This is a genomic window from Paraneptunicella aestuarii, assembly GCF_019900845.1.
Taxonomy (GTDB): domain Bacteria; phylum Pseudomonadota; class Gammaproteobacteria; order Enterobacterales; family Alteromonadaceae; genus Paraneptunicella; species Paraneptunicella aestuarii.
Window position 1 is genome coordinate 3,460,287 of the sequence record NZ_CP074570.1, and the last position, 57,671, is coordinate 3,517,957.

Annotated in this window: 46 protein-coding genes (2 of these 46 cut by a window edge); 21 read left to right on the forward strand and 25 right to left on the reverse strand. The window is 42.7% G+C overall.

Going from position 1 to position 57,671, the window contains the following annotated elements:
* Both KIH87_RS13125 and KIH87_RS13130 read right to left on the reverse strand, forming a co-directional pair.
* Positions 1-548, reverse strand: the 5' portion of a protein-coding gene (locus KIH87_RS13125; protein ID WP_232358318.1) for an SDR family oxidoreductase. It extends 298 nt beyond the left edge of the window; the window shows 548 of its 846 coding nt (coding positions 1-548); its start codon is at positions 546-548; its stop codon lies off the left edge, out of view.
* Entirely contained in the window at positions 545-1,765 is a 1,221-nt protein-coding gene (locus KIH87_RS13130) for an acyl-CoA dehydrogenase family protein (RefSeq protein WP_232358319.1), read from the reverse strand. The genes KIH87_RS13125 and KIH87_RS13130 overlap by 4 nt, the downstream gene beginning before the upstream one ends.
* Before the next feature lie 121 nt (positions 1,766-1,886).
* Between KIH87_RS13130 and KIH87_RS13135 the strand changes: the two genes are divergently transcribed.
* Complete coding sequence (locus KIH87_RS13135) at positions 1,887-2,792, forward strand: LysR family transcriptional regulator (RefSeq protein WP_232358320.1); 906 nt, start codon at positions 1,887-1,889, stop codon at positions 2,790-2,792.
* A gap of 481 nt (positions 2,793-3,273) precedes the next feature.
* On the opposite strand, the gene KIH87_RS13140 is transcribed toward KIH87_RS13135, so the two are convergent.
* Positions 3,274-4,014 carry a glutathione peroxidase gene (locus KIH87_RS13140; protein WP_232358321.1) on the reverse strand — a complete coding sequence of 247 codons (741 nt, stop codon included), beginning with the start codon at positions 4,012-4,014 and terminating at the stop codon, positions 3,274-3,276.
* Positions 4,015-4,298: 284 nt separating this feature from the next.
* On the opposite strand from KIH87_RS13140, the gene KIH87_RS13145 reads away from it, so the two are divergent.
* Both KIH87_RS13145 and KIH87_RS13150 read left to right on the forward strand, forming a co-directional pair.
* A complete protein-coding gene (locus tag KIH87_RS13145; protein WP_232358322.1) occupies positions 4,299-5,312 on the forward strand; it encodes an NAD-dependent epimerase/dehydratase family protein in 1,014 nt (337 codons plus the stop codon).
* A gap of 51 nt (positions 5,313-5,363) precedes the next feature.
* Complete coding sequence (locus tag KIH87_RS13150; RefSeq protein WP_232358323.1) at positions 5,364-6,005, forward strand: TVP38/TMEM64 family protein; 642 nt, start codon at positions 5,364-5,366, stop codon at positions 6,003-6,005.
* A gap of 26 nt (positions 6,006-6,031) precedes the next feature.
* On the opposite strand, the gene hldE is transcribed toward KIH87_RS13150, so the two are convergent.
* The 3 genes from hldE to KIH87_RS13165 all read right to left on the reverse strand — a co-directional run bounded on the left by hldE (position 6,032) and on the right by KIH87_RS13165 (position 9,233).
* Positions 6,032-7,453 (reverse strand): bifunctional D-glycero-beta-D-manno-heptose-7-phosphate kinase/D-glycero-beta-D-manno-heptose 1-phosphate adenylyltransferase HldE, encoded by a 1,422-nt coding sequence (hldE, locus tag KIH87_RS13155; RefSeq protein ID WP_232358324.1) that lies wholly within the window; start codon positions 7,451-7,453, stop codon positions 6,032-6,034.
* A 339-nt stretch (positions 7,454-7,792) separates the two neighbouring features.
* The gene (locus KIH87_RS13160; protein ID WP_232358325.1) at positions 7,793-8,140 is read right to left on the reverse strand and encodes a metalloregulator ArsR/SmtB family transcription factor; all 348 of its coding nucleotides are present in this window, start codon (positions 8,138-8,140) and stop codon (positions 7,793-7,795) included.
* Positions 8,141-8,330: 190 nt separating this feature from the next.
* Positions 8,331-9,233 (reverse strand): DUF350 domain-containing protein, encoded by a 903-nt coding sequence (locus KIH87_RS13165; protein ID WP_232358326.1) that lies wholly within the window; start codon positions 9,231-9,233, stop codon positions 8,331-8,333.
* Positions 9,234-9,454: 221 nt separating this feature from the next.
* Between KIH87_RS13165 and glnE the strand changes: the two genes are divergently transcribed.
* Positions 9,455-12,289, forward strand: coding sequence for a bifunctional [glutamate--ammonia ligase]-adenylyl-L-tyrosine phosphorylase/[glutamate--ammonia-ligase] adenylyltransferase (gene glnE, locus KIH87_RS13170; RefSeq protein WP_232358327.1), 2,835 nt, complete (start codon positions 9,455-9,457; stop codon positions 12,287-12,289).
* Between the two features lie 80 nt (positions 12,290-12,369).
* On the opposite strand, the gene KIH87_RS13175 is transcribed toward glnE, so the two are convergent.
* A complete protein-coding gene (locus KIH87_RS13175; protein ID WP_232358328.1) occupies positions 12,370-12,999 on the reverse strand; it encodes a TcpQ domain-containing protein in 630 nt (209 codons plus the stop codon).
* Positions 13,000-13,173: 174 nt separating this feature from the next.
* Positions 13,174-14,109, reverse strand: coding sequence for an LpxL/LpxP family Kdo(2)-lipid IV(A) lauroyl/palmitoleoyl acyltransferase (gene lpxL, locus KIH87_RS13180; RefSeq protein ID WP_232358329.1), 936 nt, complete (start codon positions 14,107-14,109; stop codon positions 13,174-13,176).
* A 366-nt stretch (positions 14,110-14,475) separates the two neighbouring features.
* Here lpxL and KIH87_RS13185 point away from each other — a divergent pair, with 366 nt between their 5' ends.
* From KIH87_RS13185 to KIH87_RS13200, 4 genes are all read left to right on the forward strand, one after another.
* Positions 14,476-18,024, forward strand: coding sequence for a PAS domain S-box protein (locus tag KIH87_RS13185; RefSeq protein WP_232358330.1), 3,549 nt, complete (start codon positions 14,476-14,478; stop codon positions 18,022-18,024).
* 201 nt (positions 18,025-18,225) lie between these two features.
* Positions 18,226-18,717, forward strand: a complete 492-nt coding sequence (locus KIH87_RS13190; RefSeq protein ID WP_232358331.1) for a DUF4442 domain-containing protein — start codon at positions 18,226-18,228, stop codon at positions 18,715-18,717.
* A gap of 35 nt (positions 18,718-18,752) precedes the next feature.
* Positions 18,753-19,199: a MarR family winged helix-turn-helix transcriptional regulator gene (locus tag KIH87_RS13195; protein ID WP_232358332.1), complete on the forward strand. Its 447-nt coding sequence runs from the start codon at positions 18,753-18,755 to the stop codon at positions 19,197-19,199.
* Between the two features lie 329 nt (positions 19,200-19,528).
* Positions 19,529-19,696, forward strand: coding sequence for a hypothetical protein (locus tag KIH87_RS13200; protein ID WP_232361528.1), 168 nt, complete (start codon positions 19,529-19,531; stop codon positions 19,694-19,696).
* A 145-nt stretch (positions 19,697-19,841) separates the two neighbouring features.
* On the opposite strand, the gene KIH87_RS13205 is transcribed toward KIH87_RS13200, so the two are convergent.
* Both KIH87_RS13205 and KIH87_RS13210 read right to left on the reverse strand, forming a co-directional pair.
* A complete protein-coding gene (locus KIH87_RS13205) occupies positions 19,842-20,099 on the reverse strand; it encodes a DUF3081 family protein (RefSeq protein ID WP_232358333.1) in 258 nt (85 codons plus the stop codon).
* Between the two features lie 27 nt (positions 20,100-20,126).
* On the reverse strand, positions 20,127-20,765 hold the full coding sequence (locus KIH87_RS13210; RefSeq protein ID WP_232358334.1) for an outer membrane beta-barrel protein: 639 nt from the start codon (positions 20,763-20,765) through the stop codon (positions 20,127-20,129).
* A 115-nt stretch (positions 20,766-20,880) separates the two neighbouring features.
* Here KIH87_RS13210 and KIH87_RS13215 point away from each other — a divergent pair, with 115 nt between their 5' ends.
* Together KIH87_RS13215 and KIH87_RS13220 are read left to right on the forward strand one after the other, a co-directional pair.
* On the forward strand, positions 20,881-21,657 hold the full coding sequence (locus KIH87_RS13215; RefSeq protein WP_232358335.1) for a type 2 periplasmic-binding domain-containing protein: 777 nt from the start codon (positions 20,881-20,883) through the stop codon (positions 21,655-21,657).
* 297 nt (positions 21,658-21,954) lie between these two features.
* Entirely contained in the window at positions 21,955-23,112 is a 1,158-nt protein-coding gene (locus KIH87_RS13220; protein WP_408635813.1) for a dipeptidase, read from the forward strand.
* Between the two features lie 160 nt (positions 23,113-23,272).
* Here KIH87_RS13220 and KIH87_RS13225 read toward each other — a convergent pair whose 3' ends face one another.
* Positions 23,273-24,955: a response regulator gene (locus tag KIH87_RS13225; RefSeq protein ID WP_232358336.1), complete on the reverse strand. Its 1,683-nt coding sequence runs from the start codon at positions 24,953-24,955 to the stop codon at positions 23,273-23,275.
* Between the two features lie 399 nt (positions 24,956-25,354).
* On the opposite strand from KIH87_RS13225, the gene KIH87_RS13230 reads away from it, so the two are divergent.
* The 3 genes from KIH87_RS13230 to KIH87_RS13240 all read left to right on the forward strand — a co-directional run bounded on the left by KIH87_RS13230 (position 25,355) and on the right by KIH87_RS13240 (position 30,177).
* Complete coding sequence (locus KIH87_RS13230; protein ID WP_232358337.1) at positions 25,355-25,939, forward strand: thymidine kinase; 585 nt, start codon at positions 25,355-25,357, stop codon at positions 25,937-25,939.
* Positions 25,940-26,009: 70 nt separating this feature from the next.
* Positions 26,010-27,062 carry an efflux RND transporter periplasmic adaptor subunit gene (locus tag KIH87_RS13235; protein WP_232358338.1) on the forward strand — a complete coding sequence of 351 codons (1,053 nt, stop codon included), beginning with the start codon at positions 26,010-26,012 and terminating at the stop codon, positions 27,060-27,062.
* 4 nt (positions 27,063-27,066) lie between these two features.
* On the forward strand, positions 27,067-30,177 hold the full coding sequence (locus KIH87_RS13240) for an efflux RND transporter permease subunit (RefSeq protein ID WP_232358339.1): 3,111 nt from the start codon (positions 27,067-27,069) through the stop codon (positions 30,175-30,177).
* A gap of 41 nt (positions 30,178-30,218) precedes the next feature.
* Here KIH87_RS13240 and KIH87_RS13245 read toward each other — a convergent pair whose 3' ends face one another.
* From KIH87_RS13245 to KIH87_RS13255, 3 genes are all read right to left on the reverse strand, one after another.
* Complete coding sequence (locus tag KIH87_RS13245) at positions 30,219-31,886, reverse strand: Na/Pi cotransporter family protein (RefSeq protein WP_232358340.1); 1,668 nt, start codon at positions 31,884-31,886, stop codon at positions 30,219-30,221.
* A 30-nt stretch (positions 31,887-31,916) separates the two neighbouring features.
* Positions 31,917-32,966 carry an FAD:protein FMN transferase gene (locus KIH87_RS13250; protein ID WP_408635814.1) on the reverse strand — a complete coding sequence of 350 codons (1,050 nt, stop codon included), beginning with the start codon at positions 32,964-32,966 and terminating at the stop codon, positions 31,917-31,919.
* Positions 32,967-33,062: 96 nt separating this feature from the next.
* On the reverse strand, positions 33,063-33,497 hold the full coding sequence (locus KIH87_RS13255) for a globin domain-containing protein (RefSeq protein ID WP_332460717.1): 435 nt from the start codon (positions 33,495-33,497) through the stop codon (positions 33,063-33,065).
* A 193-nt stretch (positions 33,498-33,690) separates the two neighbouring features.
* Between KIH87_RS13255 and KIH87_RS13260 the strand changes: the two genes are divergently transcribed.
* On the forward strand, positions 33,691-33,999 hold the full coding sequence (locus KIH87_RS13260; RefSeq protein WP_232358343.1) for a hypothetical protein: 309 nt from the start codon (positions 33,691-33,693) through the stop codon (positions 33,997-33,999).
* Positions 34,000-34,087: 88 nt separating this feature from the next.
* Here the strand turns inward: KIH87_RS13260 and KIH87_RS13265 are convergent, their stop codons facing one another.
* The 8 genes from KIH87_RS13265 to KIH87_RS13300 all read right to left on the reverse strand — a co-directional run bounded on the left by KIH87_RS13265 (position 34,088) and on the right by KIH87_RS13300 (position 41,456).
* Positions 34,088-35,629 (reverse strand): methyl-accepting chemotaxis protein, encoded by a 1,542-nt coding sequence (locus KIH87_RS13265; RefSeq protein WP_232358344.1) that lies wholly within the window; start codon positions 35,627-35,629, stop codon positions 34,088-34,090.
* 191 nt (positions 35,630-35,820) lie between these two features.
* A complete protein-coding gene (locus KIH87_RS13270; protein WP_232358345.1) occupies positions 35,821-36,966 on the reverse strand; it encodes an alanine racemase in 1,146 nt (381 codons plus the stop codon).
* Between the two features lie 29 nt (positions 36,967-36,995).
* Positions 36,996-37,691, reverse strand: a complete 696-nt coding sequence (locus tag KIH87_RS13275) for a DNA alkylation repair protein (protein ID WP_232358346.1) — start codon at positions 37,689-37,691, stop codon at positions 36,996-36,998.
* Positions 37,692-37,718: 27 nt separating this feature from the next.
* The gene (locus tag KIH87_RS13280) at positions 37,719-38,561 is read right to left on the reverse strand and encodes a sulfurtransferase (RefSeq protein WP_232358347.1); all 843 of its coding nucleotides are present in this window, start codon (positions 38,559-38,561) and stop codon (positions 37,719-37,721) included.
* A 218-nt stretch (positions 38,562-38,779) separates the two neighbouring features.
* Positions 38,780-39,661 carry a 2-keto-4-pentenoate hydratase gene (locus tag KIH87_RS13285; protein WP_232358348.1) on the reverse strand — a complete coding sequence of 294 codons (882 nt, stop codon included), beginning with the start codon at positions 39,659-39,661 and terminating at the stop codon, positions 38,780-38,782.
* Between the two features lie 501 nt (positions 39,662-40,162).
* The gene (locus tag KIH87_RS13290; protein ID WP_232358349.1) at positions 40,163-40,405 is read right to left on the reverse strand and encodes a YdcH family protein; all 243 of its coding nucleotides are present in this window, start codon (positions 40,403-40,405) and stop codon (positions 40,163-40,165) included.
* Positions 40,406-40,653: 248 nt separating this feature from the next.
* The gene (locus KIH87_RS13295) at positions 40,654-40,950 is read right to left on the reverse strand and encodes a YebG family protein (protein WP_232358350.1); all 297 of its coding nucleotides are present in this window, start codon (positions 40,948-40,950) and stop codon (positions 40,654-40,656) included.
* Between the two features lie 59 nt (positions 40,951-41,009).
* Positions 41,010-41,456 carry a CreA family protein gene (locus KIH87_RS13300; protein ID WP_232358351.1) on the reverse strand — a complete coding sequence of 149 codons (447 nt, stop codon included), beginning with the start codon at positions 41,454-41,456 and terminating at the stop codon, positions 41,010-41,012.
* 326 nt (positions 41,457-41,782) lie between these two features.
* On the opposite strand from KIH87_RS13300, the gene KIH87_RS13305 reads away from it, so the two are divergent.
* A complete protein-coding gene (locus KIH87_RS13305) occupies positions 41,783-42,790 on the forward strand; it encodes a LacI family DNA-binding transcriptional regulator (RefSeq protein WP_232358352.1) in 1,008 nt (335 codons plus the stop codon).
* A 144-nt stretch (positions 42,791-42,934) separates the two neighbouring features.
* On the opposite strand, the gene KIH87_RS13310 is transcribed toward KIH87_RS13305, so the two are convergent.
* The 3 genes from KIH87_RS13310 to KIH87_RS13320 form a co-directional block, all read right to left on the reverse strand.
* Positions 42,935-44,497 carry a family 16 glycosylhydrolase gene (locus KIH87_RS13310; RefSeq protein WP_232358353.1) on the reverse strand — a complete coding sequence of 521 codons (1,563 nt, stop codon included), beginning with the start codon at positions 44,495-44,497 and terminating at the stop codon, positions 42,935-42,937.
* Positions 44,498-44,839: 342 nt separating this feature from the next.
* Positions 44,840-46,153, reverse strand: a complete 1,314-nt coding sequence (locus KIH87_RS13315) for a glycoside-pentoside-hexuronide (GPH):cation symporter (protein ID WP_232358354.1) — start codon at positions 46,151-46,153, stop codon at positions 44,840-44,842.
* A 6-nt stretch (positions 46,154-46,159) separates the two neighbouring features.
* Positions 46,160-47,497 (reverse strand): GH1 family beta-glucosidase, encoded by a 1,338-nt coding sequence (locus KIH87_RS13320; protein WP_232358355.1) that lies wholly within the window; start codon positions 47,495-47,497, stop codon positions 46,160-46,162.
* A gap of 404 nt (positions 47,498-47,901) precedes the next feature.
* On the opposite strand from KIH87_RS13320, the gene KIH87_RS13325 reads away from it, so the two are divergent.
* The 6 genes from KIH87_RS13325 to KIH87_RS13350 form a co-directional block, all read left to right on the forward strand.
* Positions 47,902-49,152: a sugar MFS transporter gene (locus KIH87_RS13325; RefSeq protein WP_408635747.1), complete on the forward strand. Its 1,251-nt coding sequence runs from the start codon at positions 47,902-47,904 to the stop codon at positions 49,150-49,152.
* Between the two features lie 21 nt (positions 49,153-49,173).
* Positions 49,174-51,759, forward strand: coding sequence for a glycoside hydrolase family 3 protein (locus KIH87_RS13330; RefSeq protein ID WP_232358356.1), 2,586 nt, complete (start codon positions 49,174-49,176; stop codon positions 51,757-51,759).
* A gap of 277 nt (positions 51,760-52,036) precedes the next feature.
* Entirely contained in the window at positions 52,037-53,380 is a 1,344-nt protein-coding gene (locus KIH87_RS13335) for a KAP family P-loop NTPase fold protein (RefSeq protein ID WP_232358357.1), read from the forward strand.
* Between the two features lie 3 nt (positions 53,381-53,383).
* Positions 53,384-56,626 (forward strand): sensor histidine kinase, encoded by a 3,243-nt coding sequence (locus KIH87_RS13340; RefSeq protein ID WP_232358358.1) that lies wholly within the window; start codon positions 53,384-53,386, stop codon positions 56,624-56,626.
* Positions 56,623-57,162 carry a response regulator gene (locus KIH87_RS13345; protein WP_232358359.1) on the forward strand — a complete coding sequence of 180 codons (540 nt, stop codon included), beginning with the start codon at positions 56,623-56,625 and terminating at the stop codon, positions 57,160-57,162. Before KIH87_RS13340 ends, KIH87_RS13345 begins: the two co-directional genes overlap by 4 nt.
* A gap of 1 nt (position 57,163) precedes the next feature.
* Positions 57,164-57,671, forward strand: the start of a protein-coding gene (locus KIH87_RS13350) for a hypothetical protein (protein WP_232358360.1). It continues 2,039 nt past the right edge of the window; the window shows 508 of its 2,547 coding nt (coding positions 1-508); the start codon lies at positions 57,164-57,166; its stop codon lies beyond the right edge, outside the window.

The window sequence follows — 57,671 nt, forward strand, 5'->3', positions numbered from 1 at the left end:
ATATTGTCATCAACCAATTCCAAGCGCATGGATTCTGAAAAACTCACCAACGCTGCTTTTACCGCACAGTAACTGCCCATTAAGGGCATAGGAGTAACGCCTGCTTGCGATGCCACATTGAGAAAGTAGCCATATCCCTGCTGTTTAAATACCGGGGCAAATACTTGGGTAAAGCGAACCGCACCAAACAGATTAATATCGAACACCCACTGCCATTGTTCCATGCTTTCGTCTTGCAGAGCACCGCCCGTTGCCACACCCGCATTGTTAACCACAATATCGACCCCACCCCATTGGGCAACAACCTGATCACGTACTGCCTCAATGTCACTTTGACGAGTAATATCACAATGCCAATACAGCACTTCCGAACCTTGCTTTCTTAACTCCTGAGCCGTCGCTTCTCCGCGCTCGTCATTGACATCAACGATGCATATTTTCACACCACCCTTTTTATCTCCTTCTCTGGCCCAACGTTGAGCTAATGCCTTACCTAAACCAGAGGCGCCACCGGTAATGAGAATTCGTGTTGGATTTGTCTTTGTCATAGGTATTTTTTCATTTCCAGTCGAGAAACCATGCCCATATGCACTTCGTCAGGCCCGTCGGCTAGTCGTAATGTTCTTGCCATAGTCGCGAAAAAGGCCAGAGGAAAATCACCGCTTACACCAGCTCCACCATGCATTTGTATCGCCATATCGACGACTGATTGCAACATATTCGGCACAACCACTTTGATAGCAGAAATCTCGGTCATCGCCTGTTTCACGCCCAAAGTATCAATTTTCCAGGCAGCATTGAGAGTTAATAATCGAGCTTGATCGATTGCCATTCTCGCTTGGGAAATGCGCTCCTGATTGCCACCTAACTTAATAATCGGCTTACCAAAGGCTTCACGAGACATGCCGCGCAAAATGGCTAATTGTAGAGAGCGTTCTGCTGCCCCAATCGCCCGCATACAATGATGAATGCGACCTGGCCCCAAGCGTCCTTGCGCAATCGCAAAGCCCTTACCCATACCCATAATCAAATTGCTCTTGGGAACTCGTACATTGTGCAGCGACATTTCGCCATGACCGTAAGGCGCGTCGTAATCATTACAGGCCGTGAGCATACGCTCAATTTTCACACCCGGCGTATTCAAAGGCACCAGCACCATGGCATGGCGACTGTGTTTCTCCGCTTCCGGGTTGGAAAGCCCCATGACAATAGCAATCTCGGCATTAGGATGACCAAGGCCGGTTGTCCACCATTTACGCCCATTCACCACCACTTCGTCACCGTCTTCTACGATAGTACAGGCCATGTTAGTGGCATCGGACGAAGCAACGTCGGGTTCAGTCATACCAAATACAGAACGGATTTTTCCAGCCAGCAATGGCTTTAGCCATTGTTCTTGTTGGGCTTTAGAGCCGAAGTGATAGAGCACTTCCATATTGCCCGTGTCGGGAGCATTACAATTGAATATTTCCGGCGCAAACATGCATTTGCCCATTTCTTCAGCCAAGGGAGCATAATCAACGCAGCTTAGTCCCTTGCCTAACTCGACATCCGGCAAAAACAGGTTCCACAATCCCTCTGCCTTGGCTTTTTCTTTCAGTACATTGATCTGAGGATGTACCTGCCATTTTTGCCAGTCACCATGATCATTCAACTTGTGATTTTCTTGTAACAACTGAGCTTCAACCGGGAACACATGCTGTTCCATAAAAGCTTTCACTCTTGCCAGATAATCCTGACATATTTCGCTATGCTCAAAATTCATCGTCTGTCTCGTATTAACGTGCTCTAGCCATATTAAAGGTTTTTGTTAATGAATAGAGTGAAATATACTATGAAACCATTATGAATCATTTTCACAATGAAAGAGAAAACTGAGGCAACGAATGCAACAACTCGATCTAAATCTGCTGAAAGTCTTCGAGAGCTTATACCGGGAACAGAATATGACCCGAACGGCAGATATTCTGAATATCACACCATCGGCAGTAAGCCACGCCGTTAAACGCCTAAGAGATTCATTGAACGACCCTCTATTTGTGCGTCAAGGCGCAAGTATGCAACCTACCCCGGCTTGTCGTCGAATTGCACCTCAACTGCTCGCCAACTTACATCAGCTCAGAAAAACCCTACAACAGTTGATGGATTTTGACCCTGCAACCACAGAGCAAACCTTTAATCTGGCGATTCATAGTGCGCTGGAACCTTTATTTATTCCTTATCTATACCCAGAGCTACATAAATTAGCCCCCAAAGCGACGCTTATTTGCAAGCCTCTAGACAGAAACAAACTACAAAGAGAAATGGCAGCCGGGCTGGTAGATGTTGCCATTGATGTCGCGCAACCCTTGGGCTCACCTATTCAGCACTTGCAGCTTTCCAGAGCGCCCTTTAGTGTTTTGATGAAACGAGCACATCCTTTAGCTAACGCACTGACGCAAGAGAATTATCTGGAAGCACAGCATATTGCCGTCTCCAATCGAGCCAAAGGCATGGTAATGGAAGATATCGCTTTGCAGCAGCAAGGGCTAATACGACACATAGCGATGCGCTGCCAAACCTTTCAAACCGCCTGCAAAATTGTAGAAAACAGTGAACTGTTGTTGACGCTGCCCGGCATCATCGCCCAACAAAATCTGAGCGAGCAATTAATTGTCACGCCTTTACATCTCTCACTCCCGGATATTGAAACTCACTTATATTGGCATGAAAACACCACCCACGATGCTTCGTTACAGTGGTTTAGGGAGCAAGTGCAAAAACAATGGGAAAGCGTTGATGATGGCGAATAACTCGGTGTAATTCCATCTTGGAGCTTATGAAGCTTGGAATTTATGAAGAGCGACGCTACAAAAATAAAGAGAATCAGGCAATAACGTGTAATCCATGCTGAACTCCGCCAAAATAGTCAAATTTCTTTTCAAAGAACAAAGTGCTCTTGATCTGCGCCACCAGGTGTACCGGATTCATCTGCATATAACAAATACATATAGTCCCTTTATGATTCGTTAAGCTAAAAACAAAATTTAAGAAGATAGAAAGGAGTAGGCGGAGGAAAGGGCAACAGCCCAGCAAACCACAATAAGGCAGCCTGCCAATCCAGATTGTTTCCAACCGCGAAAAAATTCTAGGAAAACACGATTAATATTGCAAGCACTATTTTTGTACGAAATATATGCCTCATTCACCTGAGTATTAAACCTCAGGAAGAGTCTTATTTCCGCTTCCCGAGGTTAGTATTCAAATCAAATATAATCCAAAAACCACTAAAACTTACTCCGCAAAATGCGCAGCCAATTCCTCGCTGCCACCAATATGCTTACCGCCAATGAAAACTTGCGGTACAGTTTCGCGTCCAGTCACGGCCTTTAATGAGGTTAAAGTGGCGTCTTTACCTAATACAATCTCTTCATAACGAACGCCTTTTTCATCCAATAAAGCTTTTGCTCTGGTGCAGTAACCACAACCCGGCTTGGTAAAGATAGACACAGGCTCGGGTGCTTTTGCTTGTGGATTTATGTAATGCAACATGGTGTCAGCGTCTGACACCTCAAACGGATCGCCTGCTACATCAGGTTCGATAAACATTTTTTCAATCACACCATCTTTCACCAACATGGAATAGCGCCAGCTACGCTCGCCGAAGCCCAAATCCTGCTTGTCGACCAGCATCCCCATTCCTCGTGTAAAGTCGCCATTGCCATCAGGGATCAATGTCACATTGTCTGATTCCTGATCGGCTGCCCAAGCGTTCATAACAAAGGTGTCGTTTACGGAAACACAGACAATTTCATCAACACCATTTTGCTTGAAGGTGTCTGCCAATTCGTTAAAACGTGGCAAATGGGTAGATGAACAGGTTGGGGTAAAAGCGCCCGGCAAAGAAAACAAAACCACTGTGCGCCCGTTAAAAATGTCGTCGGTTGTACGCAATTTCCATTCATTGTTGTCTCGGATTTTAAACACGACACGCGGTACAACTTGACCTTCTCTGTTTTGTAATTTCTGACTCATAATCACTTCCTCTAAAAACGGATAATTAAATTGAATAGGTTTTACTTAACTGCTGGAGACAAGTTTAGGAGAATAAGAAATTTATAAAAAATGATTAAAACACATCATCAAAATCTATTTATTAGATTAATAAGCTAGAAAGGCAAAAAGAATGAGAAATTGAACGTAATGGAAAGCAATTCAATGTATGAATCAAAACAACTACATGTGATTGCGGTCAAGCCACCAGCCCATTACACTAGCTCTCAAACAGGCCAAATTTAGGTCGCAAACACAGTAAAGTCATGAGCACAGTCATCACAGACATATCAAGCTTAGTCGGATTTCATCTTTGTAAGCGACTGCTTGCCAAAGGTGAGAATGTTATTGGGGTGTACTCAGGTGAAAACGCATCAGGCTCTGAGAGCAATCGCTCAAACAAAAGCTCTTATAGAATCAATGCGTTACGTAACAGTGCCAATGCCCATCACTTGCAACTACATGAACTGGATTTATTGCAAACGTCACCCATTGAAGCAGTATTAGCGCAACATCAGCCAGCCACCGTTATCCATTTAAGCGAATTTAGCAACAGTATCCATAATGCCCAGCAGGTACTTTGCAAAACCATGAACGTGTTGCATGCTTGCCATCAAAACCAGATCCAACATTGCATTCTTAATTCCAGTAGCGACGTGTATTTGCCTCACTTGCATAACAGTATGTCGGTTCATGAACTGGCTGAACATCCACATTCTATTGTTGGTGCGACTGCACGTTCAAATGAACTGTTTGCTCACAGCATAAGCCATACACACCAACTTCCTTGCACGATTGTTCGATTATTTGAAGTCTACGGGGAAGAGGCTGACAGTTCGAATCTGGTGCAAAGGTTTTGGGATCTCATTCAACGAGGTGAAGACGTTAATATCTCGACTTATCTAGGCGTTGAGTTCGACTTCACTTATGTCGACGATGTTTGCAATACGCTGCTAAGGCTAATGGAACACCCGGCAAAACCCGACCCGGAATGGCTTCCTGACGATGAACACCTCAACAGCAGTGATGCGCCCTGGAGGATATACAACAGCGGCACGGGTGTGGGAACAGATGTATTAGGGTTAGTCGAGCTGTTGGAAGTCGTTCTGGAAAAGAAAGCCAGTATAAAAGCATCCAGTGAAGTTCAAACGGTAAAAACTGAGATACCATTCAAACAACTGGCAGATAATACCGAGCTATTGCAAGAAACTGGATATCAACCCAGAACCACTCTGAGAGAAGGCTTGGCAAATATGAAACAAGCCCTATCTTCTCTTTAACTTGCTTATCTTTAACCTGAATCTCTTTAACCTAAGAACATTACCCAAAGCATGACTTCGTTAATCAAACTGATCCTGACACTTGCCCTGATATTCATCAGTATCTTTCTACTGCTGAACACAACGGGCATAGTCACGCTGGACAAGATCAAGGTCTGGCTATCTGTTGCTCAGAATATCTCACCGGTTTATGTGGTCGCTCTTGTGGTTGGGTTGCTGATTGTGGATTTAATCATTTCAGTGCCAACACTGGCACTGACCATACTCAGCGGTTTCTTCCTTGGCGCGGCGATGGGAGCAAGTGCCGCCATTGCGGGGTTGTTATTGTCGGGTTCACTGGGATATTGGCTGAGCTACCACTACGGTGAGCGCTACCTGGGTTGGGTGCTGAAACATCCAGAAGCCCGACAGGAAGCAACACAAAGTTTTGAGAAGCATGGCACGACGATGATTTTTCTGTCTCGTGCAGTGCCTATGCTACCGGAAATATCAGCCTGTATGGCTGGCGTAACCAGAATGCCCTATCGAAAGTTCATTGCGGCCTGGCTAGTGGGATGTGTACCTTATTGCATCATCGCCAGTTACGCAGGCTCTATCAGTACAATTGAAAACCCAACTCCCGCGATCATCGGCGCCGTTGCCTTGATGACCAGCCTTTGGCTTGGCTGGTTATATTTCAAGAAGCGACAGTAAACAGGTCTCTCTAGTAAACACTGCTTCTAATTCTGTTTCACTATCTCTTTAATGATATTGGTGGTCGAAATACCGTCTTCAAAATTAAGCACTTTGACCTCACCGCCATTGGCGACAACCTGCTTGCCACCCGCAATGTCTTCAGGCTTGTAATCACCGCCTTTCACCAGAAGGTCAGGCAGGATCTCGCTAATTAAGCGCTCAGGGGTTTCCTCACCAAAAGGCACAACCCAATCGACAGACGCCAAAGCAGACAATACCGACATACGGCGCTCAAGGTTATTGATTGGACGACCAGCACCTTTCAATTTCTTCACCGACTCATCACTGTTCACAGCAACAATCAGGCGATTACCCAACTTTGCCGCGTTTTCCAGATAAGACACATGCCCTGAGTGTAGAATATCGAAACAACCATTGGTCATGACAATCCTCTCACCCCGAAGTTTAGCTGTTCTGACAGCAATTTTAAGCTGCTCTTCAGTCATTACACCCAGGCCGATATCTGTGTCCATGCTCACGGCATGTGCTAACTCATTTACATTGACGGTTGAAGTACCTAACTTGCCAACCACAACGCCTGCGGCAGCATTAGCCAATACACATGCGTCGGGTAACGAAGCGCCCGATGCCAGGGAAGCGGCAAGCGCAGCAACCACAGTGTCCCCAGCTCCGGTTACGTCATAAACTTCTTTGGCTTTCGCTGGTAAATGCAGCTCGGGCTGGTCGCGCTGAATCAAGGTCATACCATGTTCAGAACGTGTCACCAGCAAGGCTTGTAAATCCAAATCCTGGATCAGCTTTTGTGCCTTGGCAACAATACTGTCTTCATCCAGGCACACGCCCACTACGCCCTGAAACTCGCTCATATTCGGCGTTAGCAGTGTCGCTCCACGATAACGAGCAAAGTCAGTACCTTTAGGATCAACAACAACCGGAATATTCTTTTCTTTCGCTAATTGAATAAAGGTTTGTGGCTCACTTAAGCAGCCCTTGGCGTAATCCGATAAAACCAATGCACCTGCAGAAGCGAGCTGTTGTTGTGCTAAAGCCAAAAGAGGCTGTTTACTGATGTGCTGGAAATTCTGTTCGAAATCGAGGCGGATCAGTTGCTGATTGCGGCTTAAAATCCGCAGTTTGGTGATGGTCTCCTGACCTTCAACCTGATCAAAGAAACACTCAATACCGACAGAGCCTAAAACCTGTTGCAGCGTTTGTGCAGCTTCATCCTTACCACATAAGCCCCCCACAGCAACCTTTGCGCCCAAAGCAGCAATATTCAGTGCCACGTTAGCAGCGCCGCCCGGACGTTCTTCTGAACCTTCAATCTTAACAACGGGTACCGGCGCTTCTGGTGAAATTCTGCTGGTGGGCCCCAACCAATACCTGTCTAACATAATGTCGCCGACAACAACTACATTCGCTTTTGAAAACACAGGTATTTGCATTGTGGAACCACGCTTTATCTGGAAAATCGGAAATACTTAACCTGAGCTGCACATAAGAAAACGCTCAAAATAGAAAGATAAATATTTATATTTCAATAAATTACAAATTAAGTTTCTATTATATGGCTGCAAAGCATTTTGTGCTGAGCTACTTTTCTGTGAATTCGAGGCAAATTTACACGCCAATAGCCAGCCTATTGCAAGTAAATTTAACGAAGAAGTCGCTGAAAATAGCCATCTCAAAACGTTTTCTTATGCGCAGTTCAGGTTACTTCAATGCGGGAAGTTTACCACGGGAACAGAAGGACTCAACGCCCGTTGGAAAAATACCGATCCAGCTCAGGAACACAAACGCTGTTCGCCTTTACCCTGAAATAAAGCAGGCAACGCCAGTAAACGATGCTGATTTCCCTGATAACAGCTATTCAGAATATCCTGTGCCCACGACGGTAATTCATCACTCATTTGGTAATACAACCAAAGCTCGTGACGATTCTCCTTCACAATTCCTTTATTGCGTAACAGCACCAGGTGTCGAGAGACTGTCGATAACTTTTCATTTAATACTTCGGCTAGCTCGCATGAACACAGTTCCCCCTTATTACTGTTGTGCATAAGCAACAAAACAAGATTAAGGCGAACAGGATCTGCCAGACAACGAAAAAAATGCTCGGTTTGCATCTTCATTTTTCAATAACCGTTAATCATCATTCCAAATGTGAGAGCCAGCGATTGTCACTTGCGATAATTCCGGTGCGATAGCGCCAGAAAGAGTCAACTTTAGAAGGCCCTCGGGTAAATTTGGTATCTAAAATTACCGAAACGCTACCCGAGTTTTATGAAACTTATATGAAAATATGTGAGAGAGCCTGTCACATTAGGTTAAAAAGCCTTTGAGAATAAGGGCAATACCGATGCTAATCGCCATTTCAATACTGGCAACACCAATATTATGTTGCTGATCAATTTCCTGAACCAAATCCACTTTCATCAAAATCAAGCGTTTAGAAATCGAAACCAGAATGGTCAAAATACCGGTTAATGCTAAACCAACAACCAACCAGCTAGTCAGATTACTCACATAACCAACGGGATTATAAACAAGCAAATTACCCGTGGCTGTCACCACCACGGCCGTTCCCAACATATGTCCAGAATGTTGAATGGCTGTTGCCATCTGGCCTTTTTCCAACGAGCTTTGTAACGACCCGACTCGATTATTCTCAGTAAAACGACGCTCATAGATACGTGTCATGGTTAATAGAATGGCTTGAGCCACCAGGAAGCCCGAAAACACCGCAACAAAGGCATTAACGTCAATACCTTTCACCCATAGCATGACGCTCTGAACAACCAAAGCAATAGCGATGGAACTTGATGCATCGACCATTGCCACGGCAACGTTACGATCCTGAATATGAAACTCTTTATCCAGCCGATTCAAAATCAACTTATCGTGCGCATAGCGACCAATTTTTATCAAGACAATACCAACCACACCATAAACAATCATGGTAAGAGCCGAATCAGTAAAACTGTTGGTGACCGAGTTAATAACGCCACCGACAAGCACGATAGATAGCCCCAACAAACGCCCGGCGACACTAATGCCATAGGCAAAATTATCGCGCTTTATGAGTTCTTTATCGTTGGAGGAGGAGGTTAAAAGCGAAGACATCCAGCGCATTGCAATTAGCAATACTATGGCGATCACCATATCAATAGCGAAATACCAGCCTAAATCGGAAGGTAATGGAATAAGGTTGACGAGAGCACCCATAACTACTTAACTTTATTGTTCTTTTTACATAAAGAATAGGTTCTTTTGATTTAAGTAGCTCACGCTTCGAGTGTCAAATAGATTCTCGAATTAAATGAAATAATTAGAGTAATTTCATTGATTTAGAGCAATTGCCTTGTGAGATAGACCGTAAAAATAAAATCCGGGTAATATAAGCAAGCTCACAAATCCAGGTTAACTTAGCGACGGATGTTCACTCCATGCAGGAAATCATCAATAAAACATCAGAGCAGTATTGGCACAAATTAACAGAAGTTGCTGAGTTATCTCAGTTTGATATTCAGTCCCAATATGAAATAAAACGCACTCTGGGGCTCAGTGATTTTATCGCCGAACAGGTTATCAGACACCCTGAATGGCTCGAATTAGCGTTATTGCCAAGCCCTGAGTTAACCAGTAAAGCGGCTTATCAAGCATCACTCATTGAGCAATTAAACAGAACATCGTCGGAAACCGAAGCGCAATCCATTATTCGTCGCTTCCGACACAGGCACATGGTACATATTGCCTGGCTGGATCTGAACAATAAGCAGGATATCAAAACCTCGCTGCAACAAGTGTCAGACTTAGCCGATGCAATTATTGTCGCCACCTATCATTGGCTCTACACCTTGATGAGCGAAAAGTATGGCACGCCACAGGGCGAACATGGCGACCAGCCCTTGCTGATCATTGCCATGGGAAAACTGGGTGGCAGAGAGTTAAACTTTTCTTCAGATATCGACCTGATATTTACCTACCCGGAAGTAGGCGAAACCTCGGGTGGCAGAAAGCCGCTGGAAAACCAGACCTTTTTTACTCGTCTTGGGCAAAAACTCATCACCGCATTGAATCAAACCACGGTGGACGGACAAGCATTCCGTGTCGATATGCGCCTGCGCCCCTTCGGGGACAGCGGCCCCTTAGTAACGCATTTCGCCGCATTGGAAGATTATTATCAGGAACAAGGCCGGGAATGGGAACGTTACGCCATGGTGAAAGCTCGCGTGTTAAATGACGAGACACCTTACGCAGACAATCTCAATACCATCCTCAAGCCATTTGTATTTAGGCGATACATCGACTTTGGCGTGATTGATTCTCTGCGCCAAATGAAACAACTCATTCAACAGGAAGTACGCCGAAGAAAACTCAACAACAATATCAAGCTGGGTAAAGGCGGCATTCGTGAAGTGGAATTCATTGTGCAATGTTTCCAGCTTATTCGAGGTGGCAGGGAAACCGAATTACAAGGTAAAAGCCTATTGCAGACGCTAAAGCAGATAGGTACAAACAACATACTTCCAGCCGACATTGCAGAGCAACTTGAAACCGAATACCTGTACTTAAGAAAAATAGAACACTGCCTACAACAATTTGCCGATAAGCAAACCCAGGATTTACCTCTTGAAGCACTGAACCAACAGCGCCTTGCGGAAGTCATGGGAAAAACAGATTTTTTTGAATTACTGCAACAAATCGATCAATGCATGGCATTCATCGGTGAACAGTTTGAACAAATCATCGGCGATAGTGAAGAAGATGAGGATGATAGTAGCCTCAATCAATTAAAAGACCTGTGGACACTGGAATTAGCCAAAGAAGAAGCCACAGAGTTATTGCAAGGATTACTACCAGAATCTCAGCAAGAAACGTGCATAGAACTGGTTCAGAGCTTCCAGCAAGATGTTGCCAAAAAACCTATAGGCACTCGCGGAGCCGACACTCTAGACAAACTAATTCCAGCTTTGTTGTTACAGGTTATCGAACACGCTCCGGAAAAAATATCAGATTTATTACCCAGAGTGTTTAATGTAGTTAATGCCATTCTGCAACGAACGGCCTATCTGGAATTACTGGTTGAAAACAAAGGGGCTCTGAATCAACTGGTAAAACTCTGTGATGCCAGTTTGTGGATAGCTCAACAAATTCAGCAATTTCCCATCTTGCTGGATGAATTGCTTGATCCTTCTTCTCTGTACAACCCCACTCCCACGTCACAATTTGCCGCCATGCTAAGGCAGACCTTGTTGCGCGTGCCTCAAGACGATTTAGAACTACAAATGGAAACCCTGCGCCAATTCAAACTCAGCCAGCAACTACGTATTGCAGCCGCGGACGTTACGGGTGTGTTGCCAGTGATGAAAGTCAGTGATCATCTCACCGCATTAGCTGAGACCATCATTGCGGAAACCGTACAAATGGCATGGCAACAAATGACTGAGCGCTATGGCTACCCAGACGGAGCCAGTGATGAAAACAAGTTATTCGCTATCGTAGCCTACGGCAAACTGGGCGGTATCGAGTTAGGTTATGGTTCAGACCTGGATCTGGTGTTCCTGCATCAATGCGATAGCAATGCCGATACCAACGGTAAAAAGAGCATAGAGTCGCGACAGTTCTATATCAAACTGACTCAGCGTATTGTGCATATATTCACCACCAAAACCATGTCTGGCGACTTGTACGAAGTCGATATGCGATTACGCCCATCCGGTAACTCAGGGCTATTGGTCTCGCACATCAATGCCTTTGAACAATACCAGCATGAAGAAGCCTGGACATGGGAACATCAAGCTTTGGTAAGAAGCCGATTCATTTATGGTGACACTGAATTACAGAAACGCTTTTTATCAATACGTTCAAAGATTTTGCGCAAACCCAGAACCCTGCCCGAACTACAAAAAGACATCACTGAAATGCGAGAAAAGATGCGCCAGCACTTGAATAAAGGCAATGTCGGGCAATTCGATTTGAAGCAGGACATCGGCGGCATCGCCGACATTGAATTTTTAGTGCAGTATTGGGTGTTAGCTCATAGTCATCAACATGCTGAGCTGGTTCAATGGTCGGATAATGTTCGTATACTCGCTCAGCTTGCAGAGCTGAACATCATCTCTCAGGCACAACAGGCCATATTGAATGACAGCTACCTGGCTTACCGAAATTTTGGTCATCGTTTGGCATTAGAATCCTTGTCGGCACTGGACAATTCGCAGCAATTCCAGCAACAGAGAAGTGAAGTGGAAACGATTTGGAAGAGTACATTTCAATAAGATCCGGCTTTTCCCGGACTTATTGAGCGCCCTCCATGTTTGAAATGGGATGATTGCGCTGAAACAAGAAAAGCTGTCGATTAACCATTATCCGGCCCGGCAGCAACACAGAATTTATTGAGATATTCGGATTCTTTTTCAGTGATAACCAAAGAACGATTCTTCGGGCAAACATAAGCTCGCACAGTGCCATTAAAGTTACTATCAACGGTGCGAGCTATTTTGTGCAGAGAACCCACAATGGTATCATCCATCTGGAAATGATCCTTAACGATAAAATCCTGATCCAGTTCCCAAATGACTTGCATCCCTTCTTTTTGAGCAAATAAAGTAATGGCTTCACGCAATGTGGTTCCGGCTTCAAACGTACGATACTTATGTTCCCCAACCCATCTTCCTGTAACAGGCTGCTGAGTGCTCTCCATGTCTTTCAAACGTTCAGTGAGAGGGCGTTCTTCCGAGTCATTTAATTGCATCACAAAATCACTCACCTCTTCTTCAACTGGTTTGGTTTGTGATTTTCGATAGTCACTATAAAAATTGCTCATGTTGCTGGAAATACTTTTGGCTTTTTCTGCACCTACAGCCTGAGGAGTCTTTTCTCTTGAACTCTGTAGCATAATCACGGTTACAGCAACCACGATTAATACCAAGGCGAGCCCAACATGACGAGCCCAGAACATTGCATTTGAAACCGGTTTACCTGCCATTACCTAACTCTTTATCTAACTCTTCACCTAACGTCTTCATACCTTACGTACTTCACGTAAATGCATTGCCATTAAAAAATATAAAACTTCTTTATATCTGATCCTAAAAAAACTGACTAGTTCAATTAATGCTCGAATGTATTTGAAAACATACCAAATCAGATGCCTGAAAAATCATTTTTTCAGGTTGTCATACCGTGATGGCGCATCAGCATCTTGCCGGGTTTTATAGCGCTTATGCATCCAAAGATACTGTTCTGGTGCCTCCATAATCAGTTCTTCTACACGCTCGTTAATTTTACGAGCATTTATCTTATCGTCTTGATCAGGAAAATCCTTTAATCCCGGGGAGTATTTAATAACATATCCTTTATCGTCCCGGAATGAATTTATAAACACGGTTTCACAATTTGAACGCTGTACAATAATCACCGGGCCTAAAGTAGTCGCAACATCTTGCACCGCAAATAACGGAGCAAAAGCACTGTTATGTGGGCCATAATCCTGATCCGGCAGGTAAAATGTCACTTCCCCATCATCTAGCGCTTTAAATAGAGACTTAAGATCTCGTTTACTAATGAGATAATTGTTAGAACGAGCCCGACCACGATACTGCAAAAACTCCATCACCGGATTATCATGAGGCCGATAAAAACCAACCGAAGGTTTCTGCAAGCCCGCAACACGACATCCCACTTCAAGCGTCATATTATGTACAGCAAGCCCCAAAACGCCTTTACCTTTGGCGAGAACGGCTTCCACATGTTCATAGCCTTCTATGCGGCTAATGCCTTTTATGCGCCAATCGGGCCACCACCACCCCATCATGGTTTCAACCATCGCCATACCAGCATTTTCCAAATTGGCAGCTAACATGGCTTCACGTTCTTTTTCCGGCATGTCAGGGAAACTAAGTTCAATATTGCGTCTAGCAATGGCCACTCGCTTTTTTCCCAATTTACCTAGCAATTTCCCCAATCCTTTACCAATTAACTTTAAAACGGGATATGGCAACCAGGAAATCAAATAAGCAATAGCAATAAAAAACCATAGCAACCAATATTTTGGATGTAATAATTTCAACTCAAATGGCGGAGCTTCCAGACGCAATTAACACCTCATCACTAGCAGGTTATCGGAAAAAGCGCCCATCATACGTGATAGAGACGCGCAGCAACAACTCTGATGAATATATCTATTCAGGTTTATTACCAAATTTTATTTATGGTTCCTATACTTAGAATTTACTCGAGTTAAATTTAGTAATAAAAGAGACCGATGAGAATGTCAGTTTCTATTTCTTTAAATAATCGGTTTTGATAGCCTTGCAAATTGGAAACAAGCTTCAATGCCGATACTGAAGATAATAAACAAAATAAAAAAACAGGTTCCCCGTCTCGTAACGGGACTCATGGTATATGATGGAGCCCAAAGTAGTATTTAATATCCTCCTTGGGGTAAACATGGTTGCAGGAAATGGTAAATAAGAGCAAGTCTGGCCTACTCAATAACGAGCAGCTCGCCGCCATCATAGAGCATACAGCGGCAGCAATCGTAGTGCTGGATCAAAAAGGAGACATATTATTCACCAACCAGGCCACCATCCGTTTATTTGGCTATTCCCTGCAAGAATTAGTTGGAGAAACTCTGGATATTCTCATCCCGGGGCAATTCATCTCTCCTGAAAGCCCCAATTATCAAGATTTTCTCAATCAGTTTCCGGTCGAAAAAATAGGTCACAGCGCCTCATTAAGTGCCTTGAAAAAAGACGGGGATGTTATTTTCGTTTCTCTTGGTGTGTCAGTTACCGAAATGAATGATGGCTCTTATATTGTCATCACACTTCAGGAATCTTCACAGCTTCATGTTGCAGAAGAAAGACTGGTGCAACTAAATAACAAATTTAGCATTGCCAAAAAAGCCGCAGGAATTGGCATTTGGGAATTTGATACTCAAACCGGGCTTCTGGAGTGGGATGACCAAATGATGCAACTTTATGGCATCAATCCCAACGACTTTAGCGGCAGTAAATACGATTGGGAATCTCTGGTTCACCCAGAAGATTTAACAAGAGTAAACCAAAAACTGAAAGAATGCGTCCAAAATGGGGAGCAACTCGATACCAGTTTCAGAATTTATACACCAAAGGGTGAAGAAAGATATCTCAAAGCCTACGCTAACATAGCCTTCGATGAAGATGGCCGGGCAAGTAATATAGTAGGCGTGAATTACGACCTCACCGAACGTTATCAAGCCGAACAAAAACTTAAAGCGAGCATGCATGAAAATGCACTACTTGCGACACTCACCCGTGAAATGAACGACGGCGTAGTCGTCACAGATACTAATCATTGTATCACTTGGGTAAACCCCAGTTTTGAACAGATTTCAGGCTATTCTCTTGACGAAATAAAGGGTAAACGTCCAGATGAGCTATTACATGGCCCACTGACTAATCCAGCCACTCGTCAAAGAATTAACCATGGCATTGAAACAGGTACTGGCTATAACGAAGAATTACTGAACTATCACAGAAACGGTACGCCATATTGGATAAGAATAAATTGTCAGCCACTGTATACCCATGGTGAGCTATCGGGCTACTTGTCTCTGGAAAGTGATATTACCAATCAAAAAGAGGCTGAGCTTAAAGTCACCGCCATGAACCGCTTACAACAAGCGATTCTGGATAGTGCAAACCTGATGCTGGTTTCCACCGATGCAAACTTTGAAGTGAAAACATTCAACCGCTGTGCCGAGCAACTGCTTGGCTACAAGGCAGATGAAGTCATTGATCATAGTAATTTAATGGATTTCTTTGCGCCTCAAGAGTTGATTCAGGGAGCGCAACAGTTAAGTCGGGCTCTTAATATGCAATTAGAGCCCGGTGTTGAAACCTTTCTGGAAAAAGCCAAAAGAGGTATCGCTATAGAGCAGGAATGGCAGTTAACCGCGAAAAATGGCCACTCCTTCCCAGCCATGATGTCGATCGTCACATTACAAGACGAAGACGATTCTGCAGGCTTCCTCGCCATAGCCCGAGATATCAGCCAGTTAAAAGCCGTGGAAGCAGAGAAGCAGCGAAATCAGGATCTACTCGAAACAACCGGCACAATGGCAAAATTAGGGGGTTGGGAATTCGACCTGCGTACTAACAAGCTACACTGGTCAAAAGAAGTTTATCGCATCCATGAACTGCCTGTTGGTGAACCCGTTGATTTAAGTGATTCGATTAACTTTTTCGCACCAGAATCGCGTTCAATCATTCAACGCGCCATTGAAGACGGCATTGTGGAAGGCCGAGCCTGGGACTTACAACTTCCCTTTATAACAGCTAGAAATCGCCGCATTTGGGTACGTTCTGTAGGTTTCGTTGAGTATTCTAATGGTGAACCTGTGATGCTGCGAGGCGCATTTCAGGACATCACCCAATTGAAACGAGCGGAAGAAAAAGCCAAAGATGCCAGCCGCATCAAGAGTGAATTCCTGGCCAATATGAGCCACGAGATACGCACTCCTATAAACGGTATCATTGGCATGAATGATCTGCTGTTGAAAACAGAGTTGAACGACAAGCAGCGTCATTATGTAAAGCTGGCACAAGCCAGTGGAGAGTCCTTGCTTCACCTGATTAATGACATTCTGGATTTCTCCAAAATCGAAGCTGGCAAGCTTCAGTTAGAAGAAATCAAATTCGATCTGTTTAAACTTCTAGCCGAAATCGCAGACACCTTCGCCTTGAAAGCCGAAGAGAAGAATCTGGAATTCATTTACTTAATCAACGACAACGTCCCTCGCTACATTCGTTCGGATCCAAGTAGAATTCGTCAAATCATCACGAATCTGGTTTCTAATGCATTGAAATTCACCGAGAAAGGCGAAGTGATTTTACGTGTATCCGAAATCGGCATGAACCAATTGCAATTTGACATCACCGATACGGGCATAGGGATACCAGAAGATAAAATTGAACATTTATTCAACAAGTTTGTTCAGGTCGATGCCTCCACTACCCGCAAATTTGGTGGTACAGGTTTGGGATTAGCAATATCCAAGCAACTGTCAGAAATGATGGGAGGGCAAATTGGTGTTCACAGTCAATTAGACGAAGGCTCAACCTTTTGGTTTAACATTCGTTATGGTGAAATTCTGGATACTCCAGAAGAATCATTCCAACCTAATCTGCACAATCAAAGTGTAATATTCCTCGATGACAGAGCCGTTAATCATGAATTAGCCGAACATCTGCTGTTGCCAACAGGTGTCGAATTTATAGGGGTCAGGTCGTCGCCGGAAGCACTAAAACGGGTGCGTGATGCTTCTTCTAAAGGCAATCCGGTCGACTTGTTAATACTGGATGAAAATATCCCCGGCATTAATGGCTTGCAACTCGCAAAAGCCATTCGACATGATACATCCATTGAGCAACCAAAAATCCTGTTAATGACTCCTGCCGGCAGCACTCATAAGGAAAAGGAACTTCAAGAAATCGGCATCAACAGCCATTTCCATAAACCGATTAAACCCAATACCTTCTATCGATGTATCGCAGCGGCTTATAATCAGCACATAGAACCGCATGAGCAAGATAAAGGAACAGAAACTCAACCAACATCAGCACCAGAGCACCGGATACTGCTGGTTGAAGATAACTACATCAATCAGCAAGTGGCCTCTGAAATGCTGAAAGATCTGGGTTACATTGTGCAAGTAGCTGAAAATGGAGAGCAGGCTCTGGAAGCACTCGCTCAAGCAGAAGAACCATTCCAATTGATTTTGATGGATTGCCAAATGCCAGTTATGGATGGCTATGAAACCAGCCGAATTATACGTACCTCCAAGAACCCTCGTATAAACCCTGACATCCCAATCATTGCGCTTACCGCAAACGCCATGAAAGGCGATGAAGAGAAGTGTATTGCTGCCGGCATGAACGACTACATGTCTAAACCCATTGTAAATACAGTCTTACGTAATAGCCTGGAAAAGTGGCTTAGCCCCAATACAACAAACTATGAAATATAAGCAGCCATTTTAAACTATCAGCGACTCTCGGAAATTTCATTGTAAGTCACCTACTGCGGCATCAGTACCTCTTTGTACTACGTTAATTTCGCCTACCAATATTTATCATTGTCTAACCCAGTTTTGTGTTACGCGCAGCGTTGACAATTTAGTTCACACATGAAATAAATACTTCACATGCAAACTAAATAAGGAAAAACAATGGCTTTCTCTAATAGAGTTTCAAAAATGGTTAGCAAAATCAATGGGCTACCTGAATTTATACGCTCATGGGCTTTGTCCAAAGCGGTGGGCTCAATCGTTAAAATGGTTGGTTACCTGAAGATCAAAATTGAAAGTATGGATTTCAATCAGGTTGTAGTTTCAGTACCCAATAAAAAGAGAGTTCAAAACCACATTGGTGGTGTCCACGCATGCTGTACTGCAACGCTGGCAGAAACAGCAACCGGACTGGTAATAGGTATGAATGTGCCAGATAGCAGCCTGAATTTGCTAAAATCCATGAAGATTACCTATCAAAAGCGCAGCACTGGCGGTGTAAAAGCCGTGGCCACTCTTAGTGATGAACAAATTCAAAGTGTTCGTACTGTAGAAAAAGGCGAATTGCTCGTTCCTGTTGTTGTGACCGACGAAACCGGTGAAGAAATTGTCGCCTGTGAAATGCTTTGGGCCTGGATCCCCAAAAAACGCTAAAGGGACTGAACTAGAACAATTGCGTTAAAACAATCATGTCAGACCAACGATTATTTTATCTGCTACATACAGCTCATCATCGTCTGTTTAAACAGGCCGACAAGCTGTGTCTGGATCAATTGGGCATCACCAGTGTTCAACTTTCTGCGCTGTTTTATTTGCAAAGAAACGATGGCTGCCAGGCAAAAGCATTAAGTCTGGGATTGTCATTAAACAATTCCGCCATAACAGGATTGGTTAACCGGATGGTTAATTTAGGACTGGTAACTAAAAATATATGCGATAAAGATGCTCGGGCTGCGCAAATTCACTTAACAGACAAGGCGAAAGAAATACTGCCCAGAGGAATCCAATTGGTTAAAGCGGTCAATCAACAAATCGCTGCACAATTTACTGACAACGAACTGGATACTATTGTCCGTTTTTTGAAAACGCTGGCAAGCGAAGATAATAAGAATGAAACAGGAGAACAGATGCAATAAATCGTAACCATTACCTGTATATGGTCAACATCTGGTTACGTTTTGTCATGAAAATGACTCAATTCTGCCAAGACCAATAGATAAGATTAACGTATAATGCGCTCCGCACTTTACCTGATCTGAAGTATCAATGAGCCTCTCAGCTATTTATATATAGGAGCCTGTATGTAAATAGAGTGAGCGACAATAGATTGATAAAGGCAAAATGTGATAGACAGGCAGATGCGATTCGATTTTAAATTAGGATATCTGGAGTCGAGACTTTTTCAATTTCCAGATAAGTAAGTAGAAAACCAATAATAAGTATTACAAAAACCTGGAATAGCATTTTGAACAAAACGCCGCCTGAATCATTAATACGTACCTGGGTTTGGATGATGGCAGAGTCCAACAATCCTGAACTCGTTGAGCGAGGACGTCAAAACCTCATCAATGCCTTTGGCAGTATGAAAAAAGCCATTGAACACATTGAAAGTCAGGTACAAAAACAATCCTGATTAAGTGTTTAATCAGCCATATTTTTCGAGAATCATTAGGTTATAAGAACAAAACGTCGAAAGAGCACCTTGTACAGGTTATCTAGTCGTTAAGCAGAAACATTCAAGGTGCTCAAGCTGTAAGGCCAGCGTAAATTAGCTCGCTTTAGTAGCTCTTATCAATGTGTTCGAGTTTTTTCTCAAACTGCAGACGTTGTTCATCATGTTGATATTCAAAGTGATATTGATTGTGAAAGCCGAATCTTAATTCCACTACCGCATCCGACAAGAACACATTGTAGCCGTCAAAATCCGTTGTTCCATATACACCGTCAAGATAATACTTATCATCTTCAAGCGTGCCATGTTGGCGTATTTTCTCAAATACACGTAGTACCAGTTTGGGATCTAATTCATTTTTCATCACTTCACCACAATTATTATCCTCTTGCTAGAAATTATAGCGGAATCCAATAGAAGCGGTATTCAACTTGATATCGTCTTGTCCTCGTATGTGTTCATATTCCACACGGATCATGCTGTTTTTTGTTAACACAAAATCAAAACCCAATCCGATACCCGCTGCCACAGTGCTGTCATCCACCTTACAGCGTGTATAACTTTCGCCTGTCGCAACAGCAAAATTACTTGCAACTCCAGCACTACAAGCCTGTTCACCAGCGACAATAGAATCAGATTTAACAGATAAATTCATCACACTTAAGCGATAGTATAATTCGCCCATCTCTCCTCGCGCTTTTCCCAGCAAAGACGCATAGATGCTTGATGCATCAATTCCCGACTTAAAATTTGTCGCGCCTTGAACTGTAGTAGGGTCAGCATAGTTATTGTAGCCACTCGCCAATTGGTTAAAACCAACTTCGGCATACCACTGGCGATGCAAAGAATAGCCAACACCAAAGCGAAAACCGGTTTCATCATCATCAACCTGATTCACTTCAGATTCAATATAACCAGCTCCAGCAACAGCATAAAAACCTTTAAAATCAAAAGCATATGTAGTAAAACTCGCACTCATCAGGGAAAGCAGGATAAGTAACAGTGAGCCAAAAGGTAATTTTTTATACATTTTTTGACACCAAACGGAAAATTTCTGGCATTATTCTAACGATTCCAATGGGTAAATGAAATTAAACAAACAATGAATTTCTATGGTCTTTAACTTCTATTGTTGATTTCAGGAAATGACAAACAGTAATTTTAGTCAAATAATTCGATCAGCAGCACTTTTCTTGTTTCTCTTGCCATTTTCTTTGCAAGAGGCTTTTGCTACGCATTCAGATATCACCAAGCTCACCTTTAGTACAAGTTCCCACCCTGCTGTCATCAACTATTATGAACCACTCATTGTAAATGCCTATGCAAAGCTGGGGATTCAAATTGAGCTCTTACACATCAATGAAGAACGCTCCCTGAGACTATTAGAAACCGGGCAACTGGATGGCGATATCATTCGTACCGAGTCGGTTCTGAAAAATTTCCAATCATTTATCCCTGTATACATGCTTGGAGACGCCAAAGTCTACCTGATATGCCAGTCACAAATGATCTGTGACAAGTCCATTTTGAATCAGAAGAAATGGATATTAGGCTCTGTGGCGGGTACCACCTACTTCGAAGAGTTTTTGGGGCACTCTGAAATCAATCTTTTAAAATACACGGACTACTCGCTACTCAAAGAGTCCTATAACAAAAAACGCATTGATGCCTATATTGACGTTATCAACAATCATTACTCTACTTCAGAGCTGCCACAATCAGCGGGCGCTTACCATCTCGGTACTATCTACGGGTATCACATTCTGAATAAGAAACATAGCCATCTGGCAAAGGACGTCATTAGAATATTAAGAGAACTACAAATGCCCCCAGAAGAAGAGCCATCTTTGGTAAATACGAGTAAGCAAACGGCAAACTCCTCTCAAAAAAATGAAAACAATCCAGCCAACAGTGGCGAATAACGCCATCCTCTCATAATCCAATACTTATTCTTTGTCCCTGATACTTAAAAACATACGTAAATTTCGCAAATCCTCATTAAGCAGGCTGTAATGCAAACAATAATTTTGTATCATTAGCAGGCTTAGCTGTACTCAAGCCTTGTGGCATCGTTTTTATTTGCAGTCGGTAATCGTGGAAATCTGCCACATTTAAACTAATGCGTTGAAAGACATCACTTTTCCAATGAATTCAATGCATAGTTCATAATAGTTTCAAAGGAAATTTAAGTGAAAAATTATCTCGCCCTGCTAAGTAGTCTGGTATGTTTTGCATGTTTTACAGTGCAGGCTCAACCTTCTGAACAAGCTATTCAGATCTCCCAAAAATATATCATTCTCGACTCCCACATTGACGTACCTTATCGGCTTCATAAAGAATGGGAAGATGTAACTGTAGCAACCAAGTCGGGGGATTTTGATTATCCAAGAGCCGTCAAGGGTGGATTAAATGCCCCTTTTATGTCGATTTACACGCCTGCGTCCATAGGCAAATCAAATCAATCCACAAAAACCGCAAACCAATTAATTGATAGTGTCGAAAAAATTGTAGCTACAGCCCCCGACAAGTTTGCCATCGCAAAGACCGTCAGTGACGTACAAAAGCAATTTCAACAAGGGTTAATCTCACTGCCGATGGGAATGGAAAATGGCTCTCCACTTCAAGGAAGTATGGAAAACCTGAAGCATTTTTACGACAGAGGCATCCGCTACATCACTCTGGCTCACTCCCAAAGCAATGATATTGCAGATTCATCCTATGATGTACGCCGTCAATGGCATGGATTAAGCCCTTTCGGCAAAGAACTGATTAAGGAAATGAATAAGCTGGGAATGATGGTCGATATTTCCCATGTTTCAGACGAAGCCTTTTACCAGGTGTTAGAGATTAGTGAAGCTCCGGTTATCGCCTCTCACTCATCGTTACGCCAGTTTACCCCCGGATTCGAGCGCAATATGAATGACGCCATGCTAAAAGCGCTTGCTAAAAATGGAGGCGTGGTGCAAATCAATTTTGGTTCCAGTTTCGTCAGTCAATACGCCAATAGCTGGTATGACTTAATGAAAGTGAAACGCAAAAAAACAGAAAACAAATATGGTATCGACAGCCCTCAGGTAAAAGCCTTTGATGAAAAATACCGTCGTGAAACCCCCTTCCCTTACGCAACCATGGATACTGTGCTGGATCATATCGATCATGTAGTCAAAGTGGTGGGCATTGATTACGTCGGAATAGGTTCCGATTTTGATGGCGTAGGTGATTCACTGCCGGAAGGATTAAAAGACGTATCCACCTACCCCAACCTGATTCAAGGCTTGCTTGATAGAGGCTATTCTGAAGAAGATATCGCCAAAATACTGAGCGGCAATTTCCTGCGAGTATGGGGCGAAGTAGAAGCTTTTGCGCAGAAGCATTAATCATAGATGCCTTATTTTTAAGCTAAAAGAAGGCATCGATTCCTTTACTCAATCAATCTGCATAACTGTCATTCATACGTTGAAATTTATCGCAGACTCGCCAAAAGCCGAACTAGACGTTAACGGCGACATCATTGTCCAATGAGACAAATGAAGGCAATCACGTATCCAAAGTGGCCTTTTCGGCCTCTTCCTGCAATATTTTGGAAAAGCCATCCAACTCCAAAAGCGAACTGTACTCATCCAGTTTCTGGCGTTGCTCCTCTGGCAGTTCAGACTGATTAAGCAAATCGTATGCTTTTACGGCGTTTTCCTTCTGAGATTTGTCCAGAGCCCCTTGTTCAAACAAAGCCACCAATGTTTTCAACAGGTTTAAAGCAACCTGTTTATTGTTAGGAGACAGGGTAAAAGCCTTACTTAAATCCATATAGGCCGGAACAAATCGTTTCTGCTTGTAATGCTCCGTCGCCATGGCGCTAAGCTCTTTCGGTGTGAAGTGAATATCTTTTCGTTCCAGAGACTCTTGCTTGATGTATTCAGCAACAACATTGCTGGCAAAAGTATCGCCAGCAATTTGATCTTTAATATGATCCAGTAATTTAAGGCTTTCTTCTCGGTAACCAAGCTCATGAAAAGCTTTGACTTTATCCAGATTATCTTCAACTGACTCAAATGGTTCCTTAGTCACCATTTCTTTGAGCAATTGCTCAGCCTTTTTCTTTTCGTCTCGCAAGCTCAGCATACGAATTTGAATAATAGCCAGCTGCTCTTTAAAATCGCCTTTTTTGGCATAATCAGCCTGATTCTGAGCCAGGAATCGCTCAGATTTTTGAATAATCTTGGACGCTTCTGCTTCTGGTAATGTGGTTGCCAAATCAATACCGGCACGCACCACATTAAGCATTAGCTCAGGAGTGTCATGAATCGAATTTTTGGCGTATTTAGCCATATTCTGAGTGGCAATGTACTGCCCCAACTTGTCGTGATTCAGTCGCGCCAGGTTGCAAGATTTCTTGTTTCTCTCAATGTTACGAGGCGCCATTTCAGTAGCAGTTTTCATTTCCTCATAAGCTTGTGAGTAATTCTCATGTTCGATGTAATATTGAGCCAGCAAATCATATGCCTGAAAACACGTATCTTTTCGCTTTTTCAATTCATGAATAAGCTCACTCGCTTCTTTTTCCTTCTCTTGCTTCAACAACACATGCGATAAAGCAATCAACACCCAACCGAACTTATTTTCCTGCGCCAATTTACGATAAAACCTCTCAGCCTCCTCGTACTCACGCAAGTGCATCAAACATTCACCGATCAGTCGGTTGATATGCGGATAATAGTTTGTCAAAGCCGGATCTTTTAACTGACGCTCACCAAAATATATGGCCGAAGCATATTCCTTATGATCCATACAGTAATGTAAACGATAAAGCTTGTCTTTTACTGCAAGCACATGTCTTAACCGTTCTGTGACCTTTTTTAAATCCAGAGGTTTTACCCAAAAATCCGTGGGTTGAAGTTCGATAACACAATTAACCAGTGAAGCATCAGTATCTGCACTCAGAAAAATAACGGCGGTAGTTTTGGTAATGTGGCCTTTAAGTTTCAGTTCTTCCAAAAGATGAAAACCGTCTTTATCACTCTTAACGTTAAAGGCAAGAAGAATAATGTCAAAACGCACTTCACTGCATAACCTTGCAGCATAGTATGCATTCTCAGCAGTTCTAACATTCCTCATTCCTAATTCAGATAATGCCGACTTAACGACCCCGTGTACCAAAATTTGGTCATCAATAATAAGAACATTCAGCTCATGCTGTTCTTTTATCGCTGGAATTTCAATCAAACGAATTGTCCTATCTTACTGCTAGAAGACTTACCAACATCGCATCATTTATAAATGTAGCTTGCAAGCGATGCGAATGCATATTTAGTCGGCGAGCAATGAAAACACTTTAAAGAAAATGTTCGCGTCACTCACATCTTATTATTAAATATAGAAGTTATCTTTTTGGGATGCACATTTCTTATTCCCAATGCAAATTAAGATTACCGCAACTACCGAGAAATAAAACAGAAATTATCAGAATGATGAGGGATACACCAAGAGCCGGAAAAGTAATTTCTCAAAGATCATATGAAAACGTGCCAATTTGTAAAATTTTACAAAAATTGCCATTTTCAGATGTACCCCTGGCGCATGCTTAAGGCACAATATGCCACCCCGCGATATAAATAAGTACTTATGGCACAACTGTATTTTTATTACTCAGCAATGAATGCTGGCAAATCTACAACCCTGCTACAGTCTGCCTACAACTATCGTGAGCGCGGTATGCAGGTGGAAATATTTACAGCCCGGTTAGACGACAGATACGGCATTGGAAAAGTATCATCCAGAATTGGATTACAAGCCGAAGCTCATCTTTACTCACCAGAAACCAATTTATTGGATTTACTGGGAAACATTCAAAAAACAGACTCACATCCCGGAATTGATTGCATTTTAATTGATGAAGCCCAGTTTTTAACAAAAGAACAAGTCAAACAAATCACACACATCGTCGATGAGTTTGATATTCCCGTTTTAGCTTATGGGTTACGAACCGACTTTCAAGGCGAAACCTTTCAAGGCAGCCATTATTTGTTAGCCTGGGCTGATAAGCTGGTTGAATTGAAAACCGTCTGCCATTGCGGACGCAAAGCAAACTTTGTGGTTCGTCGTGACAGTTCAGGGCACCCCATTAGAGATGGCGAACAGGTTCAAGTAGGTGGAAATGACAGCTACGAGTCTATGTGCCGTAAGCATTTCCGGGAATTAATCTGGTAAGTACCTATACTCAATAATTAAATCGTTCAGGTTCTGCACGGAAAACACGTTAACTTCAGGTATCGATTGTATGTCTAAACGTAAGCTCTTTTCACCTCTGGTATTCGCATTGATTATCACTGCTGCTTTGGCATTCTATCTGTTTATGCCAAAACAGGCTGAAAACCAAAATCGTCAGCGTCCGCCTACACCTGTAAAACTGGAATCGGTGCAACATCAAGCTCTGCCGATTATCGTTTCTGCGCTTGGCACAGCCAAAGCCAATGAGTCGGTCACCATTACCGCTCAAGAAACCGATACGATTGATAATATCTTGTTCGATGACGGTGATTTGGTCGAGAAAAACCAACCCTTGGTTTATCTCACTGCGGAAGAAGAAAAAGCGCGAGTTAAGGAACTTAAAATCAATCTGAAAGAAGCCAAACGTCAATTAAAACGTATTGAAGAACTGGCTCATGAAAACGCAGCTTCGGTACAACTTCTCGACGAGCAACAAGCGCGAGTGGATGCTCTCACGGCACAACTGGAAGTGACTAAATCCAAGCTAAGAGACCGTTCCATCAACGCTCCGTTTTCTGGTTTATTGGGTGTTCGTCAGGTATCCATTGGTGCATTAGTTCGCCCGGGAGAGGTTATTACCACGTTGGATGATCTCAGCATTATTAAGGTCGATTTCAATATTGCAGAAGAACACTTGCCCAGCATCGCCAATAAACAGCCCATCACGGCAACCACTATCGCGTATCCAGATAGAGTGTTCAGTGGCACCATTTCCAATGTCTCTTCGCGAGTTGATCCTGTTACCCGGGCAGTACATGTCCGCGCTTTGGTTAACAACCCAGATCTTGCCCTTCGCCCCGGGATGTTATTAAAAGTCACAGTAAAAAAACAAACGCTGGACGCTCTGATTGTCTCCGAGTCAGCTTTAGTGCCTATTGAAGATAAACAATATGTCTATCGCGTTGACGCCGACAATGTCGCCAAACAGGTTGAAGTGAAAATTGGTGTGCGTCGTCCCGGACTGGTTCAAATCGTCGAAGGATTGAACGATGGAGACAAAGTCGTTGTTGAAGGCACTTTACGACTGCAAGACGGCAGTAAAGTCAATCCTGTAGAGGGTTAATCACATGTTGCTGTCAGATTTATCGGTAAAACGCCCGGTCTTTGCCACTGTTGTTAATGTCCTGCTGCTGGTATTTGGTATCGTCGCCATCAGCTTGCTTTCCTTGCGCGAATACCCAGACATCGATCCGCCTATTGTCTCTATCAACACCAACTATCCCGGCGCATCGGCTTCCATTGTTGAGTCTCGCATTACACAGCTTCTGGAAGACAGGATCAGTGGTATTGAAGGCATCAAAAGCATTAATTCGACAAGTCGTAATGGACGCTCTTCCATTAGCATCGAATTCAACTTGTCCAGAGACGTAGACGCAGCCGCTAACGATGTACGTGAACGTGTTAGCCGAGCCTTAAACAATCTACCTGAACAGGCTGATCCACCAGAAGTGTTTAAGTCTGACTCGGATGAAGATGTCATCGTTTGGTATAACTTGCGCAGCGATAATCTGTCAGTCTTAGAACTCACCGATTATGCTGATCGTTTTATCGTAGACAAGTTATCTACCGTAGACGGTGTAGCCCGTATTCGCTTGGGCGGTGGACGTGAATACGCCATGCGTGTCTGGCTGGATCGCGACGCTATGGCGGCTCGTGGCATTACCGTCACCGACATCGAAAATGTGATCCGTTCTGAGAACGTAGAATTACCCGCCGGTGAAGTAGAATCGCATTTAAGAGACTTTGAAGTACGTGTCGCTCGTACCTTCCTGACACCAGAAGATTTCGCCAACCTGACCATAAAGCAAGGCGACAATGGCTATCTGGTGAAACTGCGTGAAGTCGCTCGCGTTGAATTAGGTTCTAACGACGACGAAACCGAATTCCGGGGCAATGGCAAAAACATGATTGGCTTGGGTATTATCAAGCAATCCAAAGCCAATACCCTGGCAGTTGCTCAAGGTGTGAAACAAGAAATCGACAACCTTACTCAAACCTTGCCAGAAAACATCTTTATTGTTCCAAGCTACGATACCTCTATCTTCATTCAGGAATCCATTAACGAAGTGTATAACACCTTGGCTATCGCCATGGCGATGGTGGTACTGGTGATATTCGTATTTTTGGGCAATGTGCGTGCAACGCTGATTCCTGCCGTGACCGTACCAATTTCCCTGGTTGCCGCATTTACGGTTATGTACGGATTAGGCTTTTCCATCAACCTGTTAACCTTGCTGGCGCTTGTACTGGCCATCGGTCTGGTTGTAGACGATGCCATCGTCGTATTAGAAAACATTTATCGCCGTATTGAGCTTGGCGAGCCACCGCTTTTGGCAGCCTATCGCGGTACAAGAGAGGTCGGATTTGCCGTAATCGCAACCACACTGGTGCTGATTGCCGTATTCGTCCCTTTGGTTTTTCTGGAAGGTAACATTGGTCGTTTGTTTACTGAGTTTGCTCTCGCCATTGCCGCCGCGGTCGCATTCTCCAGCTTTACCGCACTAACGCTCTGCCCCATGTTGGCTTCTCGTTGGTTGCGCAAGCAAAACAAAGGATCCGGGCTAAGCAATAGCATGAATGCCCTCTTTGGCAGACTGGAGCGTCGTTATAGCAAGGTACTGGAAAACACTATTCATCAGCCTATCGTGACAACGCTATTATTGTTATTCAGTATCGTCGCTCTGTACGGCTTGATTAAGCAAGTTCCTTCCGAATTCGTGCCAAGAGAAGACAGAGGCAACTTCTTTATCATGATGCAAGCCGCAGAAGGCGCCAGCTTTGAAAGTAATGCTGCTAACCTGCGTAAAATAGAAAGCATTCTGCTGGACTACACAGAGCAAAACGAAATCGACAGGGTAATTGTTCGTACCCCGGGTTTCGGTGGCAGCGCAGGCTTTGCGGTTGTGGGGGTGGTTGACTGGAAAGAACGTAAGCGCTCTACCTTTGATTTAATGTCGGAAATTAGTGGCAGATTATCTCAACTTCCCGACGTTCAAGCCTTCACCATCATGCGTAGCAGCCTGGGTGGACGCGGACTTGGACGCCCAGTGCAGTTTGTCTTACAAGGTAATACCTACGAAGAGTTAGCACGATATCGTGACATCATTATGGAAAAAGCACGGACTAACTCCGGGCTATTGCGATTGGATTCCGACTACAAGGAAACCTGGCCACAATTACTGGTTAATATTGACCGCGAACGCGCCGCCGACCTGGGCGTCTCTATTGGCGATGTAGGCCGTACACTTGAAACCATGCTGGGGCAACGTCGTGTATCCACCTATCTTGATCGTGGTGAAGAATACGATGTCATCATGCAAGGCGAAAAAAGCGATTTCCAGAGCCCGGACAACATTGAGAACATCTATGTACGTTCTAAAACTTCAGGGCAATTAATCCCGCTGGATAACCTGCTGACGACGAAAGAGCAAGCCACATCAGCTCAGTTGAACCGTTATAACAGAATGCGCAGCATCACCATTACAGCGAACCTGGCGCCGGGCTACACCTTGGGTGAAGCGCTGGATTATCTTAATCAGGTTGTTGCTGAAAACTTGCCAGAAGGCGTCAGCATTGATTACAGCGGCGAATCGCAATTGTATAAAGATTCAGGCAATTCCATCCTGTTTGTTTTTGCTCTGGCTCTCACCATCACCTTTTTGGTTCTGGCAGCCCAGTTTGAAAGCTTTGTTCACCCCTGGGTGATCATGCTGACCGTTCCTCTCGCCTTATTAGGCGCTTTCGCCGGGCTCTATTTTGCCAATATGACCATCAACATCTACAGCCAGATTGGACTCGTCATGCTAATCGGACTCGCGGCGAAAAACGGCATACTCATAGTCGAATTTGCTAATCAGTTACGAGACGCTGGCTATGAGTTTGAAAAAGCGCTGCTAAGGGCATCGGCGCTACGTTTACGCCCTATCGTTATGACAGGCTTTACCACAGTGTTTAGCTCCATTCCTCTGGTATTGGCTCAAGGGCCAGGAGCGGAAAGCCGCTCAGTAATTGGTATGGTTATCTTTGCCGGCGTGTTAGTCGCAGGTTTTATGACCCTGTTTGTCGTGCCAACCGCCTATTACTGGCTGGCCAGAAACACAGGTTCACCGCAACAATTAGCCCATAAGATTGCTGAATTGGAAGAGCAAATCCCTTACGTGAAAGGCGAAGAGGGATAAAGAGAAAAGTCAAAACAACAAGGGCGCTAATTCAGGCGCCCTTAGTTTATGATTTGAATACCGGATTTATTGATCTTTGATTGCTGATTATAGCGAACAGCCTCAGCTAATAACCTCACACCTTCCTGTATATGCTTGCTCACATTGATCAGCGTGGCTAATTGCTGACTGTCTAACTCGTCCTGCTGAGTCAGCTCATATAAAGACACTACGAACTCATCATGATGCTGAGTGATATTGATGATCATATCATCACAAGGTTCTTCCCAAGGGGCTGAGGTGTCTGCATGAATTATCTTATCCAACACTTTGATATTACCAACATCACTCTCGGTTCGCTGAGTCAGTATCCTGATTATCGTACGGGCAACCGAAACCTCTTGTTGCGCTAAATCATCCCGAATATCTTTTGCCGATTTCAGGGCATAATGCATTTTACGGATGGTTTTAAGCAACTTCTGACAACGCACCAAAGCGATATCATTATGAGCTTCCTTGTGTTTGATCCTGTGTTCAATATCCAGCAGGAATTCACTAATAGCTCCGCCTAAATCCTTAGTGTAAGAATACTGCTGCGCATAGCCTTTCAGCTCACTGGGAAATTCTTCTCGGCCATCACTGGGCAAATCTTTAATACCTAACACTTTGGCATTCAGTATTAACACGTAGTCCCAGAGCCTCATTATTTCACTGGACACCGCAGCCCAGGCTACCCGGTTATTCTCTGCGGGTACTTCATGGATATATTTGCATAAAGGATGTGATGACTCCTGGAACCAACCAGACAAATAACGAGCGAAAGTGCCAATAAAAGGCAGCATGAGCACTGCGCCAAGAAAGTTAAAAAAGCTGTGAAAGGCAACCAGGCTGATAAGCGGATCCGTTAAACCAGCCAAAGCCAACAAATCTGGTAAAAACGGCAAGATCAGAAAATAAGCAACGGCAGCTGTCACCAAATTAAATAAAACATGAGACATGGCAACCCGTTTCTTATTGCTACTACCGCGAAGCCCGCCCAACAACATGGTACTTGTAGTTCCCAAATCTGCACCAATAACTATAGCGGCAGCAGCTTGTAGTGTAATCAGGTCTGCATGCAATGCACTCAGGGTAATCATCATGGTCGCCGAACTGGATTGAATAATAGCGGCAAACATGACACCCATGAGTAAAAATACGAAACTATGCAAGTTGGCGTATTTTTCTGGCTCAAAGCTATCGGCAATAGTAGCAACACTATCTTTCATAACGTCTAGCCCAAAAATCAACAATCCCAAGGCGAAGGTCATTAAGCCTAGCCCCTTCTGTTTCGGGTTTTCACTATAGATAAAAGAATAAATGGCACCCAATCCCATGGCAGGAATGGCAAAAGTGGATAAGTCCAGTTTGAAGCCCAGCAAGGTCACTAGCCAGCCGGTAATGGTCGTGCCCAAATTGGCACCAATCACCATGCCCACGCCGTTGGCAAGAGGCAGCAAGCCACTACCTACCATTGCCAGCACCATCAGACCCACCATAGAACTACTTTGCAAAATAGCGGTAGCAACAGTGCCACTTAAAATAGAGCCTAAAGAAGAGTCGGTAGCACTATGCAGCATATTGCTGAGACCTTTACCACTTATTGTCTGCAAGGCATTTTCCAACTGTTGCATGGCAAACAGAAAAATACCTATTCCGGCAATAAACCCCAGAATCTCAGTCAATCCCATGAAGGCTCCTGAAAGAAAATTAACACTGTCTTACTGTAGGTTAAGAAAAGGGGTCATAGCGTTAGAATAGCTTTCTTTAAAGCTTCCATCAGGCATCTTTTCAATGAACAAAGCTGCCAAACCTTCGCGATTGGCCAAAGCCATTCCCTTTTCAGATCCCAGCACCATAAACCCGGTCGCCAAGCCATCTGCAATCATGCACAAAGGATGTACAACCGTAACCGACACCAACTTATGCGCAATCGGTTTGCCCGTATCTGGCTCGATAATATGAGAATAGCGAATACCATCAAATTCATAATAATTACGATAGTCGCCTGACGTCGCTACGGCATTATCGTGAGGCATAATGATCTTCTGAACAGATTGTTCCATGCTGACAGGCTTTTCGATTGCCACACGCCAATCCTGCTCCTGCTCTTTCTTGCCCTTAACTCGAAGTTCACCACCAATTTCAACCAGATAATTATGGATATTATGAGACTCTAGTACGTCAGCCACTTCATCAACCCCAAAACCTTTGGCGATGGTCGACAAATCAACATAAATATCATCGCGAGACTTAACCACGCCCTGCTCGGTTAGTTGAATTTTATCAATTCCAGTGCGTTGCTTCGTTTCTGATATCAGCTCTGGAGACGGCGCTTTCACAGGCTTTTTGTCGGGTCCAAATCCCCACAAGTTAACCAATGGGCCAACCGTCACATCCAATGCACCGCCTGTAAGCTGAGCTAAATTAATGGATTCCTTGAGCAAAAGTCTGAGGTCATCAGAAACGGGATAAACCAGGTCAGCAGGATATTGATTCAACAAAGACAATTCAGAATCACTAATATAGGTGGAAGCCACCTGATTCACCTCAACCAAACGAGCATCAATTTCCGCTTGAACATTCTCTGGTGAAGGCGATAGATCACTTGGTAAATAGGAAATATGATAGGTGGTTCCCATCGTCTTGCCTTGCAGGCTTACTCGTTGCACTTCATTTTGAGTACAGCCTTGAAGCACAACAACAAATAACAACCATGGGAATAATGATATCGCTTTGGAAAACGCACTAATACGAGGGATTGGGTACATAGAAGGTTTCGGACTGACAACTGCAAGAATTTCGCACATCTTAACGCTCAGAAACGTAAAGTAAACCTCTTTCCTTTACTCTCAATTCGAGTGGATTTAATCGGATGAAGTAGAGGCTTTATCATGTTCCATTTCATTACCCATCATATTAACCGCGATCAAATCAAATACGCATCCCCATGCCTGTTCCACTTCTTCCGTAAATCCTTCCGCCAGCTCTCGTTTCAGGATCCAGATAAAGCTCTCTCGAATGGCTGCATAATGATGAGGCTGAACGCCATATTCTATGTGTCGTTTGCCCAGCTCTCTTAATGCTGGAAGTATAGAATCCATGTCATAAAGGCTATTAACCGCCATAGACACCACTTTCATAAACATAATGCCCTGGCGCTCTATATCACCAGTAAAAAGTGGTCGTAGCTCGGGATGAAAGCTAAAAACGTGAAGAAAAAACGAAGTTGAACAATTTACCGAGCACGAGGCAAATCGCATAAAAGATCGCTGTACAAGCTCTATTTGGCGTTCATTCATGAGTAATACATCTCAATTCCATTTCTCATTTAATGTAGCAATAAAATCCAAAACAACAATATTTTGTTGTAGGAACACAGAATATTTATCTCTTGAGATGAAGCAAGATTTAATACAACTGCAATAATTGTACTGAAATATCATTACGACTAGATTGGCTGTAATTCACATGCCATAACAAGGAACTTCCATCATGAGTAAACCCGATTCAACAAGTAAAATGACCACACTAGTTCAAGAACTTGCTCACATCAAAGACGAGCTGGCCTTACAGGCACATTTGATGAGTATGGAAATTAAAGATTCCTGGCATGATCTGGAACATAAAATAAACATCCTGGAAAACAAATGGAGTCGTTCATTACAGGAAGTCGCCAAACAAGTTGGTAAATCAGAAGAACATTTCTTTGTAGGCAACGACGAGGAAATTGCAGCTCTACTGGAAGAATTTAAAGATTTGAAAGAGCGACATAAAAGCAACGATCGCGAAGATAAGAAGTGAATTAAAAAAGCATTCTTTACTTTTCTAACCCACAAACAAAAAAGGTTCCACTAATGGAACCTCTTTCATACTAAGCACTCATTGAATATTACGAACCAAATGAGTGCCCTAAAGAAGATAGCTTGCGAGCACCTCTGTCGATCTCAATCGCTTCTCTTTCAACAGATTCGGCCTGACGCAGGTTTTCCTGAGACACACTATTGATATTGTGTACGTTCTTGCCAATCTCTTGAGAAACCGAGCTTTGTTGCTCTGCCGCAGTAGAAATTTGCGTGGTTAAATCTGCAATATCAGAAATAGCCGCATACACTTTGGAAACCAGTTTTTGCGTAGCCTGAGTATCTTCTACACACTCGTCAGCCGCAACCTTTCCACGATGCATGGTTTGAGACCACTGCAACAAGGTTTGCTGAATTTCATTAATAGATTTTTGAATCTGCTCAGTGGCATCATGAGTTCTGGACGACAATGCGCGTACTTCATCGGCAACAACAGAGAAACCTCGACCATGTTCACCCGCACGAGCAGCCTCAATTGCCGCATTCAACGCTAACAGGTTGGTTTGATCAGCAATGCCTTGAATTTCCTGCATAACAGTACCGATACGTTCCGCTTCTTCTGCTAATTCAGCAGCAGCAGATGCCGATTTTGCAACTTCACTCGCCAAACTCACCACTTTACCCATGGTTTGATCCATAGCGCTAGTTGCAGTGTCACAATCTGAATGAGCCTGACGAGCTTTCTCAGATGTATCTGTTGTGCTTCTGGCAACATCTTCAATTGTACATACCATCTCTTCAATAGATGTCGCTACCTGATGTAATTCATGCGCTTCATCTTCAACACCTTTTTTCGCCCTATGAGCAGCTTCTCTCAAATTCTTGGCGCCAGCATATAAGCCATCGGTACTATCAATGACTCGACCAATAATGGTTTTAACCTTGCCTTTTTGCAGGTGCAGATGGAAATTAGGAATGCTATGGGAATTGGTTCCACAATAAATAAATCTTGAAACACTATCGTAATCATTACGCAGTTCTTCATTAAATGATGGGGCAGAAACCAGTTCTTGATAATAAATAGCAAATGGAAGAATTGGAGAGAGCAACAAAGGCCACCATCCACCAGTAACTATTGCAAGTGCCACTAATGCGATGCTCAATAGGGCAAAAACACCATGTCTTACAGAAGGTTGCGTCCATTTACTAACCAACGCACGACCACTGTTAACCGCTTTATAAGCTTCGCCAGCACGCTGTTTGATGTTGTTGTCCAATCGACTTCTAACTGATTGATACCCAACAACTTTACCGTCTTCATAAACAGGGGTTACAAATGCATCAACCCAGTAATATCGACCATCTTTGCAGCGATTTTTTACAGCGCCACGCCAAGGTTCGCCCGCTTTACATTTGTCCCATAAATCTTTAAATGCCTCTTTGGGCATATCAGGATGTCTTACAATGTTGTGATTCTTGCCTAACAATTCATCACGTTCGTAGCCAGCAACTTTACAAAAAGTATCATTTGCATATGTGATTATACCGCGTAAATCAGTGGTCGAGACTAATTCAACATCAGACCCAAATTCCACTTCTTCATTAACCACACTTTGATTTCGTCTACTCATATTATTTTTACCAGAAACTGTTAACGCTTTTTTTAGATCTATTGGTCAAAATCCAAACTCATTGCATTGCTATTTACAGCAATAACTCAGCAACAATTCAGGTGTAAGCCATCTCAACAAAGGCACCTATTTTTCACATAGTTACCTTAAGAATCAACCTATTTATCACAATTGCCAAGTGACTGTTTAATTTACTCGTTCCATCCATTACACCTGCTCCACCGATCAATCACTTTCCCTTGTTTAACGATCTCATAATACTCATATGCAGCAGCGGTCATACAGGCATGATTAGGCAATATTCGAACCAGACTTCCTATAGGAAAACGCTCAAATAACGAGTCATCCGACACACTCACAATGCCATGCTCCTGATTAACATCCTCGACAATCAGAGACTCTTGTATAACCTGACCTTGCAGATTGCACACCAATCCATATCCATAATCAACATTTTGCCCTGCGGTTCCCCTATCTTTCGATAGCGCAAGCCCGCCGGCATCCAGAAAGATTTTTCCTGTTCGACGATTATGTCCAATCACGGCGCTCAAAACACTCAAGGCGATATCATTCAACGAACAAACGCCCAAACCATATTGAAAAAGGTCATAAAAAACAAATACACCAGGTCGAATTTCAGTTACTTCTTCAAAATTCTCAGATACCACCATAGTCGGCGTAGAGCCAACACTTACAGTGTCACACTTGATCCCTGCTTCTCTGAGACGATGTGCAGCCAGGACACAACCCTCTCGCTCAAGATCAGCCAGGTTTTTAATGCAGTCGAGACTATGACAATTGTAAGAACTGCCACAGTGCGTCATCACACCACAAAATTCGATATTTTGCGCAGAATCTAAAAGTTGCCCCATCGGCAATAAGTCTTCAGAATCAGGCGCGATTCCTGTTCTATGCCCGTCGGTGTCAATTTCAATCAAACATTGAATCTGAAAATCCCACGCTTGTTGAGCATTACTCCAATCGACAAGCTGTTGCGCCACTACCATATCATTAACGATAACCTTAAGGCTAATACCCCGAGCATATAATCTTGCTACACGTTCAAATTTTCGTGGTTCCAGACAGACGGCATACAGGATATCTTTATAGCCTCCCGCCGCAAAATACTCGGCTTCTTGTAAGGTTGAGACGGTAATACCAGAGTGAGACGAATCGCAGAGCATCGCTGCAATATCTAAAGATTTAGCGGTTTTAAGGTGAGCGCGTAATGACACACCAAAACGGTTGGCTTTCGCTTTCATCACAGCAATATTGTGTTGTAGTCGTTCGTGCTCAACCAGCAAAGAAGGTGTGGGTAAATTTTCAATCAGTGCCATTCGTTTAACCTGTTTTTCCAGCCCGCTGGTTACACATATTTCAACGCTTCACGTTTACTTAATCCCGATAATTGAGCTTCATGCTGATTCACAAACATGCTTACCCAATCAGGATTTGTTTTCGCTAATTCCCTCAGTACCCAACCAATTGCTTTCTGAATAAAAAATTCTTTTTCATGCATCAAGGCAGTTATGCTATCGGCAAGTAATTGTAAATTTGTATCTTTTTTATGTTTCAACTGTGCCAATAAAGCGGCTCTTCTGACCCAAAAACTGGAATGCTCCCGCCATGTGATTAAGAAAGATTCCAATTCAGGATGCTTCAACACCAAATCACCAACCAGCTTGGTCGCAATCCAATCAAGAGTATCCCAATTATTCGCGGTCTCAATTAAATACTCATACAAAGGCATAGCCTCAGGGGTTCTAAATTGCCTGAACCTTTCTGCCACCTCCAACGCCTGATACATTTCTTCGCGGTGCGGACTTTGCCACAACTGGAGGATAATAGTTTGATACTCGTCAAATGAGGAAAGTGGATGTTGCTTTTTTATCTCTGATATTTGCTTTTTGCGCTCAGCAGCTTGTACACCATAAAACGGTTGTGAAGTTTTCATGTAAGCTTGCATTTGGACTGCTTTACCAGGATCAGCAGACTGCTCAAGCCTGGCTTTTACCAACTTGACAAAAGGATGAAGGTCGTCGAATTCAGTCTGCACTTTCATTTTGGTAATAAGCTCAAACTGAAAAAATCACTCAATTCCGGTTTCCACAGGATAATCTCCTGTTCCCCATTCAGACCATGATCCATCGTAAACCGCAAGCTCAGAAAATCCGGCTTCTGTAGCTGCCAAAGCTAAGATACAAGCCGTTACACCCGAACCACAACTGAAGATAATTGAATCATTCGGAGTTAGTTCTAATGCCAAAAATCGATCATGTAGTTCACTGACAGGAAGCATGTGACCATCAGACTGCAAACTGGTGTAAGGCATGCTCTTGGATCCGGGAATATGGCCCGATTTCACATGAGGTCTGGGATCGGCATCTTCACCAGAAAAGCGAGCCGCAGAGCGCGCATCAAGAATAACCGAATGAGACTGTTCCAAATTAGACAGCACAGCCTCTACAGACACTATTTTCTCAGGCTGGTGCTGGCTTTCAAACGTCCCATCATGAGAATGTTCTGAAATGGCTGAAACTTCGCCACCAGCAGCTATCCACGCAGGAAGACCACCGTTCAGAACATATACATTGTCATGTCCCATCACTTTAAACATCCACCAGGCTCTGGGCGATGAATAAACGCCCATGTTGTCGTAAACAACAATAGTGCTGTCGTTATTCACACCCAGTTTACGAACCTCTCGCTCAAAACATTCAGCCTTGGGCATGGTATTGGGCAAAGCACTTTCCAGATCACAAATCACATTCTCGAAATCAAAACGCTTTGCGCCCGGAATTGCCTGTTCACCTACAGTATTACTCTTACCCGGCAAGGGCTTCTCCATACTGGCATCCAAAACAATAAGATTGTCATCGTCAAGGTGCTGCAATAGCCAGTCGGCTGATACTAAGTGTTTGAAGTCACGCATAAATATTTGGGCAAGTCGCGGTGAGAAAAAAGTGGAATAACTATAATGAGATTTAAAAGAAAGTGAATAGCCGTTTTACTTCAAAATGTTATTAGTTTTCGTTAACAAAAGTGTCAATACAATACGTTTAGTAAACCATGCCGAATGAACGAATTTCTGAACCAGTGACGTTATAGCCACCAATTAATTGTAAGTCAGTCCCATCCCTTAACTTGTGTCTATACCGCCTTAACCGTTATTGCAGCTTGCAAGGGGGTTTCACTCAATCCATTAATGGAATAGTTATAAGTGCGAGTTTCATTTGCCAACGGGAATAATTTCCCGACTGCGCCCAAGCTAATACGATCCCCCTTTTGCAGACTCTTACCATGACGTTTCAACTCGTTAACCAGCCATAAGACTGCATTAAAAGGATGATCCATGAGATTCTTAACCGGGGCAGCCTGGATCATTTTTCCTGTACTATCCGTAAACTCTGTTGTGGCTTGTGCAAGCTTGTCCAAAAACGCCTGGGTTGGCTCAACTTTGATCCCGTCACCAAGCACCATTTTGGTTGCCGCTACGTTTAATGCGACCAATTGGTGGCTATCGAAAGGTTTATTAAATGGAAATTGAATTGTTGGCATTTCGATAAATGCAAAGATCATATCAAGGCTTTTGGCAACATCCATTAAGCTTGTGGCAGACATAATAGATTCATCTTTCACTGTCACCATCAAATCAGGCTCGATCATGGGTCGAAAACCAAAGTTAGCACTTATTTCACTATGGTTTTGCAAAAACATGCCTTCCATCAGCACGCCAAAAGCTGGTCCGGAAATGCCAAATTTTTCTTGTCCAGCTTTCCCTGTAAAGCCTATTTTGTATCCAACTATCTTGCCTTCTTCCTTACCCAAATGCTGACTTAACATTTGTACATATTTTCCCTGTATACAGTAGGCATCATCCAAGCTCTCAATTTCATCAAGATTACCAACAGGCTTGTCGGGGAAATGGCTCACCAGATGTTCGATCTCATTATCTTTAAGGCAATTAGCAAAAGCAGAGGAGGAAAGCAAAAGGATGCTCAAGGATACAAAAATGAAGCTCAATCTGGCCATAATAGAAAGTCGTCCTGTGATAAATGCGCTTATCCTACTATGATAGACGTCAAATAGGCCAATCGTTTGGCTTATTTTTTATACAAGTCTGATTATTAAAAATGGAAAAAATAAAAAATATACTGATTTGGGAGACATAAAAATCGCTGAAATAGCTATTTCAAAACCTATTCCTGGGTCAATTCTACTTATGTAGAATTCTGGTCATGCAGCTTAGGAAATTCGGCTTATAAAAACAAAAAGCCGCAATCTCAAAAAAACGAAACTGCGGTTAACATAGTGCCATAACATAGGTGTGCCGTAAGGCGAAATAAGCTCAAAATTAACGTACAAGCTTACGCCTTGTAATGTCTTCTACGTTAGAGGCTTATTGGATAGATGAGCGAACTTAATATTATTTCGGTTAATTTCTGTTAATTTGGATTAACCCACATACAAGGAGCACCTTTCTGGCAGCTAGCCCTTGTACTAATCACATTAGTTCAACTCACCTCAAAACGATTAAGCTTGTTTCTTTAGCATATCGAACATTATGTCTTTTAAATACAGACGCTTCTTTTTCAGGTCTTCAAGATACATGTCAGAAGTATTTTCAGTGCCATTTTCAATTCGGTGGATCTCGTGATCGATCTCATCATATTCGTTATGCAAACGATGAAAGTGATTATCGCTCATTTTCAATTCATGAATTTTGTCTTTATATTCAGGTAATTCGTTAGCGAGGCTGTGGTTGGAAACGGGCATGATTGCCTCCTTAGTGGTTCATAATTTCAGTTAAAATAAGCAAAGAGTCAGAGTGTGCTTTAGAGCCTGAATTTATGCTCTCTAATAATAATGCTACACGCTGATTAAAAGGTTATTCCAAACTATCTGCGCCTAGTGTATCCAACCTGATTTGCCAATATTTTGATTTAGGTCATTAAATTCATCCTGAATTGAATGTTCGCAAACGATAACTAAAAAATACTCCTGCTCTCTTTACCCGAAAGTTTTTATCCAGCTGATTTTGCTTTTTCCAACTTCACAATTTCGGCGGTTTCTTCTTTCAATACGGTTGCAGCATCCACACCTTTAAAGAGTTTCGCCACCACTTCTTTATTCTTCGACAACATGACCGATAATTGCTCCATCAATTTTTCGTCCAAATCAATTCCTTTCGCTTGTATATACTCAGCCAGGTTATCAGCCACTTCCAGCATCTTGTCGTATTTGTCAGCTTCTTTCTTATCTGTAGTGACCAACTTCTCAACCCCTTTATGCTCAACCACATACTTTGTAATAATAGCCATCGTCTATACTCCCGAATAAATTTGTTAAACAACTTAACACACACTGTTTATTTGTACAGTTATTTTTTATATGCCTTACTACCATACAACGGGACTGTTGATATTGAGTTTTTAAAACTCCCCGTCGTCTCTTTAGTTGAATAGGCCAAATAAATGATAGTTTGATTCTCTTTATCAAAAGTACGTCGAACTTTCAGTGATTTAAAAAGAATAGACTTTGAATCACGAAATACATGTTTTGGTTCTTCCAAATTCACCATCTGCTGTAAATTTTCCGGCAATTCACCTGTTTGACGACAAGCTATGGCCATGTTCGATGGGTCACTCAATGATAAATGCGCTTTTACCGAAGAAATATGACAAGTGATCCCTGGAATTTGAGGGTCATTAAACGAATCAACATCAATCGTTGTGGCGCTGAACAACCCGGTGCTAACAGAGTCAGAATCGGTACACGCTGCCAATCCCAATAACACAGACAAAACCATCACATATTTTTTAAACATCTCATTACCCCACTCAGAGACAACATCTCAGATAAAACAAAACTTAGAATACCTTTGAATTCACACCAATATACATTACTAAAGGCTATAACAGCATGGCGCAGTTATGAACCCTTCTATACAAAATATCAGCTAAATTTTTACGTTTCGGCAATTAAGGTATTATCCTGCTGTTGACTTAAAATTATTTAGCTGCCTCAATAGACTGGGTTAGGCTTTGAACATGCCAATTGGCAAATTGAATACAGGACAAGATCTCATCTCATTTAAGGTGATGCTTTTCAGCTATAGCCTTGAATTGAGAATAGAGAGAACACAAAAATAGTATGGCAACAATCAAAGAAGTTTCAGAATTAGCCGAGGTATCTCTGGCAACAGTATCTCGTGTGATTAACAACACTGCTCAAGTTAAACCTCACACTCGTATTCGTGTTGAAGAGGCAATGAAAAAACTGGGGTATCGTCCCAATTTTATCGCTCAATCCCTAGCGTCTAACAAGAGCAATACTGTTGGCTATGTGGTTCCTGAATTACACGGCTCTTTCTTTGGTTCCATGCTATCAGGTTCTGAGCACATCTTGCGTAAGTCATCAAAACACTTATTCATTTCTGCCGGTCACAGTAATCAGCAAGATGAGATAAACGCCATTGATTCTTTACGCGACCGACGTTGTGACGCTTTGATATTACACCTCGAAGCAATTGAAGACGACTACTTGATTGAATTGGCTAAATCAGGTGTTAAATTTATTCTGGTTAACCGCCATATTGATGCTATTCCTCAGCATTGCATCGGTATTAATAATGTTCATGGCGGATATATTGCCACTAAAGCACTTATTGATCAGGGTCATACAAATATCGGCTACATATCTGGTTCACTCTGGAAAGTGGATGCTGAGGAGCGTTTACAAGGACATAAAAAAGCACTACAAGAAGCCGGTATCCCATTTAATGCTGATTGGTTAAAGGAAGGGGATTTCCAAGCCGCATCCGGCTATGAACTCGCCAGTATTCTATTAGACAATCATCCAACACTCACCGCACTGGCTTGCGCCAATGATGAAATGGCTTATGGCGCTTGCAACGCAATTAGAGAACGAGGGTTGAGTATTCCCGAAGATATTTCAGTGATCGGTTTCGACGACATCGAATTTTCAGCGTTTACCTATCCTCGTTTAACCACGATTCATTATCCCACAAGAGAAATCGGCGAAATGGCGGCAAGATGGGTTTTGAAAAATGTCTATGGTCAAAATCACGAGGTTTCTACAGAGATTGTTTCACCTTATCTGGTAAAACGTGACAGCATTGCTTCTCCAACAGAAAAGTAATTTGCCAGCCAAAAGCGAAAATGAAAGGAATAAATCAAGAAGGGAAAATCGGGTGAAATTAGCAAGCATCTCTATTAACGAGTAATGCTTTCACAATCTCTGATACTGCACCGCGAGATGCTTGCTCCGTTGTTTTAGATTAATTTACTGACCGTTACCCAAAATATTCAGGTTATCAATAATATAGGTATCACTGCTAAATGAGTCAGGATCAATCAGAATGATGATAGTGCTGACCTGATTATCACCCGTACCAGCATCAATTCTATCGGCCATTCTAAAGCGCAAAGTCTGCCATCCATTCGCGTGTTCAATAAATGCTTCATATTTGCTGTGTCGTCCCGTTGGATAATTGCTCGGCGTTGCAGTGGCATTGTTCTCTAACTGAACCAAAATCTGCTTACCAATCAATGCCGGGTCAACATTATTAATATCCATGGTAAAAGCCTTGTCACCGGAAACAAAAGCACCTGCGTTGGCAATAGCCGAAGTGTCAGCAGCAATCACATCCCATTGAGCTGAGCTATTACGCGTATAAACCAGTTCACCATTGCTGACATTGAATGTTCCGTCATTGTAGGTATAAGTGACCGCCGAGCTACCGTTAAAATCATCTAATACCGTTTCTACCGGATGATTCGGCTCAATAAATACCGGAACCGTCAAACTATGGGTACCACAGCTATTGGTTACTGTTACCGAAACATCCCCAGCCGTTGCACTGGCATAATCAACCGTTATGCTGTTACCTTGCCCCGACTTGGTAGCTCCAGCTGGAACCGACCAGGAATAAGTGCTTCCTGTACCGTTTTCGTCAATCACTTTATAGGTAGCCACCTCACCCGGTGCGACAATATGCGGCCCGTCAATAGAAGGCTGGCCTAAGTCGTAAACACGGACATAATCCACTTCCATTGCCACCGGAAAAATCGAGTCATCAGGCGTTCCGCCCCAATTGCCACCAACAGCAACATTCAACAAGAAATGATACTGATAATCTTCAAATGTCCACCAGGCAGGGTTTGCCATATCAGCCGGTGATTTTTTCGAATACAAAACGTCATCCAGATACCAGCGGATTTCGTTAGGCGTCCACTCCACCGCATAAGTATGGAAAGCATCAGACCATAAATCAGGCTGACTTAAGATGTGTCCACCCGAAAAAGAATTATTCGGCCAGGCTTCGCCGAAATGAATAGTGCCATGAGCCAGCATAGACGCTTGCCCGGTTGATTCCATAATGTCGATCTCGCCACTCATTGGCCAACCCTGATCCGGATCGGTTGGTAACATCCAGAACGCAGGCCAAAGCCCCTGCCCTGCCGGAATTTTAATACGAGCTTCAAAGCGTCCATTTGTCCACTGTCCACCATTCGGCATATTAGCGGTACGTAAACGAGCCGAAGTGTAACCTTTGCTTCTTACTCGCTCTTTTTTTGCTGTAATGCTTAATACGCCATTGCTAACAGTGGCATTTTGAGCCTTGTACCATTGCAACTCATTGTTACCCCAGCCACATAGCCCAATGTCGCAACCATCACCAATTTGTGCTTCCCATTTGGTGGTATCTAATTGAGTTCCGTTAAATTCATCACTCCAAACCAAGGTTTGACACTGTGCGGCATAGGCTGTTGTAGTTGTAAATGCCAATGCAGCCGTTAATGCACTGATGATTGCTGTGCCCTTCAACACTTGTTGTTTTTTCATAGCAGCTCTCCGATTTTTTTGTCATTGATAAATGATTTTTAAAAATCAAAGCTCCTTGATTTTGTTATGGCTTCCGGTAATTCACTCATTTATCACTTTTATAATATTCATAGACTTCAACAATAAATGTAAACGCTTTCATTTTCACTGGCAATTTTACGAAAACAACATGTTTGAATAAAAATAATTAAATCAGACAGGAATGAGAAAAACGAATACGGTAATAATAATAGCCATATATCGATCAAAATGTAAACGCTTTCAGCAGGGAATGTTAACAACTTGAAAAAAGCCGGAATATTGTGAACATGGAATCAACGAAAACGGCCTTTGAGAAAACAATTAAATCGCTTTGTGTATCAACTCCATTTTCTTGCTGTCCAATGCATAAGGCTTCATCACAAAAGCCACAGCAAAAAATGCGATCGCCGGGATAACCGTAAACGAAAAAAGAATGCCATGTTGAGTTAACAAGCTCTGTTCTACATCGGCTTGATAGCCATAGAAAGCTAATAACCAACTGGCGATAGCGCCACCAAAAGCCAGCCCAAGCTTAATAAAAAATACAATTGTAGAGTAAACAACGCCAGTTAAACGATGACCGGTTTTCCAATGACCATAATCCACCACATCCGCCATTTTTGCCCACAACAAAGGCGTTGCCATTTGCAGGAAGAAGCCCCAAAGCACATGGCAAATAAAGGCAAGAATCAACATATTATCTTGCACAAAATAGCTAGCAGCACTGACAACACCAGCAATAATCTGCAAGCTTCGATACAGTTTAATCTTGCAGATTCGCTTCGCCATCCAGGCGGAACAGGCACAACCAAGAATATTGCCTATCATTCCCAAAGTAATAAACGCAGTAATCAGATCTTCACGATGCAGGTAATATTTCACGTAATACACAGCCAAGGTATTACGTATCACCATACCGGTAAGCAATACCAGAGAAGCCAAACACAGTATTCGCCACTGCTCATTTTGCCACAGTAACGTTAAGTCCTGTTTCAAGTGTGTCTTTGGTTGCTCTGCATGAGTCACCCGTTCTTTGGTTCCCCAAAAGCAAACAAAAAACATCAACACACCAGCAGCACTCATCACCATCATGGTTAACTGATATCCTTTGGCTTTGTCGCCCTGCCCAAACCACTCCACCAACGGCAAGGTAAAAGCAGACACCAACAGCCCGCCCAGCATACCAAACACAAAACGATAAGATTGTACGCTAACACGCTCTTCCAGCTCTTTGGTAAGCACGCCTCCCAAAGCGGAATAGGGAATATTAATGGCGGTGTAGGCAATCATCAGCAAGCCATAGGTCGCAAAGGCGTAGATGATCTTGCCATTATCTGACAGATCCGGTGTAGTAAAAGCCAAAACACTGATCAAGCCAAAAGGCACGGCCAGCCAGAGTAGATAAGGACGAAACTGCCCATGAACACTGCGAGTACGATCAGCCAAAGCCCCCATTAAAGGATCGGTCACCGCATCAAGAATACGAATAGAAAGGAATAAAATACCAACAAGCGCGGGTGATAAACCAAAAATATCCGTGTAAAAATAGGCCAAAAACATCATCACCGTCTGAAATACGATGTTACTGGCAGTGTCTCCCAACCCGTACGCTATTTTTTCTTTGGCTTTTAACATGATGAATTAACATTTTCTGGACATCAGCATATCTCTGTACGCCTTCCCACTTAGCTTTAAAGTACGCTGCTGAGTCTCATAGTTAACATGAACGATTCCAAATCGCTTTTTATAACCTTCCGCCCATTCAAAATTGTCCAACAGGCTCCAGGCAAAATACCCTTGTACATCAACGCCTTGCTTTATTGCCGCTTCCAAAGCAAGAAGGTGCTGTTGAATATATCGCACTCGTTCAACATCGTTCACTTCCCCCTGTTGAACTTCATCAACCATTGCCGCGCCGTTTTCAGTGATCATAAGCGGCGGCAGTGAATATCGATGATGTAACTGCAATAAGACATCGGTTAAGCCTTGAGGGTAAATCTCCCACCCCATATCGGTCAATGGGTTTGGCTTATCAGAAATTGCTGCGAACCCGGAAACAGGGTCATGCTGATAAATTTCACGAGAATAATAGTTAATACCGATGAAATCATTCTGCTGTGCAATCAGCGCTAAATCCCCGTCTTTAATCGGCGATTGATCAGCGGGAAATTGAGCTAATACTGATTCAGGGTATTTTCCTTGCAATACCGGCTGGAAAAACCACTGGTTCAGGCTTTCATCTGCCAACATGGCAGCCTTGACGTCTTGCTCAGCATCACTTGCAGGGTACGCAGGTGTGATATTCAGCACAATGCCATTTAAGGTATCGGGTGAATTTTGCTTAAGAACCTGTAACCCCAACCCATGAGCCAGCAACAAATGATGCCCAGCCAGCTTACCATTTTCACTGCCAACAATCCCGGGCGCATGTATGCCAATTTCATAGCCAAGATAGGCACTGCAAAATGGTTCATTAAAGGTGACATAAGAATAAACTCGCTTACCAAAAACCTGAGTGATTTTATGAACATAGTCTTGAAAGCGGTATGCGGTATCGCGGTTTAGCCAGCCGCCCTTGTCTTCCAGATGTTGCGGCAAATCCCAATGATAAAGAGTAACAAATGGCTTAATCCCTAACGTATTTAACTCATCCAGCAAGTTCAGATAAAAATCCACGCCTTCCTGACGCAAATTCCCTGCCGCATCCATCACGCGAGGCCAGGAAATAGAAAAACGATAAGCATCCACTCCCAGTGATTGCAACAACGCCAAATCCTCACGCCAACGATGGAAGTGATCACAAGCAAGATCACCATTGGAGCCATCGGCTATCGCCCCTTCACGTTGGCAAAAACGATCCCATATGCATTCTTCTCGATGAGCAACACCGCCTTCTATCTGGAAAGACGCGGTCGCCGTTCCAAAGCAAAAATCGGGATGCAGTAAAGGAGAATGCGCAGGAATTTGAATATCCGTCATGATGTACCGGTTCTCTATTTCATTCTTTAAACAGGTTCGAACGTCTTCGATCTTTAGCAATCAAGCAGCAATTAAGAAGCTAACAATCGGTTAACAATCGGCTTAAAGGCAATGACCAAAATGAACTAACGTTAAAGTTATCATATAAAACCAAAAATGTAAGCGTTTTCATCTGAGGATTTATTTGTTAAAGTTTGGTTAACTTAGGCGAATGACAGGCAAATATAACTACCTTTTAAACTCAATTATTCAATGTCTTCAGCAAGATTGAGAATGAAGGTTAAGGTGAAGCTTCCCTGCTCATACAAACATTGGGCTTACTCGCTATTAACATTCACAAGGGCGAGCAAGACACAGGCGAATTCAAATAGTGACCCCAGGGTCTTATCGAGAGGAATCACGACATGGCGAATATCAGTGGTGCAAATATTCAAGCTCCCCAATCAGCCGAAAATGACGATACGGGCATGAGCAGTCGCTACGCTTTGATATCACTCACATCATTATTTTTTATGTGGGGCTTCATTACTGCAATGAACGATATCCTTATTCCCCACCTTAAAGGCGTATTTGAACTGAACTACACGCAAGCCATGCTGGTGCAGTTTTGCTTTTTCAGCGCATATTTTCTGATTTCCGTCCCTGCCGGACGATTAGTCGAAAAAATGGGCTACCAAAACGGCATTGTCATCGGGTTACTCGGAGCTGCCGCTGGCTGCATACTGTTTATTCCATCAGCCAAGCTGGAAACCTATTGGATGTTTCTGGCAGCACTTTTCGTACTCGCTTCAGGTATAACAATTCTGCAAGTAGCCGCGAATCCGCTGGTAGCTCTAATCGGTAAGCCCAAAACCGCATCCAGTCGCCTTAATCTAACCCAGGCATTTAACTCACTAGGAACCACTATTGCCCCGATTATTGGCGGATTACTGATATTTGGTGCGGTTGAATCAAGCAATTCTGCCTCTGCTGATAGTGTCATCATTCCCTACATGGCATTAGCCGGCATTCTGGTACTGCTAGCCTTCTTTTTCCGCTCCATTCCTTTGCCCCAAATTCGTCACACCGAACAGAAAGAGAGCGCGACTGACACAGGCTCACTCTGGCAGCATCGTCATCTGGTACTGGGCACCGTTGGTATTTTTGTTTACGTAGGAGCTGAGGTCTCTGTAGGCAGCTTTCTTATTAGCTTTCTGGGTGAAGATCACATCGCAGGATTAAGCGAAGCACAAGCTGCACATTATGTCGCTTACTTTTGGGGCGGTGCGATGGTGGGTCGCTTTATTGGCGCTTTTGTTATGCAATACATAGCAGCAAATAAACTACTCGCCATTAACAGCCTTGTCGCAATACTACTGCTCTCTGTCGCAATTACAGGAAAAGGCAGCGTTGCCATGTTGTCTTTACTTGCTCTTGGGTTATGCAACTCCATCATGTTCCCCACCATTTTCACACTGGCAATTGCCAAGCTTGGCGTTCAGACCAGCCGAGGCTCGGGCTTATTGTGCCTTGCCATTGTTGGCGGAGCGATTGTGCCTGTTATGCAAGGAATGCTGGCTGACACCATCAGCATTCAAACCTCACTGATATTACCGTTGTTGTGCTACCTGTTTATCGCTTTTTATGGTTTCAAGGGTTATCGCACATCCCTTTAAATATGTAGGAGTTTCACATTCATGTTTTTGAAATCCAAAGCCCGAGCACTCAAGCTAACTGTTAGTCTATCGCTAGCTGTTTCCCTGACAGGATGCGGCACAATAACAAGCGTTCAGCCCAAACTCAGTGCGGATCAGTCCCTAACCGGTTTACAGCCTAAACGGTGGCCGAAAATTCAATCGGCTATTGCAACAGACACCGCGGTTGAAAAGCGAGTACGAAAGCTATTAAACAACATGACCCTGGAACAAAAAGTCGCTCAGGTCATCCAGCCAGAAATACGCTCCATTACTGTTGAAGACATGCGTAAATACGGTTTTGGCTCTTACCTCAATGGTGGCGGGGCTTATCCAGACGACAACAAGCATGCGACTCCCGAAGACTGGGTGAAATTGGCAGAAGCCATGTATCAAGCATCCATTGATGACTCTCTCGACGGCTCAAGCATTCCTACCATGTGGGGTACAGATGCCGTTCACGGGCATAATAATGTGATTGGCGCAACCTTATTCCCGCACAATATTGGATTAGGCGCGGCTCGCAATCCAGCACTCATTGAAGCCATTGCTCAAGCCACTGCAAAAGAAGTGCTGGCAACCGGTATTGACTGGATTTTCGCGCCAACCGTTGCCACGGCTCAAGATGACCGATGGGGACGCACCTACGAAAGCTACTCGGAATCCCCTGATGTAGTGCGAGACTACGCAGCAGCCATAGTAAAAGGCTTACAAGGTTCACCTGAACAAGGGTTTTTCCGTGATCACCACGTTATTTCCACAGTGAAACACTTCATTGGTGATGGCGGCACAGTCAAAGGCGATGACCAGGGAGACAACATCAGCAGCGAAGCAGATCTAATCAAATACCATGCCCAAGGCTATGTGGGAGGGCTTACTGCGGGTGCTCAAACGGTGATGGCATCATTCAATAGCTGGCATGGCAATAAAATCCACGGCGATCAATACCTGCTCACCGACGTACTAAAAAATCGCATGGGCTTTGATGGTCTGGTTGTGGGCGATTGGAATGGGCATGGACAAATTCCCGGCTGTAGCAACGGCAATTGCCCGCAAGCCATGAATGCAGGGCTCGATATTTACATGACCCCCAATGCCGATTGGAAAGACCTGTACCATAATTTAATCGAACAAGTAAAAAGCGGGGCGATTTCACGTTCTCGTCTGGACGATGCCGTTACCAGAATATTACGTGTAAAAATCCGCGCGGGACTGTTTGATAAAGCTTCCCCTGCAAACCGAACCTATGCAGGAAATACTGAGGTTATCGGCTCAGCAGAGCACAGAGCAATCGCTCGACAAGCCGTAAGAGAATCACTGGTTTTACTGAAAAACAATCACAACATATTGCCTCTGGATCCGCATCAACACGTTTTGATCGCAGGAGATGCCGCTGACAATATCGGCAAGCAATCCGGGGGTTGGACGATTACCTGGCAAGGCACAGGTAACCAGAATAGTGACTTCCCCGGTGCAACCTCCATCTACTCAGGATTAAAACAGAAAATTGAAGCCAATGGCGGTTCTGTCACACTCTCCGAAAACGGCGAATTCACCCACAAACCCGATGCAGCCATCGTGGTATTTGGCGAAGAGCCCTATGCAGAAGGCAATGGCGATATTGATAACCTTGAGTATCAACGCGGCAACAAACGCGATTTACAGCTCCTGAAAAAGCTCAAAGCGCTTGATATTCCAGTGGTATCCGTTTTTATCAGCGGCCGTCCAATGTGGGTTAACCCAGAAATTAATGCCTCCAACGCTTTTGTTGCTGCCTGGCTACCAGGTTCAGAAGGACAAGGCATTGCCGATGTCATCATCGCCAACAGCAATGGCACAACAAGTTATCCCTTTACAGGAAAACTCCCATTTTCATGGCCTGCCACTCCATTTCAAGTTCCCAATACACAAGACAAAACACGTGATAACGCTCCCTTGTTCCCCTACGGATATGGGCTTAACTACACTACAACCACGGCCTTCATCGCCCAGCTAGAGGAAACCTCAAACACCCAAACCTCAGCATCGCTAGATGAACGCGAATTGTTTGTGGGTACGGTGAAAAAGCCTTGGCATGTTGCGGGGGGAGTGGTTAATCAATTACAACCAATGCAAAGCAGTGTGCTACAAAACGAAGCGATTCATATTCAAACCATGGACAGACGCGTTCAGGAAGACTCACTGAAAATTCAATGGCATGGCAAGCAAACCGCAGAATTTGGCTTGTATTCACCCTTCCCCGATGACTTGTTAAGTTATCAGGAAGCCAACGCCAGCTTACAGTTTGACTATCAACTGCACTCAACCACCGCAGGCGATATGCAACTGAAAGTACAATGCATAGCTCCACACAACGGTAATAACTGTAACAACAGCATTGCCATCGCCGAAGCGTTACAGCAACAAGCCCAACCCGGCTCATGGTCGATCATGAGCGTTGCTCTATCCTGCTTTGCCAACCAGCAAGTGACATTTAACAAAGTCATGTCACCTTTCATTCTGAGCAACAGCCAGCCAGTGGAAATATCCATTTCTGACGTAAAACTGGTTCCCCAATCAGGTGAACAAGCGATTGTTCAATGTAAGTAAGAGCAATGTCGGTAGTAGAAAAATAAACAAGAGTAAAAAGCAAAGGAATGCACAACTCATGCAAACAAAATCTGTGGCTGTATATCTTATTCTAAGCAGCCACACTTCTTAATGGTTGCCTTCAATGACTATTGATTAATACAATTCCCCCATCAATATGTACCAAAATATACACAAAAAAAACTTCAACCAAAAAAACAACAAAGCCAAAATAATTGAACGACGCGCACACATAGGTTAATTTAAAATCCATTAATAATTATCTGAGTGTAAATGCATGGCCTCATTATCATTCTTAGAAGTTAACTTTATACAAGATAAACCAACTAAAGAAGATTTAACCGCTGAGCTCTGCGGTTTTGCAGAGAACCTGCACGAACTCATTACATCTGAAGCTAAATCGCAAAACCCCGCTTTTCACTCAATATTGATTTCAGGGGACTGGGGAAGCGGCAAAACCAGTGTACTACGACGCCTTGAATCTCTTTTATCTCAGGAACAAGACGGCACAGATAATTCTGAAATAGTCCCTATATTTTTTGAAGCATGGAAACATGAGTCAGAATCAAACCTTATGACTTCGCTATTGTGGACATTAGTGCATCATTCTAAACATTGGCAAGATATTGCCAATGAAAACAGTGACATTGCTGAAACCTTCAAAACCTCCTACAGATACACTATTCAGTTACTTACAAAACGTGTAACCGGCTCGAACTTAAAAGATGTTCATGAAAATGCAGATTACCTGCAACATCTTCAATTACAGGCTGAAACCAGTCCTAATTTGCCGCCCAAAACAGATACCCATCGCTTTCAAATTGCCTTTAAGCAACTGATATCAAAACTATTCGACAACAAAAACATCGTTATCATCGTAGACGATCTGGATAGATGTTCACCTGAATCAGCCATGTTGCTATTGGACAACATGCGCATTCTAATGAATGCCGTCGACGATAATTCGCCTCAAGCATCGTTGGGTTCCACAGAAGCAAACGAGAAACTACCCGGCACTAAATGCACATTCATTGTTGCAATGGACAAAACGGTACTAAAGCAAGCCATCAATCATAAGTTTTCAGCCTTATCAAGCTATGACAGCCATCGATACTTGGAAAAGCTATTTCCACTATCCCTCAATATTCCAGTTACAGCACCTCAAATTGCTGAGACAACAGTTGGCGAACACCAGGCCGGGATAGATAAAATATTCAGTAAACCCTATTTCAAAAACCATCGCCTCTATCTTCGATGCATCAATCAGGCAAAGGTTTTCGATTTTTTTTCCAAAGACAAAAAACAAAACTATTCAGAACCAGTCTCTCAATTAAGCTTACTGGATATAGAGTGGTTAGCCGCGGTTAACCGCTGGCCTCAATTAAGAGCTCTTCTTGATAGTAAAGATGAATACTTTTGGCAAAAAGTACAAGAGCATATAACCAATGATGTAAGAAAAACACCTAACCCAGAAATTCTGGAACTATTGAAACAACCCGGACTGAGAGAATTTCTCACCGATAGTAGTGTACTCGGCAATATCCATAATGAAACCAGTCTGCAAGAGCGCTTTGCCAGATATGAGGCAACCTTGGAAAAAATGAAATTGATAGGGCTATGAATAATGTCAGAGCTGAATACTCATCAACCTAGTGACAATATTCATCAACCAAGTCACTATGTGATCAATCAAATTGAAGAAAAAATAAAGAAGGAACTTACAAAAGTTATTATAGAGAAATGGCCAGAAGCAAAGATACATTCTCAATTTCATAAGATAGATTACAGAGCCAGTTTGGGTGCCTATATTTGCCTGGAAGACTTCCACGATATAGTACAAAACGTAGATCCTGAAAGTGATGTTCATCATGCAGAGCATGAAATTAAAGAACTATTCCGCAGCCTGTGTGAAAAGCAAAATAAAGCTACGGAATACCTGATTGAGCAAGACAAACAGCATACTTCTCAACTAATTCATAACGATTTCACATTTCTGCTCAGAGTGAGAAACAATGGTATCAATGATTTTGTCACGCAAACCTATGCCATCCAATCTCATCCACCACATATCACTCTACAAGCACTAACAACCAGTACAACCATACAATTTGACGCACAGCAGTTTATAAGAATCCACCCCGATTTTGACGAAAAAAACATCCCAGTAACCATTAAAGTATTGTTAAAACACCCTACAACAAATGAAATACTAGGTACTTGGAATCTTTATCTAGAAACCTCCTTTGAACGAATCCAACATTCAACAATCCCGTTATTTTTAGAATTTATAAAAGGACAAACTGAAGCTATAAAGAAATTAGCAGACATGTATGCAACCTGGAGAGAATCCAGGCGCACAGAACTGCAAAAGCAGCACCTTTTTAAATTGGGCTCACTCTACACTCCACCCAAAGGGAAATTTGAGCCTCAAAGCAATCAACTAATACAGCAACTTCCAACGCTAAAAGATGCAATTAGGACTACATTACAGTTCATTGGTCAATATCTGCAATGCAGGCATATTTTATTAGTTGAAGTGATTGGTGATAAAAAATGGTTGTCACTCTGCACCTGGAGCAGCGCACCGCCCCCCAAGTCAGAGCAATGGGAAAACCGCTGCAAGATATTCAAACAAAACCTGCAAGAGATGGAGCGTGAAACCCATACCCTAACACAATTATTACTTGAGGAACCGAAAGACATATCGAACAAAGACGATATTAAGCAATCAATTCGAAATTTCGTGGAACAGGATTTATTCGTGAAACTCAAAAATGGAACATTGCAACATGATGAAAATTGGAACATTCGATGTGTGAGTGAATTTCAGAATATCAATGAGGCATTTCATGCCCCTCCGGTATCCTCAACCTGGTATCTGGTACTTGTTGACAAGCAAAGTGAATTTCATAAAAAAGCGAAAATTCATCGCTGGGGACTACAAGAAAACAATCAAATACTAGAAGCCATTAAGCAAGAAACCAAGAAAATCATAGAAACGATTTCAAGTCAGTTTCAGTTCTATTTAAACAACTTCAAAGGAAGGTGTAAGCAAGAGATATGGTTGCAGCAGCACCAAATTAGTGAAGGTAGAGGGTTCGATCTGAATTCATTAAACATGCTAAAGGGCATTGAAGCTTTTATAGGATCGATTATTGAGTACGACAGTTTACGATTTTTACTCCCTACATATTATTACCGTAATTTAAGTCATGAAATGAAGTCTCAAAGAAACATTTTTGAATACAAGAAAAAACACTTAACTGAGTATTCACATCATTCTCTCGTATTAAGCAACAAAGAATGTGATTTTAGTGATTTGATATTGATAACGACCAAATCACATTCAGAAGCATTACTTCCTATTCACTACCATAGCTCATCAAGTACAACACTAGAAAAAAATTACGATGCTAGCTTTTCAAGCAGATGGATCATTAAACTTACAACACAAAGGAGTGAAGGATTCAGTTGCTTATACCTGTTTATGTTACAGGTTATTTTGGGTCAAATTGCCAAACTCCGTTCAACCTTGCTAGCTCAGCATCTTCAAAACGAGGCTAATCAAATATTTTCTAGTGAACAGCAATTAATGTATACGTTTAACAAAATCCCTAAAAACAGTCATATTAGTAGCCATACAAATACACCAGAAAATGAACTTGCGAAAATCATCGCAACCGTAATTAAAGAAAAGTTTCTGCAACCCTACTTAGGTATTAAACCCTTTATTGTGCTAATGACCCAGAATCATAATGGGCATCTTATCCACAGTATGACAGAGCAAAAAACGAACAAAAGTTTTGGCCTAGATGAAGATAACACATATCAAACGTTAAGGGCTTCTGCGAAATCAATTAAAAAGGAAATGGATATCAGCCAATGTATTGAGTTTTCACCTAAAAGTGAGGTTCTTGCAAAAGCCACCAACCGTTTTAAGCCCGGGAGATGGGTATACACAGTAAAGATAGATCTACTATCAGGCTCTTCTTATACCGGACTATTACTCTTCTTTGGCCATAACAATCAACCATTTAGCCAATGGGAAAAGGAATCCATCAGCGCGCTTTGCAGAAGTGCATCTTCACTACTGACCGTTTCCTGTGTTAACTACACAAACCGTTCACTCATGGGTATCTTTGCCCATTCGATTAATAGTGCGGTACAAGGCCTACAATCCAATAGCAAAATGGCTGTTGAGCTTGCAATGGATAATCTGACATTGGGTAACCAGTCAATAAATGAACGTGAAATAAAACTATTAAAAAAACTCAAAGGAAATATTAGCCACGATGCCGAACAAGTACGTACTTGGCAAAATACAATAACCCTTTTTGAGGGTAATGTAGCCCCCATACTTACCAAGCAACATAATCTCATTAATGACTTGGAGCAATGGGTGACTCGCTATCAAGATTGGGCACACAATAAAGGCATCTTTCTGGTGACTGATTTTCCAGTAAAAAGTGTTCTCATTACTTACGACAAAAAACTAATGGACATTGCCTTTTCCAACGTTCTGGACAACGCCATAAAATACACACTTAGCTATCATTCTGTTCGGATATCAATAAGTATTGAAGAGGCTTATGTCAATATCAAAGTGACCAACACTGGCCCTTATATTAGCCCATCTACCATCGAAAAAATAACCAATTTTGGTCAGCGAGGCTTACATGCGGTAGAAAAACTGGTTCATGGTCAGGGCGTTGGCTTACATCTGGTGCAGAGTATTGTTAAAGCTCATCCCTACGGAAAACTTATTATACATTCCGTTAAAAACACACATAACCAGATTGAAGCTGAAACCTCTTTCACAATACAGTTTAGAGATTACCAAAGAGACCATTTGGAAATTAAATTATGAATACAGATACGCCTCCATCAAATAAAATTCTTTGGATGGATGATGAACCGCATAAATTCATCTATGAAGTATACTCAATAGAAAAACAAAAAAATTCTATGGGTGAAAACTATCAAGTTATAATGGTTAGCTCAGTAGAAGAAGCAATTAAACAATTAAATCAAGAAAAATTTGCGGCAATTATTTTTGACCAACAAATATCCCAAAGCACTAAAAAACTTGACAGTAACCAAATCTCTTATACTGGTGCATTTACAACTCATTATACGAGAAATAAAAATAATATTTATAATCTCAAAATTTCGGAATTCTCACTTTTTATTGAGGATTTTTCATCTGAAATAAAAGCTAAAACATCAAGAAATTTGGAGCACAACAGTAAGGTACCCATCGCCATAGTTACTGCAATTTCCAACCCGGACACAAAAAAGAGCATATTAAGTACAAAGAAAATTGGAGATAACACAACCAAACTAAGCTGGATAGAAAAACCCATTGATGAAATTGCATTAATAAAGTTTATTGAGAGCTTGTAATATGGATACAGAGAAAAACTTCCTAGACTACCTAGTAGAAAATATTGGAAAAAATATACTTTCCCATGATGAAAGTCAGCCCATAGAACTATTTTTAGAAAAAACCATTAATGCATCACTATTCCAATCTGGCATACCAGCAAAAACCGAATCAAAAAATATCAATTATGAGTTCACCCACTTATTTAACCAAAAAGAAAAACATCAAAAACCATTAGAAAAACAAACTCTATATATAGAACCATCCACAATAAAGCTCATAGAAAACACAAAGCATTATTCCCTTACTGTTTTCGTAAAATTTAGTTTAAAAAAAGATATTAAAGAAAAAGAAATTGAGACTCTTAATTTCAACACCGAAATAAGAAAAAGTATCGTTGGATACATATTATTTAGAAAAAAAACTGAAATCATTACGGAATATTTTCAGAGCTTAAATTTACGTCTATTATTTACCGGCCACTGGACCCGAGATTATGTAAACAACTTAGTCAAAAGAGCACTAGCAA

Bases quoted from the DNA above. Each gene is read 5' to 3' on its own strand.
- KIH87_RS13130 (WP_232358319.1), bottom strand. From the start codon at position 1,765: ATGAATTTTGAGCATAGCGAAATATGTCAGGATTATCTGGCAAGAGTG.
- KIH87_RS13135 (WP_232358320.1), top strand. From the start codon at position 1,887: ATGCAACAACTCGATCTAAATCTGCTGAAAGTCTTCGAGAGCTTATAC.
- KIH87_RS13140 (WP_232358321.1), bottom strand. From the start codon at position 4,014: ATGAGTCAGAAATTACAAAACAGAGAAGGTCAAGTTGTACCGCGTGTC.
- KIH87_RS13145 (WP_232358322.1), top strand. From the start codon at position 4,299: ATGAGCACAGTCATCACAGACATATCAAGCTTAGTCGGATTTCATCTT.
- KIH87_RS13150 (WP_232358323.1), top strand. From the start codon at position 5,364: ATGACTTCGTTAATCAAACTGATCCTGACACTTGCCCTGATATTCATC.
- hldE (WP_232358324.1), bottom strand. From the start codon at position 7,453: ATGCAAATACCTGTGTTTTCAAAAGCGAATGTAGTTGTTGTCGGCGAC.
- KIH87_RS13160 (WP_232358325.1), bottom strand. From the start codon at position 8,140: ATGAAGATGCAAACCGAGCATTTTTTTCGTTGTCTGGCAGATCCTGTT.
- KIH87_RS13165 (WP_232358326.1), bottom strand. From the start codon at position 9,233: ATGGGTGCTCTCGTCAACCTTATTCCATTACCTTCCGATTTAGGCTGG.
- glnE (WP_232358327.1), top strand. From the start codon at position 9,455: ATGCAGGAAATCATCAATAAAACATCAGAGCAGTATTGGCACAAATTA.
- KIH87_RS13175 (WP_232358328.1), bottom strand. From the start codon at position 12,999: ATGGCAGGTAAACCGGTTTCAAATGCAATGTTCTGGGCTCGTCATGTT.
- KIH87_RS13185 (WP_232358330.1), top strand. From the start codon at position 14,476: ATGGTAAATAAGAGCAAGTCTGGCCTACTCAATAACGAGCAGCTCGCC.
- KIH87_RS13190 (WP_232358331.1), top strand. From the start codon at position 18,226: ATGGCTTTCTCTAATAGAGTTTCAAAAATGGTTAGCAAAATCAATGGG.
- KIH87_RS13195 (WP_232358332.1), top strand. From the start codon at position 18,753: ATGTCAGACCAACGATTATTTTATCTGCTACATACAGCTCATCATCGT.
- KIH87_RS13205 (WP_232358333.1), bottom strand. From the start codon at position 20,099: ATGAAAAATGAATTAGATCCCAAACTGGTACTACGTGTATTTGAGAAA.
- KIH87_RS13210 (WP_232358334.1), bottom strand. From the start codon at position 20,765: ATGTATAAAAAATTACCTTTTGGCTCACTGTTACTTATCCTGCTTTCC.
- KIH87_RS13215 (WP_232358335.1), top strand. From the start codon at position 20,881: ATGACAAACAGTAATTTTAGTCAAATAATTCGATCAGCAGCACTTTTC.
- KIH87_RS13230 (WP_232358337.1), top strand. From the start codon at position 25,355: ATGGCACAACTGTATTTTTATTACTCAGCAATGAATGCTGGCAAATCT.
- KIH87_RS13235 (WP_232358338.1), top strand. From the start codon at position 26,010: ATGTCTAAACGTAAGCTCTTTTCACCTCTGGTATTCGCATTGATTATC.
- KIH87_RS13240 (WP_232358339.1), top strand. From the start codon at position 27,067: ATGTTGCTGTCAGATTTATCGGTAAAACGCCCGGTCTTTGCCACTGTT.
- KIH87_RS13245 (WP_232358340.1), bottom strand. From the start codon at position 31,886: ATGGGATTGACTGAGATTCTGGGGTTTATTGCCGGAATAGGTATTTTT.
- KIH87_RS13250 (WP_408635814.1), bottom strand. From the start codon at position 32,966: ATGTACCCAATCCCTCGTATTAGTGCGTTTTCCAAAGCGATATCATTA.
- KIH87_RS13255 (WP_332460717.1), bottom strand. From the start codon at position 33,497: ATGAATGAACGCCAAATAGAGCTTGTACAGCGATCTTTTATGCGATTT.
- KIH87_RS13260 (WP_232358343.1), top strand. From the start codon at position 33,691: ATGAGTAAACCCGATTCAACAAGTAAAATGACCACACTAGTTCAAGAA.
- KIH87_RS13265 (WP_232358344.1), bottom strand. From the start codon at position 35,629: ATGAGTAGACGAAATCAAAGTGTGGTTAATGAAGAAGTGGAATTTGGG.
- KIH87_RS13270 (WP_232358345.1), bottom strand. From the start codon at position 36,966: ATGGCACTGATTGAAAATTTACCCACACCTTCTTTGCTGGTTGAGCAC.
- KIH87_RS13275 (WP_232358346.1), bottom strand. From the start codon at position 37,691: ATGAAAGTGCAGACTGAATTCGACGACCTTCATCCTTTTGTCAAGTTG.
- KIH87_RS13280 (WP_232358347.1), bottom strand. From the start codon at position 38,561: ATGCGTGACTTCAAACACTTAGTATCAGCCGACTGGCTATTGCAGCAC.
- KIH87_RS13285 (WP_232358348.1), bottom strand. From the start codon at position 39,661: ATGGCCAGATTGAGCTTCATTTTTGTATCCTTGAGCATCCTTTTGCTT.
- KIH87_RS13290 (WP_232358349.1), bottom strand. From the start codon at position 40,405: ATGCCCGTTTCCAACCACAGCCTCGCTAACGAATTACCTGAATATAAA.
- KIH87_RS13295 (WP_232358350.1), bottom strand. From the start codon at position 40,950: ATGGCTATTATTACAAAGTATGTGGTTGAGCATAAAGGGGTTGAGAAG.
- KIH87_RS13300 (WP_232358351.1), bottom strand. From the start codon at position 41,456: ATGTTTAAAAAATATGTGATGGTTTTGTCTGTGTTATTGGGATTGGCA.
- KIH87_RS13305 (WP_232358352.1), top strand. From the start codon at position 41,783: ATGGCAACAATCAAAGAAGTTTCAGAATTAGCCGAGGTATCTCTGGCA.
- KIH87_RS13310 (WP_232358353.1), bottom strand. From the start codon at position 44,497: ATGAAAAAACAACAAGTGTTGAAGGGCACAGCAATCATCAGTGCATTA.
- KIH87_RS13315 (WP_232358354.1), bottom strand. From the start codon at position 46,153: ATGTTAAAAGCCAAAGAAAAAATAGCGTACGGGTTGGGAGACACTGCC.
- KIH87_RS13320 (WP_232358355.1), bottom strand. From the start codon at position 47,497: ATGACGGATATTCAAATTCCTGCGCATTCTCCTTTACTGCATCCCGAT.
- KIH87_RS13325 (WP_408635747.1), top strand. From the start codon at position 47,902: ATGGCGAATATCAGTGGTGCAAATATTCAAGCTCCCCAATCAGCCGAA.
- KIH87_RS13330 (WP_232358356.1), top strand. From the start codon at position 49,174: ATGTTTTTGAAATCCAAAGCCCGAGCACTCAAGCTAACTGTTAGTCTA.
- KIH87_RS13335 (WP_232358357.1), top strand. From the start codon at position 52,037: ATGGCCTCATTATCATTCTTAGAAGTTAACTTTATACAAGATAAACCA.
- KIH87_RS13340 (WP_232358358.1), top strand. From the start codon at position 53,384: ATGTCAGAGCTGAATACTCATCAACCTAGTGACAATATTCATCAACCA.
- KIH87_RS13345 (WP_232358359.1), top strand. From the start codon at position 56,623: ATGAATACAGATACGCCTCCATCAAATAAAATTCTTTGGATGGATGAT.